Consider the following 57,671-nt stretch of genomic DNA (forward strand, 5'->3'; position numbering starts at 1 on the left):
CGTACTGGCGCCGCCGGACGAGGCCCGGCCCGCCCCCGCGCACCGTGAGCCGGGGCACCGGCCCCGCGCAGGAACACCCTCACACGTCTCGCCGCCGAGGCCGCGCCCGACGGAGCCCGTCGCCGGCCCGGCCAGGTCCGCGTACCGGGCGAACCCACCCGCACCACCCCAGGAGAACACCATGACCGATGACCACGATCACCTCGCCGGCAGCCGGCTCGACGTCACGCGGATCGCGCCCTTCGGGGCGGCGGTACGGGCGCCGGAGCCGGGCGCGCACGTCCGGGACGTCCCCGTCGAAACCCTGCGCTCGCTCGTCCGGGAACACCGTCTCGTCCTGCTCCGCGGCTTCGAGAACTTCGCCGGTCCGCAGGAGCTGTCCGCCTACTGCGAGCGCTGGGGGGAGCTGAGCGTCTGGCCGTTCGGCACGGTGCTCGAACTGGTCGAGCAGGAACGGCCCGCGGACCATATCTTCGACCACAGCTATATGCCGATGCACTGGGACGGCATGTACCGCGAGCAGGTGCCGGAGTTCCAGGTGTTCCAGTGCGTACGGGCACCCGGCGCGGGCAACGGCGGCGAGACGACCTTCTCCCACACCACCGCCGTGCTCGAACACGCCGACCCGGCCACGGTCGCCCGGTGGTCGGCGGTCACCGGTACCTACCACCGCGCGATGGAGTTCTACGACAGCGTCACCGTCTCGCCGCTCGTGGCCACCCACCCCGGCCACGGCGCCCAGGTCATCCGCTACAACGAACCCACCGCCGCCGAGGACAGCGGCTTCGTCAACCACCCCGATCTCCGGTTCTCGGGGCTCCCGGACGACGCACTCGCCGAGGTGCACCGGAGCCTGCGCGCGGCGCTGTACGACCCCGCGCACCTGTACGCCCACAGCTGGCAGACGGGCGATCTGGTGATCGCCGACAACTACACGCTGCTGCACGGCCGGAACGCGTTCACCAGTGGCGCACCGCGGCACCTGCGCCGGGTACAGGTGCTCGGCACCCCGCCGTTGGACAACCCGGGGCTGGTGCGATGACCGCCACCGCCCCCACGACCGGCGCCACCACGCCCATGACCGGCACCACGCCCATGACCGGCAGTGCGCTCATGACGGGCGCGGACTACCTGGAGAGCCTGCGCGACGGCCGGCAGGTGTACGTGGACGGCGAACGGGTCGAGGACGTCACCCGGCACCCCGCCTTCCGCAATTCCGCCCTGTCGGTGTCCCGGCTCTACGACGCCCTGCACGACCCGGCGACCGCCGAGGTGCTCACCGGCGTCGACGACTCGGGCATCCGTACCCACAAGTTCTTCAAACCGAGCCGGACCGCGGCGGAACTGGTCGAGGCGCGGGAGGCGATCGCCACCTGGGCGCGCATGAGTTACGGCTTCCTGGGACGCACCCCCGAGTACAAGGCGTCCTTCATGTCGGGCCTGGGCGTCAACGCCGACTACTACGGACCGTACGCCGCCAACGCCACCGCCTGGTACCGCGAGTTCGCGAGCCGGGCGCTGTACCTCAACCACGTCATCATCAACCCCCCGATCGACCGAAAACGGGCGATCCACGACATGGCGGACGTGTTCGTGCACGCCGTGCGCGAGACGGACGCCGGAGTGGTGGTCAGCGGGGCGAAGATGCTCGCGACCGGCTCCGCCCTCACCAACGCCGGCTTCGTCGCCCCGGTCGGATCGGCCGCCCTCGCACCGGGCAAGGCGGAGGCGTTCGCCCTGGTCTTCTTCGTCCGGATGGACAACCCCGGGGTGAAACTGATCTGCCGCACCCCGTACGCGCAGACCGCCCGCGGCCCCTTCGACGCACCGCTGAGCAGCCGCTTCGACGAGAACGACAGCGTGCTGCTGCTCGACGAGGCACTGATCCCGTGGGAGGACGTGCTCGTCCACCGGGACATCGAACGGGCGACGGGCTTCTACGCCACGTCGGGCTTCCCGAACCTGTACAACTTCCAGTCCGGCACCCGGCTGAGCGTCAAGCTGGAACTCATGGCCGGGCTGCTCGCCCGCGGCACCCGGGCGAACGGCACCGACGGGTTCCGCGGCGTACAGGCCGCCGTCGGCGAGCTCATCACCATGCGGGACATGGTGTGGGCGCTGACCTCGGCGATGGCGTACGACCCCGAGCCGGGCAGCGGCGGGACCGTCGTGCCCCGCCTGGAGCACGCCTCGGCCATGCGGATGTACAACGCGCAGGTGTGGGACCGGGTCCATGAGCTGTTCGAGACCACGCTGGGCGGCGCACCCCTGGCGGTGCCCTCCAGCGGCCGGGATCTCCGCCACCCCGAACTGCGGCCGCTGATCGACCGTTTCTACCGCGGCGCGGACACCTCCGCCACCGACCGGATCAAGCTGCTCAAGCTGATCTGGGACGCGATCGGCACCGAATTCGGCGGCCGCCACGAACTGTACGAACGCAACTACTCGGGCAACGGCGAACAGGTCCGGCTCGACGCGCTGAGGTGGGCGACGCGACGGGGCAGCCTCGCCCGGTACGAAGCGCTGGTGCAGGAGTGCCTCGACGACTACGACGTCGAGGGCTGGCGCAGAGGCCCGTGGCACGACCCGGCGCACACCCGCTGAGACGCCCACCGACCGAGAACGGAGCACATGATGTGTGGCATCACCGGATGGGTCGACTACACCCGCGACCTCACGGACGAGTATCCGCTCGTCAACGCCATGACCGAGACCCTGACCGCCAGGGGGCCGGACGCCGGCGGCGTCTGGCTGGACGGACACGTCGGGCTGGGACACCGACGGCTGGCCGTCATCGACGTCGAGCACGGCACACAGCCGATGCGCACCCCGGAACGCGGCCCGGGGGAACTGCCGCGAGCGGTGATCTCCTACGGCGGGGAAATCTACAATTTCCGGGAACTCCGTGCCGAACTCGCCTTGCTCGGGCACCGGTTCACCACCCGCAGCGACACCGAGGTGGCCCTCCGCGCCTACCTGGAGTGGGGCGCCGGCTTCGTCCACCGCCTCAACGGCATGTACGCACTCGCCATCTGGGACACCGCCCGGGACGAACTGCTGCTGGTGCGGGACCGGCTGGGCGTCAAGCCCCTCTATTACCACCCCACGGCGGACGGCGTGCTCTTCGGCTCGGAGCCCAAGGCCATCCTCGCCCACCCCCTGGCACGGGCCGGCGCGGGAGCGGAGGAACTCTGCGACGCGCTGCTGTTCCTGCGCACCCCGGGGCGGGTGCCCTTCCGTGGTATGCGTGAGCTGAAACCCGGCCATCTGCTGCGGGTCCGCCGCGACGGGCTCCGCGAGGAGCGCTACTGGGCGCTGGAATCCCGTCCGCACACCGACGATCTGCCGACCACCGTCGCCACCGTCCGCGATCTGCTCGACGACATCGTCCCGCGGCAGATGGTCGCCGATGTGCCGCTGGTCTCGCTGCTGTCCGGCGGACTGGACTCCAGCACGGTCACCGCCCTCGCGCAGCGGGCACGCGCCGCCGACGGCGGGCGCCTCGCCACCTTCTCCGTCGACTTCACCGGCCACACCGAGAACTTCCGGGCCGATCCCATCCGCCCCACCCCGGACGGCCCGTACGCCCTGGAGGTCGCCCGGCACGTCGGCAGCGACCACCACGCGATCGTCCTCGACCGGGCCCGGCTGCTCGACCCGGCCGTCCGCCGGACCGTCCTCGGCGCCTGGGACCTGCCGTTCAACTTCGCGGACCTCGACGTCTCCCTGTACCTGCTCTTCGCCGCCGTCCGGGAGCACGCGACCGTGGCGCTCTCCGGGGAGGGCGCCGACGAGATCTTCGGCGGCTACCTGTGGTTCTCCGACCCCGGCGCGCGGCGCGCCGACACCTTCCCCTGGCTCGCACTCGGCGCCCACCGCGGCCTCGACCCCCGCTCGCTCTTCCACCCCTGGTTCGTCGACGGGATCGACCTGGGGGAGTACGAGGCCGACCTCTACCGCACCGCGCTGGCCGAGGTACCGCGCCTCGACGGGGAGAGCGCGCAGGACCGGCGGACCCGGGAGCTGGGCCATCTGACCCTGACCCGGTGGCTGCCCATCCTGCTGGACAAGAAGGACCGGATGGGCATGGCCAGCGGTCTGGAGGGCCGGGTGCCGTTCTGCGACCACCGCCTGGTCGAGTACGTCTTCAACGTCCCCTGGGAGATGAAGACCTTCAGCGGCCAGGAGAAGGGACTGCTGCGCGAGGCCGCGGCCGGTCTGCTGCCCGAGTCGGTACGGCGCCGCAAGAAGGCCGCCTACCCCTCGATCCAGGACCCCGCCTACGACCGCGCCCTCATCACCGGCCTCAGCACGGCGGCGGGCGACGCCGGCGCACCGCTGAGCCACTGCCTCGACGGCGCCGCGGTACGGCGGCTCACCGGCAAGACCGCCACCGGCAGCCTCTCCGAGTTCGAACGGATCCTCGTGGAGTCCACCGTCCGGCTGGACGAGTGGTTGCGCACCTACCAGGTCGAGCTGGACGCGGGCGCCCTCGGCGCCGCCTGGCCACGACCGGCCTGAAGTGTCCCAGCCGACGCGGAACCCAGCACCGATGAACGGAGATCACTGATGCACGCCATCGAGATCCGCCGGACCGGCGGACCCGAGGTCCAGACGTATGTGGAGAAGCCCGACCCCGAGCCCGGCGAGGGGCAGATACTCGTCGGACTCGCCGCGGCCGGGGTCAACTTCATCGACCTCTACCGCCGGGAGGGCCGCTATCCCCTGCCGCTGCCCGCCGTACCGGGCGAGGAGGGCTCGGGCGTCGTCCTGACCACCGGCCCCGGAGTCAGCCGGTTCGCGCCCGGCGACCGGGTCGCCTGGACGACCGTCCTCGGCAGCTACGCGAGCCGGGTGGTGGTGCCCGAGGACAAGGCGATCGCCGTACCGGACACGATCGACCTGCGCACGGCCGGCGGGGTCCTCGTCCAGGGCATGACGGCCCACTATCTGGTCCACGACTCCTATCCGGCGCGCGCCGGCGACACGGTACTGGTGCACGCCGCCGCCGGCGGCGTGGGGCTGCTGCTCACCCAGCTGCTCAAGCGGCGCGGCGTCCGGGTCATCGGCACGGTGTCCACCGCCGAGAAGGAGAAGCTCGCCCGGGAGCACGGCGCCGACGAGATCATCCGCGCCACCGGGAGCGGCGACCTGGCCGCCGAGGTACGCCGTCGCACCGGCGGGGAGGGCGTCCACGCGGTGTACGACGGTGTCGGCGCCGCCACCTTCGACGCCAGTCTCGACGCCCTGCGGACCCGCGGCACGCTGGTCCTCTTCGGGGGCGCCAGCGGTGCGGTGCCGCCCGTCGATGTGATGCGGCTGCTGTGGGGCGGGTCGCTGACCCTGACCCGCCCCTACCTCGAACACTTCCGGGCCACCGCGGAGGAGTTCGCGTGGCGAGCGGGCGAGGTGTTCGGCGGCATCGCCGACGGCACGCTGCGCGTCACCATCGGCGGTACGTATCCGCTCGCCGAAGCGCACCGCGCGCATGCGGACCTCGCGGCCCGGCGCACCACCGGCAAGCTCCTGCTCGTCCCGTAACCCCCGACCACGAAGGAGGTTCCCCCATGGGTGACATCGTCGGCGCGGGCCTGGTCTCGCACGCACCGGTCATCATGTTCCCCGAGCCGCGGCGGATCGAGGCGAACGGCGGCCGTGACTTCACCCTCGCGACCGGCCTGACCCGGCTCCGGCACGAGGTGACCGACCCGGCGGAGTACGACACCGTCCTGGTACTCGACAGCCACTGGGCGACGACGACCGAGGTGGTGATCACCGCGCACTCCCGGCGGACGGGCCGCTTCACCTCGGACGAGATGCCCAGCGAGATCAGCGGGCTGCCCTACGACCTGCCCGGCGACCCGGAACTGGCCCGCGCCGTCGCGGGATCGGCGGCGCGGCGGTCGCTGTGGATCACCGCGAACGACGACCCGTACCTGCCGATCCACTACGCGACGCTCAACCTCTGGACCTACCTCGGCCGGGCCGGCACCCCGTGGGTCTCCGTCTCGGTCTGCCAGACGGCGACCACCGAGGACTTCCTGGCCGTCGGCGAGGCCATCGCCGACGCGGTCACCCGGCTCGACCGCAGGGTGCTGCTGCTCGCCTCGGGCGGCCTCTCCCATGTCTTCTGGCCGCTGGCCGAACTCCGCGACCACATGGCGGGGGACCCCCGCCATATCGTCACGCCCGAGGCCCGCGCGGCGGACGAGCAGCGGATCGCCTGGCTGGAGGCGGGCCGCCACGACCGCGTGATCGAGGCCATGCCGGACTACCTCCGGTTCGCCCCCGAGGCGCGCTTCGGGCACTACCTGATGCTCGCGGGCGCGGTGGGCGGCGCACAGTGCGGTGCGCCGGGCCGTCGCTTCGGCACATACGAGAACGGGATCGGGACCGGCCAGGTCCATCTCTGGTTCCCCCGGCCCGCAACCGGCTGGCAGGACGGACCGCCCCGCTAGCACCCCGGTCGCAGGCCCCCGGGGCGGAGCGCGACAACACCAGGGAAGCAGAGGGAATCAGTGGGAACCAGGAGGACCCCCGTGGACATCGACCGACGGTCGCTGCGCACCTGCCTCGGCCACTTCGCCACCGGCGTCACGGTCGTCACCTGCGAGGTGGCCGGTGCCCCGCACGGCGCCACCGTCAACGCCTTCACCGCGGTGTCACTGGACCCGGCACTGGTGCTGGTCTCGCTCCACCGCGAGAGCACGGCCGGCCGTCACCTCGGTGGCCGGCCGTTCACCGTGAACGTACTCCGCGAGGATCAGGACGGTCTCGCCCGGCACTTCGCGGGCCACCGGACCACGGCCCCGCCGCCCCGGTGGGCACGCTCGGCAGCCGGCCTCGCGCCACGGCTCGCCGACGCGCTGGCCACCGTCGACTGCTCGCCCTGGGCCGAGTACGACGGGGGAGACCATGTGCTCTTCCTCGGCCGTGTCGAGGCGTTCGACCACCGGGGCGGCGGCCGGCCGCTGGTGTTCTACCGGGGGGAGTTCCCCCGCCTCGGACCGCTGCCCGCTCTCCCCGCCGGGGACCTCGCGCAGTGACATCCGACGGGCGGCGGGGCGGGCGACAGGAGGGACGTGCCGCCGGGCGCGGACCTCCACCGCGGGTCATACGTGGGGCGGGGGCCGGCACACTCCCCGCCCCACGCGTACGTCCGCACAGCGACCGGGCCCCACCCGGCCGCGCCGGGGAACCGGCCAGAACGCGGGCCGTCTCCGCACCGAGACCGGAGGACGCGCCGGCGACCAGCGCGCGGCGGCCGGTGAGGCCCGGCTTCACCGGCCGCCGGCCGAACCCGTCGTCCGCCTCGCGGCCGCGCTGCGGACCGCGGCCCTCGGCGCCGACACCGTCCCGCCTCCGTGACGCACGGCCGCCGGCCGGGTGGCGACGCCGTCCGCGCCGCACGCGGGAGCCGCCGGCCGCGCCGCGTGGCGAGCGCGAGGCCGGTGACCGTGGCCACGGCGGTGCCCACGAGACGCCCGCGCCGCATCGCTCGTGGAGACAGCTCGTGGACATGACGGGCGACCGCCGGCCGCTCCGCTTCAGGTGGCCGGGCACGCGCTACCGGTGACCGCCGCCCGGCTCCGGGCCGCCCGCCGCGCCCCGCGTGGTTCAGGTGGCGCGCTCCCGCAGCGCGTCGTCGACGATCGCCTGCAAACGGGCGTGGTGCGCGCCGCGCCAGTAGACCCGTCCGCACGACGCGCACTGCGCGAAGACGTCGTAGGTGCGCCGTGTGCCGTGCCGGAGGTGCTCCCGGACCGCGTCCTTGTCGGCCTCCGTCAGCTCCCCGTTGCAGGCGGTGCAGCGGGTCCACGGGGCGAGCGCGGGGGCGAAGCGGCCCAGCACATCCCGGAGTTGGTCCTCGACCCGGTCGCTGTAGACATACGCGCCGGCCCAGATCTCCCGCCGGCGCAGCAGCCCCCGGTCCCGGGAGAGCAGCACCCGCCGCTCCTTCGCCGAGAGCGTGGCCAGCGCCGGGTCACCCGGGTCCTCGTTCGTATAGGCCGCGTCGACGCCGAGCAGCCGCAGCCGCCGCGCCAGGCTGCCGAGGTGCACGTCGAGCAGGAAGCGCAGCGGAGCGCCGGGGACGCGCTGCGGGCGCGCGACGGCGGACACCTCGACGTTCTCGCCCGCGCGCGGGACGTGCGAGACGGGGACCTCCTGCCCGTCCACGAGGAGCCGTCCGACCTCGGTGAGCGGGACGCCGAGCGATTCGACGACGTGGCCGAGCGACGACGACCTGTCGGTCACCAGGGGCGTACGGCCGGCGAGGCGGTCAGCCGAGAGGAAAAGATGCAGTTCAGGGGGGAAGGTGAGGAAGATCTCGGGTCCGTTCACGCCGGACAGCATGCCATCGGGCAGGCGGGCCGGGCCAGAATGACCGCGGTGGCCTGCCGCCGGACCGGAGCGCCGCCGCCCGCCGTGAACCGGGGCCGGGAGAACGGGCGTTGACGCTTTCCCGGCCGGCCGTACCGCCCGCTCCGGGAGGCCGGCCGGACACCCCCGCGGCCCACAGTGATCATCTGAGGTTACGCTGAGTCGCCGACCACACGACAGCCGCCGGAAGCGGCGGCAGGCGGCGCGAGAACTGAGAGAACAAGGGGTGGGGAACAACCATGATGGGACCGGCGCACTCGCTGTCCGGGGCCGCGGCCTGGCTGGGGGTGGGAGCGGCGGCCTACGCCGCCGGACATCCGATGCCCTGGCCGGTGCTCGTCTGCGGAGCCCTGATCTGCGCCGGAGCGGCGCTCGCCCCCGACCTCGACCACAAGTCCGCCACCATATCGCGCGCCTTCGGACCGCTTTCGGGGATGCTGTGCGGGGTGGTCGACACCCTCTCGCACGCGGTCTACAAGGCCACCAAGACGCGCGGTGACGCGCACCGTTCGGGCGGGCACCGCACGCTCACCCACACCTGGCTGTGGGCGGTACTGGTCGGCGGCGGGATGTCGCTGCTGGCGACGGAGGGCGGCCGCTGGGCGGTCCTCGGCATCCTCTTCGTCCATATGGTGCTCGCCATCGAGGGGTTGCTGTGGCGGGCGGCGCGGGTCTCCAGCGACGTCCTGGTCTGGCTGCTGGGCGCGGCGACGGCCTGGATCCTGGCCGGCATCCTCGACCAGCCGGGCAACGGCGCGAACTGGCTCTTCGAAGCGCCGGGACAGGAGTACCTCTGGCTGGGCCTGCCGATCGTGCTCGGCGCGCTGGTCCACGACCTCGGCGACGCCCTGACGGTCTCGGGCTGCCCGGTCCTGTGGCCCATCCCGATCCGCGGCAAGCGCTGGTATCCGCTCGGTCCGCCCAAGGGGATGCGCTTCCGGGCCGGCAGCCGGGTGGAGCTGAAGGTCCTGATGCCGGCCTTCCTGCTGCTGGGCTGCCTGGGCGGACTGGGCGCCCTCGGCTACCTCTGACCGGCACGCCGCGCGCCCCGGCCACCGGAGTACCGGCGGCCGGGGCGCGCTCGTCCCGCACCGGCGTGACCGTACGGTCACGCCGGTGGCGCTGTCAGCCGTGCCAGGAGCGCCAGAGCGCCGCGTAGGCCCCGCCGGCGGTGACCAGTTCCTGATGGCTGCCCAGCTCGCTGATCCGGCCCTCCTCGACCACCGCGATCACATCGGCGTCGTGCGCGGTGTGCAGCCGGTGCGCGATCGCCACGACCGTCCGGCCGTCCAGCACCTTGGCGAGCGAACGCTCCAGGTGCCGGGCCGCCCGCGGGTCGAGCAGTGAGGTCGCCTCGTCCAGCACCAGGGTGTGCGGATCGGCGAGCACCAGCCGGGCCAGCGCGATCTGCTGGGCCTGCGCCGGCGTCAGCGCCCGTCCGCCCGAACCGACCTCGGTGTCCAGCTCCTCGTCCAGCGCCCGCGCCCAGCCGTCGGCGTCCACCGCGCCGAGCGCCGCCCACAGTTCGGCGTCGGACGCATCCGTGCGGGCCAGCAGGAGATTGTCCCGGAGCGAGCCGACGAAGACGTGGTGCTCCTGGTTGACCAGCGCCACATGCTGACGGACCCGCTCGGCGGGCATCTCGGACAGCTCGGCCCCGCCGAGGGTGACCGTGCCCGTCCGTGGCCCGTAGACACCGGCCAGCAGCCGGCCCAGCGTGGACTTGCCGGCGCCGGACGGCCCGACCAGCGCCAGCCTGCTGCCGGGGCGGACATGCAGCGAGACCTCGTGCAGCACGTCGACGTCCGCGCGGTAGCCGAAGCGCACCTCGTCGGCGCGCACCTCCCTGCCCTCGGGGGACAGCTTGTCGTCCGCGGCCTGCGGTTCGATCTCCCGGACGCCGACGAGCCGGGCGATGGACACCTGGGCCACCTGCAACTCGTCGTACCAGCGCAGGATCATGCCGATCGGCTCGGACATCATCTGCGCGAGCAGCGCCCCCGTCGTCAGCTGGCCCGGTGTGATCCAGCCGTTCAGCACGAACGCGCCGCCGAGCAGCAGCACCGACCCGAGCAGCAGCACATGCGTCACATTGATGACGGGGAAGAGCACCGAGCGCAGATAGAGGGTGTACCGCTCCCACTGCGTCCACTCGCGCACCCGGCGCTCCGACTGCGCGATCCGCCGGGCACCCAGCCGGTGGGCCTCGATGGTGTGCCCCGCGTCCACGGTCTCGGTGAGCGCGGCGGAGACCGCGGCGTACCCGGCGGCCTCCGAGCGGTACGCGCTCGGCGCCCGCTTGAAGTACCAGCGGCAGCCGACGATCAGCACCGGCAGCGCGATCAGTGCCGACAGGGCGAGCGGCGGCGCGGTGACGGTGAGCCCGCCCAGGAGCAGCACCACCCACACCACGCCGATGGCCAGCTGCGGTACGGCCTCGCGCATCGCGTTGGAGAGCCGGTCGATATCGGTGGTGATCCGGGACAGCAGATCGCCGGTACCGGCCCGCTCCAGGACGCTCGGCGGCAGCGCCACGGACCGGACGAGGAAGTCCTCGCGCAGATCCGCCAGCATCCGCTCACCGAGCATCGCCCCGCGCAGCCGTACGAGGCGGGTGAACGCCGTCTGGACGACCAGCGCGAGGGCGAACAGCCCGATGGTGATTTCCAGGTGGATGTCGCGGGCGCCGGCGGACAGGTCCTCGACCAGTCCGCCGAGGAGGTAGGGGCCGACCATCGACGCGATGACCGCGGCGGCGTTCACGCTGACCAGCACGGTGAACGCCCGGCGGTGGCGGCGGACCAGGCCCCCGACGTAGGCGCGCACGGTGGCCGGTGAGCCGACGGGCAGGGTCGTGGCGGTCTGCGGGGCGTCCGGATCGTGCTCCGGCGGCGCCAGGCCGATCATGCGGTCTCCTCGATCTTGTCGTGCCGGGCGTCGCCGGTCGGCGCGGTGGCGGTGGCGGTGGCGGTCGTGGTGGCGGTGGCCGGGGCCGGGTCCGCCGGCGCGCCGGCCTCGGTCTCGCGGGTGACGACGGCGCGGTAGGCGGGGTGGGTGCGCAGCAGTTCGCGGTGGGGTGCCTGGGCGACGACCTTGCCGTCGTGCAGGAACACCACCTGCTCGGCCCGGTCCAGGAGCAGCGGGCTGGAGGTGAGCACCACCGTCGTACGGCCCGTCCTGATCTCGCGCAGCCCGTCGGCGATGCGGGCCTCGGTGTGCGAGTCGACGGCGCTGGTCGGTTCGTCCAGCACCAGGACCTCCGGATCGGTGACCAGTGACCTGGCCAGGGCCAGCCGCTGCCGCTGCCCGCCGGACAGCGACCGGCCGCGTTCGGTGATACGGGTACGCATCGGGTCGCCGGAGTCGTCGGCGGATGCCTGCGCCAGTGCGGTCAGCACATCGCCGCACTGGGCCGCCGACAGCGCCCCGGCCGTGTCCACCCGGCCGGATGCCGGTACGTCGAGGAGTTCGCCGAGTGTGCCCGAGAGCAGTACCGGGTCCTTGTCCTGGACGAGTACGGCGGTGCGGGCCGCATCGCGCGGTACGTCGTCCAGCGGGGTGCCGCCGAGGAGGACGGACGGGGGTGCGGCAGCCGTTCCCGCTCCCTCGGTGCCGCTGCTGCCTTCGCTGCCTTCGTGGTCGTCGGACTCCGCGGGCTGTCCGCCGAGCCGTGCGGCGAGGCGGCCCGCGGCGTCGGGGTCACCGCAGACCACGGCGGTCAGCCGCCCGGCCTCCGCGGTCAGGCCGGTGACCGGGTCGTGCAGATCGCCGTCGAGCGCTCCGTGGTCGGTGAGTCGGCCGCCGGCCGGCCGGCTCAGGGCCAGCAGCCGGGCGGCACGTTTCGCCGACGGCCGGGAGAAGGAGTAGGCCATCGCGATCTCTTCGAAGTGCCGCAGCGGGTAGAGCAGGAAGGCGACCGCGCTGTAGATGGTGACGAGTTCACCGATGGCGATCCGGCCGTCCTGGGCGAGCCGGACGCCGTACCACACCACCGCGATGAGCAGCAGCCCCGGCAGCGCGACCTGTACGGCCGAGATCAGCGACCACATCCGGGCGCTGCGGACGGCGGCCTTGCGCACCTCCTGGGAGGCGCTGCGGTAGCGGCCGAGGAACAGCTCCTCGCCGCCGATACCGCGCAGCACCCGCAGTCCGGCGACGGTGTCGGAGGCCAGTTCGGTGGCCCGCCCGGCCTTCTCCCGCTGCGCGTCGGCGCGGCGGGTGGCGGGCGGCAGCAACGGCAGGACGGCCAGCGCCAGCACGGGCACGCCGACGGCCACCACGACGCCGAGGGCCGGCTGGTAGACGAGCAGGGCCACACAGACGCCGACCGAGGTCAGCGCGGCCGCCCCGAACCGGGAGATCGCCTCGACGAACCAGCCGATCTTCTCCAGGTCACCGGTGCTGACGGCGACGATCTCACCGGCCGCCACCCGCCGGGTCATGGCCGAGCCCAGTTCCGTGGTCTTGCGGGCGAGCAGTTGCTGGATGCGGGCGACGGAGGTGATCCAGTTGGTGACGGCCGAGCGGTGCAGCATGGTGTCGCCGACCGAGACCAGGACGCCCAGCAGCACCATCAGCCCGCCCGCCAGGGCCAGCCGGGAACCGGAGCGGTCCACGACGGCCTGCACGGCGATACCCACCGGAACCGGGAACGAGGCCACGGCCCCGGTGTGCACCAGCCCCCACAGCAGGGCCTTGGCCTGCCCGCCGAGCTGCTTCTTGTAGAGCCACAGGAGAAAACGGCCGCCCGTACGGACGTCGGGGACGCCGGGGTTGGGATGCGGCAGGTCGCGAATGTGCATGATGTCCAAAGGCGTTGTCGTGGCGGACGGAGAGCGAGGGCGGCCGGAGAACGGGCGCGGCGGGTGGCGGGCGGGTGGGAAGGGCAGGGCGGGACGGCGGGTGAGGAAGGGGAGCGCCGAAGGGCGTCCGGGCGTGCGGTGTCGCCCCGTCCCGGACTGACGGGCCCCGACCGGTACGGCTGCCGTCGCGGCCGCGCTGCCACACCCGACCGTTCCTGTCGGCAGCCCTGCCGTCGTCGGCGGAGCATCATGGAAGGTTGGCGCGCACGGCGGCCGATTTCAAACGGTTTTCCGCCGCAGGCACGTATCTCGGAACAATCATGTGCGACACGTACACAACGGGCAGGCGCCGGAACGGCTTCGGTCCGGCGGTGCGACCTTGGGGAGTCAGACGGATGGCGGGTACGGCGGGCGGGGCGATACGGACGGCGGTGGCCGCGGCGGGGCTGGTGCTACTGGCGGGCTGCGGGGGTGGTGCGGGTGGCGGCACGGGCGGCGCGGGCGGTAGCCGGGACGACGGTGCAGGGAAGGGGAGAAGCCCTGGCGATCCGGCCCACAGCGCGTCGGCCACCACCCATCTTAAGAACATCCCGGAGGTGGGGGCGAACCTGCGATCACGGATTCCGGCCGATTCGCGTCAGGTCGTGGCGGTCTACGGCCGGGGCGCCGAGGCGGCCGACGCCACCGTCGTCCTCTATGACAAGGGTGACAAGGGCTGGGACCGCAAGGGGAGTTGGGCCGCGCACAACGGCAAGCGGGGCTGGACGACGGATCATCGCGAGGACGACAGGCGCAGCCCCGTCGGCGTCTTCCCGCTGACCGACGCAGGCGGTGTTCTCGCGGATCCCGGGGCCAAACTGCCGTACACGCATTCGGCGGCGTTCACGCCACCCGCGTACTGGTCCACGAGCACCCGGCACGACTTCGACCATGTCGTCGCGATCAACTACAACCGGGTCAAGGGGACGTCCCCGCTGGACGGGACGCGCCCCGAGGGGCAGTCCAAAGGTGGCGGGATCTGGCTGCACCTGGACCACGGGAGCGGCACCTCCGGCTGCGTGAGCGTCTCCCGGTCCGGGATGGTGGCACTGCTGCGCGCCCTCGATCCGGCGCGGCACCCCGTGGTGGTCATGGGGGACAAGGCGCACCTTTTGCGCTGAATGTGCAATCTATGTGCCGTATGGGGCTGATGGTCCGGCTGATCCCGTTGATCTCGTTGATCTGTCCGGTCCGGCCGCCCGCCCGCCTGCCCTTCCCGTACCGGCCCGGGAGCCGCAGGGGTACGGGCCCCGGGACCCGGCCGATGCGCCGGCCGGGTCCCGGGGCGGTCCGTCCCTACTCGGCGGGCTTCTCCGAATCCACCCCCGTCCGGGCCTTCTTCCACAGCCCCCGGGTGAAGTCGGGGATCTCCTGCGGGGCGCCCTTCGCCTTGATCGACGCGTCGCTCAGCGGAACCGGCGCGGACCAGGTCGCCGCGTCGTAGATGTCGAAGTCCGGTACGAGGCCGAGCCGTATGCACTGCATCAGCCGGAACACCATCATGTAGTCCATACCGCCGTGTCCGCCCGGCGGGTTGGCGTGCTCCTTCCAGAGCCAGTGGTCCCACTCCGCGTACTTCGCGAAGTCGCCCCATTCGTCATCGTGCTGGTCGGGTTCGAGGTAGATCCGCTCGGGATAGTCCTCGAAGAGGCCCTTGGTGCCGCCGAGACTGTTGATCCGGCTGTAGGGGTGCGGGGTCGAGACATCGTGCTCCAGCCGGATCACCCGGCCCTTGGCGGTCTGGACGAGGCTGATCGTCCGGTCGCTCTCGATGTACGACTCCTTCCAGCTCGGGTCGTTCGCCGGCTTGTGTTCCTTGCGGTACGCGGCGAGACCCAGCGCGGGCGTACCCATGCTGGAGATCCGTACGACGCGGTCGCCGCGGTTGACGTCCATGTAGTTGGCGACCGGGCCGAAGCCGTGGGTGGGATACAGATCACCGCGCAGCCGGGTGTGCCACAGCCGGCGCCACGGTCCCTCGTAGTACGCCGGGTCGAACATCAGGCCCCGCAGATCGTGGATGTACGCACCGGCACCGTGCAGCAGATCGCCGAACAGGCCCGCGTGCGCCATCCGCAGCACCCGCATCTCGTTCCTGCCGTAGCAGCAGTTCTCCAGCTGCATGCAGTGTCTGCGGGTGCGTTCGGAGAGGTCGACCAGTTCCCACAGCTGGTCCAGGCGGAGCGCGAGGGGACACTCCACGCCGAAGTGCTTGCCGTTGCGCAGCGCCGTCCTGGCCATCTCGAAGTGCCGGTCCCAGGGCGTGGCCGCGTAGACGAAGTCGAGGTCGCCGCGCTTGCACAGGTTCTCGTAGTCGTGATCGCCCTTGGTATAGACGGCGGGCGCGGGCTGTCCGGCGTCGGTGACCTTCCTGGCGGCCCGCTCGGTCTTCTCCTTCACCGGGTCGCACAGCGCGACGACGCGTACGCCCGGCACCGCGAGAAAGAGGTCGATCATGCTGCCGCCGCGGTTGCCGAGCCCGATGATGCCGACCCGTACGGTGCTGCGCCGTTCGAACGGCACCCCGATCATGGTTCGGCCGCGGGCCGCCGGCGACGCGGCGGTACCGGCCGTCGCGGCGGCCGGTGTCCCGGCGACGGCCTCCCCGGGGGTGGCCGCCGCGGCGCGGCCGGCCGGGAGGGCGCCGAGCCCGAGTCCGGCGCCCGCCGCACCGGCGGTCCACAGGACCGAGCGCCGGCTGGGACTCGTCTCGTCGTGGTCGTGGTTCTGCGGATGTGCCTCGTTCATCGGTCCTCCTGGGGAACGGATGGTGCGCGGGGCATACGTGAACCTTGGAGAGGACCTTGACGGTTGGGTGGCCTGGGGCACAAGAGGGCCGATTGGACTCGTGGTGCGGACGTCCCGCCCCGGACGCGCCCGATCCCGGTCCCGGAAGAGGCGGCGGATGCGCCCGGCGCCTCGGACGCCCCTGCCGTGCGGTACGGGTGACGGGGCGACAAGGTGACGTGGCGGCGGGGTGAACGACGACGGCGCTGCTGACCGTCACAAGGTCAGCAGCGCCGTCGTCCCGCCCCCGGGCGCCAGGGGCCGGCCCCGTGTCGCCGGTCCGCCCCGGCCCGATGCGGTGCCCCCGGAGCGGGGAGCGTCAGCGTGCCGCGCGGTCCGGGGCCGGGCGCGTCGCCCGTTCCAGCTCCAGGAGGACCGAGTAGTACCCCCGCCCGCCCGTCGCATGGTCCATGCCGACCTCGCACATGCGGTTCGCCGACAGATGCGCGTCGAAGTGCCGGGAGGTGACCTCGGCCGCCTCCTTGGTGGTGGCCGATTCGGTCAGCTCCTTGTGCAGCATGCCGCGGTCGCCCGCGAAGGCGCAGCAGCCCGCGTCATCCGGCACCACGACCTCCCGCGCGCATGCCTCGGCGACCTCGATCAGCTCCGCCTCGTCCCCCAGGTGCTGCATGGAGCAGGTGGGATGGAGCACCGCGGAGCCGGTCGTCCGCAGGATCTCCAGATGCGGCAGCAGCTCCCGCGCGGCCCAGACGACGGAGTCGACGATGGTCAGCTCGGCGTGCAGGGCGCGGTTGTCGGGCGTCAGGTGCGGCACCACCTCGTGGGCGATGCCGAGGGTGCAGGAGGAGGCGTCGACGACCAGCGGCAGCCGGCCGCCCGCCGTCCAGCCCCAGGCCGCCTCGACGATGCGGTTGGCCATCACCGCGTTGCCCCGCTCGTAGCCCTTGGAGTGCCAGATGGTGGCGCAGCAGGTCCCGGTCACGTCCGACGGGATCCACACCGGCTTGCCCGCCCGCTGCGACACCGCGACCACGGCCTCGGGGAGGGAGGGGCCGTGGAAGCCGGCCGGTTCGCCGAAGATGCGGTTCACGCAGGCCGGGTAGTAGACGGCGGCCGCGTCGGTCTTCCGGGTGGCGGGCAGCCGGCGGGCCGCGGCGCCGGGGATCTGCGGCAGCCACTCGGGCACCAGATCGGGGCGGACGGCCCGGCGCGCGGCGCCGGTCACCGACGCCAGCAGCCGGTCGCCGATCCGGTCCGCGGCGGCCACCGCCAGCCGCGCGGACTTCTCGACGGCCGTGAAGTGCCGGGCGGCCTGCGCGGCGGTCCACTCCTCGCGCGGTGAGTGCCGCAGGTGGCGGAAGTCCCGCATCATGGCGCCGGTGTCGATACCCACCGGGCAGGCCAGCTTGCAGGTCGAGTCGCCGGCGCAGGTGTCCACCGCGTCGTAGCCGTAGGACGCCAGCAGCTCACCGGTCACCGGGGAGTTGGGCGACTGGCGCATCATCTCGCGGCGCAGCACGATCCGTTGGCGGGGCGTGGTGGTCAGGTCCTCGCTGGGGCAGGTCGGTTCGCAGAAGCCGCACTCGATGCACGGGTCGGCGATCGCCTCGACCCGGGGGATGGTCTTCAGCCCGCGCAGATGCGCCCGCGGATCGCGGTCGAGGAGGACGCGTGGGGCCAGGATGCCGTGCGGGTCCACGAGTTCCTTGATCCGCCACATCAACTCCGTCGCCCGCGGCCCCCATTCGAGTTCCAGGAACGGCGCGATGTTCCGGCCGGTCGCGTGCTCGGCCTTCAGGGAGCCGTCGAAGCGCTCGACGGTCAGGGTGCAGAACTCGTCCATGAAGGCGGCATAGCGGGCCACATCGTCCGGTCTGGCCGCGTCGAAGGCGAGCAGGAAGTGCAGGTTGCCGTGTGCGGCGTGCCCGGCGACCGCCGCGTCGAAGCCGTGCCGGGCCTGGAGCTCCAGCAGCGCGACGCAGGCGTCGGCCAGCCGCGACGGCGGTACCGCGAAGTCCTCGGTGATCAGGGTCGTGCCGGACGGCCGGAAGCCGCCGACCGCCGTCACGAACGCCTTGCGGGCCTTCCAGTAGCCGCCGATGGTCCTGGCGTCCCGGGTGAAGGCGTTGGTGACGGAGGCGACCGGCGCGACCAGCTCCAGGTCCGCCAGCGCCCGCGCCGCGGCCGCCTCGTACGCCTGCTGTGCGGTCTCGTCCGGCGCCCGGAACTCCACCAGCAGCGCGGTGGTCTCCTTCGGCAGCTGCGCCCAGTCGGCCGGCACCCCGGCCACGCTCACCGACGCACGCAGCGTGTTGCCGTCCATCAGCTCCACGGCCCGCGCGCCCGCCTCGGTGAAACGCGGTACGGCGGCGGCCGCGGCGCGCAGCGAGGGGAAGAAGAGCAGCGCGCTGGAGGTGTGCCGGTCCAGCGGCAGGGTGTCGAATACGGTCTCGGCGACGAAGCCGAGGGTGCCCTCGGAGCCGACCGCCAGCCCGCGCAGGATCTGGGTGGGCGTCGCACCGTCCAGGAAGGCGTCCAGCCGGTAGCCGTTGGTGTTCTTGATCTCGTACTTGGCGCGGATCCTGGCCACCAGCTCCGGGTCCGCCTCGATCTCGGCCTTCAGCGTGAGCAGCCCGGCGCACAGCGCGGGTTCGGCCTGCGCCAGCGCGGTGTCGGCGGCCGGGTCCGCGGTGTCCACGACGGTGCCCGAGGGCAGGACGAGGGTGACCGAGGCGAGCGTCCGGTAGGAGTTGCGGGTGGTGCCGGCCGTCATGCCCGAGGCGTTGTTGGCGACCACGCCGCCCAGGGTGCAGGCGATGGCGCTGGCCGGGTCGGGGCCGAGCAGCCGGCCGTACCGGGCGAGCGTGGCGTTGGCCCGCAGGACCGTCGTGCCCGGCCGGATGCGGGCGCGGGCGCCGTCGTCGAGCACCTCGATACCGGTCCAGTGCCGGCGTACGTCCACGAGGATGTCCTCGCCCTGCGCCTGGCCGTTCAGCGAGGTGCCGGCCGCCCGGAAGACGATGTTGCGGCCCTTGCCGTGGGCGTAGGAGAAGACCGCGGAGATGTCGTCGAGGTCCTCGGCCACCACCACGACCTGCGGGACGAAGCGGTACGGGCTGGCGTCCGAGGCATAGCGGACCAGATCGGAGATCGAGTGGAGCACCTTCTCCGGGCCCAGCAGCGCGATGAGGTCACCGCGCAGCGGTTCGGGGGTGCCGGACGCCTGCCCGTCGGGTACCCGGTCGGGCGAGGGGCCCGTGGGATGCGCCGTCGCGGCGGGCCGCAGGGCGTCGGGATCCGGCTCCAGCAAGGGCATGGCGGCACTCCTCCGGTCGCTCCGGCGCCGGTCGGTCCGGCGCCGTTCACCATGGGCGGTCCACGGCCGGGTCGGTACGCCACCGGCCGTGGGGGCTCAGTGATGCTTCCCCGGCCCGTCGACCAGGGTGGACAGCAGACCGCCGAGCTCCGCGCGCTGCGCGGCGGTCAATGGGGCAAGGATGTCCTCCGCGGCGGCCCTGCGCGCGCTGCGCAGCGCGCGGAGCGTCGACCGGCCGGTGTCGGTCAGCGCGATCCGCACCACCCGGCGGCTGGCCGGGTCGGGCACCCGCCGCACCGCGCCGTTCGCCTCCAGCGCGTCGACCAGTGTCGTCACCGCCCGCGGCACCACTTCGAGCCGCGCGGCGAGGTCGGTCATCCGCGGCGGGGTGTCGCCGCAGTGGTCCACGATCCGCAGCACGCGGGACTGTGCGGGGGTGACGGCGATGTCCAGATGCTTCAGATGGTGACGCTGCGCACGCTGCACCCGGCGGGTCAGCCGCACCAGCTGTTCGGCGAGGTCGGAGGTGCTGGTCGTCGGCTCGGTGGAGGACATGCGGGGAGGATAGCAGGACGAAGTTCATTGTGAGTATAGGTAACAATGAGCTAGGCTCCATGAAACCTGCCCGTCCGGCAGCACCGCTCCGTGCCCCTCCCCTCCCGCACCCCTCCGAAGGAGCCCATGCGCAGCGACGAACCCCAGTGGACCCCGCCGCCCAAGGACCCGGAACAGCCGGTCCCGTTGCGGCGCATCCTCGCCCTCTTCCGTCCCTACCGCGGCCGGCTGGCCGTCGTCGGCCTGCTGGTCGGCGCCTCCTCGCTGGTCTCGGTCGCCTCGCCGTTCCTGCTGCGCGAGATCCTCGACGTGGCGATACCCGGCCGCCGCACCGGCCTGCTCACCCTCCTCGCCCTCGGCATGATCGCCACCGCCGTCACCACCAGCGTCTTCGGCGTGCTGCAAACCCTGCTGTCCACCACCGTCGGCCAGCGCGTCATGCACGATCTGCGCACCGCCGTCTACGCCAAGCTCCAGCGGATGCCACTGGCCTTCTTCACCCGCACCCGCACCGGCGAGGTCCAGTCCCGGATCGCCAACGACATCGGCGGTATGCAGGCGACGGTCACCTCCACCGCCACCTCCCTGGTCTCCAACCTGACCTCCGTCGTGGCCACGGTCGTCGCCATGCTCGCCCTCGACTGGCGGCTGACCCTCGTCTCGATGCTGCTGCTCCCGCTCTTCGTCTGGATCAGCCGCCGGGTCGGCAACGAACGCAAGAAGATCACCACGCGGCGGCAGAAGCAGATGGCGAGCATGTCCGCGATGGTCACCGAATCCCTGTCGGTCAGCGGCATCGTGCTCGGCCGCACGATGGGCCGCGCCGACGCGCTGACGAAGGACTTCGCCACCGAGTCCGAGCGCCTGGTGGACCTGGAGGTCCGCGCCAGCATGGCCGGCCGCTGGCGGATGGCCACCATCGGCATCGTCATGGCCGCCATGCCCGCACTGATCTACTGGGCGGCCGGTCTGGTCCTCCAGCTCGGCGGCCCCACCTTCTCCCTCGGCACCCTGGTCGCCTTCGTGACCCTCCAGCAGGGCCTGCTGCGGCCCACCGTCTCGCTGCTGACCACCGGTGTGCAGATGCAGACCTCCCTGGCGCTCTTCCAGCGGATCTTCGAATACCTCGATCTGCCGGTGGCCATCACCGAACCCGCCGAGCCGGTACGCCTCGCCGCCCCGCGCGGCGAGATCCGCTTCGAGGACGTGACGTTCTCCTACGACCCGGAGGCGCCGCCCACCCTGCGCGGCATCGACCTGACCGTCCCGGCCGGCGGCAGCCTCGCCGTCGTCGGCCCGACCGGCAGCGGCAAGAGCACCCTGAGCCATCTCGTGCCCCGGCTGTACGACGTGACCGGGGGCCGGGTCACCCTGGACGGCTCGGACGTCCGCGACCTCGACTTCGACACCCTCGCGCGCTCGGTCGGCGTGGTCTCCCAGGAGACCTACCTCTTCCACGCCTCGGTCGCCGACAACCTCCGCTTCGCCAAGCCCGACGCCACCGACGACGAGATCGAACGGGCCGCCAAGGCCGCCCAGATCCACGACCACATCGCCGGTCTGCCCGACGGCTACGACACCCTCGTCGGCGAGCGCGGCCACCGCTTCTCCGGCGGCGAGAAACAGCGGCTGGCCATCGCCCGCACCATCCTGCGCGACCCGCCCGTACTGGTCCTCGACGAGGCCACCAGCGCCCTGGACACCCGCACCGAGCACGCCGTCCAGCAGGCCATTGACGCGCTGTCCGAGGGCCGGACGACCCTCACCATCGCGCACCGCCTCTCCACGATCCGCGACGCCGACCAGATCGTCGTCCTGGACGGCGGCGAGATCACCGAGCGCGGCACCCACGACGAACTCCTCGCCGCCGACGGCCGCTACGCGGCACTGCTGCGGCGCGACCGGCACGGCGCCGGGGTCGGCGGGCCCGGGTGAGGAAGCGGCACAGCCTGTGGGTGACGCGCTCGGTGGGGGCGGGCAGCGCCGACCAGGCGGGGGCCGGGGCATGGACCTGGCCTGGTCGCGAGTCCCGGCGGGCGGCGTCCGGACGGCCCTGTCCTGGACGGGCCGCGGCAGACCGGCGGTGGTCTCAGAGCCGGTGAGGTCGACGGTGTCGGCCATCGCGCGGTAGCCCGCGGCGCCGGGGTCGGCGGGCCCGGGTGAGGAAGCGGCACAGCCCGTCGGCGACGCCGTCGGTGGGCGCGGTCACCGCCGACCAGGCGGGGGCCAGGGCACGGACCTGGCCTGGCCGCGAGCCCCGGCCGACGGTGCCCGGACCGCACCGCCCCGGACGGCCCGCGGCACACCGGCGGCGGACTCAGAGCCCGGTGAGGTCGACGGCGTCGGCCATCGCGCGGTAGCCCGCGTCGCCGGGGTGCTTGCGGTCGCCGCTGTCGTAGGCGGGGGCGAGCGCGTCCGGATCGGCCGGATCGGCGAGCGCCGCGGCGAAGTCGGCGACCGCGTCGAACTCGCCCGAGGTACGTATCCAGGCGTTGATCTCCCGGCGCTTCGCCTCGGCGGCCGGTGTGTGGTACTCCGACCCCTTGAACGGCATGATCGTGCCCCCGGTGACCCGCACTCCCGCCGCATGCGCCGAACCGATCAACTCCCGGTATCCGGCGATCAGTCCGGCAACGGAGTTGTCCGGGTCCGGCTTGTACGTCGGCAGATCGATCTCGCTGAACCCGATGTCGTTGAGCCCCACCAGCACGACCACGGAGCGGATGCCGGGCCGGTCGAGGACATCCCGCCGGAAGCGGGCGCCGGCCCGGTCGCCGAACCACGCCGAGTCGTTGAGCAGCAGATTCCCGCCGATGCCCGCATTGAGCACCGGGCGCGGGGTGCCCCGGGCGGCCAGCCGCTCGGCGAGCGCGTCGGAGTAGCGGCGGTTGCCGTCGATCGTCGAGGCGAACCCGTCGGTGATCGAGTCGCCGAAGACCACCACCGTGTCCCGGCGCGCCGGGCCGCCGTCCGCCAGCTCGACCTCGGCGAGGTAGTACCAGGACACCGTCGTCTCGCCGAACACCGCCGGATCCACGGCCCCCAGCTGGTCACCCGCCGCGCGGTAGGCGGTGGCGAACGCCTGCGCGTGGAAGGTGGCCGGTCCGGTCGGCCGGGCGAAGTACAGCGACACCGTCAGCGAGGTGAACGGCGCCACCCGCACCTCCGCGGCGTCGCTGTACACCTCGCCGCCCGCCGGGATCCGCACCGACGCGGCGCCGCCGAAGGTCAGCCGGCGTTCCGTACCCGCCAGGACACCCGCCCCCCGGTCCGTCCGGGCGATGGTGGCGCCCGCCACCTCCAGCGGGGCGGTCCCGTAGCGGTGGGAGAGCCTGATCCGGGCCGAGGTGCCGCCGGTGGTGACCCGGACGACCTGGCGCACCGTTTGGTCCGCGAAGCCCTCCTCGGCCCAGTTCTTGTGGAAGCCGGTGCTGGGCCGCTGCACGGACGCGGCCCAACCCGACTGCCACTGCGGGTCGTTGTCCCGGCCGTCCGCCGCCGTGCCGTCCGCGTTCCTGTTCATGATGCCGCCTCTCCGTCGGTGCGCTGTGCTGATGACGGAGAGTCTGCTGACCGGCGCGGGGGTTACCCAGCCCCCTGGGCTGCGTACGCCTCGGGTGCCCACCCCTGCCGGGGTCACCCTCCGCGCCGGCCGCCGCGGGACGCGCCCGGCCCGCCTACACCGGCGACAGCCGGTAGGCGTACCGGTACGTCCGGTCCGCGTGCAGCAGGTACTTCTCCAGCGGCGGCGCGCCCCAGGAGTCGTTGCCGCCGACGCCCATCTGGCGGTGGTTGACGCCCAGCAGCGTCTCGTCGCGCCGGGTCAGCTCGTAGGGATGCCGCACCCCCTCCAGGTCCGTGGGCGCGTAGTGCAGCGCGCTCAGCTCCAGCAGGGGCGCGTCGGCGCCCGGTTCGGCGCGGACGCGCAGACCGGCGCCGTCCCGGCCGGTGAGCGAGGCGGTGCGCACGTCGGTGACGTTGCCGGTCTGCTGGGGGCGGACGTACGGACCGGCCTGCGCGTCCACGGTGCTGCGGTAGCGGCCGACGAACGCGCCGGTGCGCCGGTCCGGGTAGTTCTCCTGCGGTCCGCGCCCGTACCAGTCGAAGGTGTTCAGCCCGGCCGGGACGGTGAGCAGCGCGCCGACCACCGGCAGATCGGGCAGTCCGGCGCCCGGCCGGAGAGTGTGGGCGATCCGCACCTCGCCGTCGCCGCGGATGGTGAAGACGGTGTCCCAGTGGGAGATGGCGGGGGAGGTGGGCAGGGTGGCGGTCACCTCGATGACGACCTCGGAGCGGGACGGCTGGGTGGCCCGGACGGCGGTGACGGTGCGCCGGGCGCCCGCGTCCCGCCAGGTGCGCAGGGAACGCTCGGCGCCCCGGCCGATGTCGTTGTCCGTCGGGCCGCGCCAGAAGTTGGGCACCGGACCGCCGGAGAGCAGCGGCCGGCCGCGGTGGCGGTAGGCGGTCAGCGTGCCGGCGGCCTTGTCCAGGACGAGTTCCAGGCCGCGTCCGCCGACCGTCACGCTCCTGCCGGTCTCGGCGAGCTTCAGCGGCGGCAGGGTGGCCGGACCGGGGCCGGCGGGGGCGGGCGCGTGCCAGGGCAGCGCGAACTGCTCGGCGGCGACACTGTGTCCGGCGTCCGCCCACCGGGTGGCGCCGCGCAGGACGAAGGAGAGGTTGAGCCAGTACGCGGCACCGGGCGCGGGGCGCGGCACCGGCTTCACGGGCAGGCGCACCGTCCGCGCCGCGCCGGGTGCGACCTCGGGCGCGGGCAGCGTGCCGTGCTGGACGCGCTCGCCGTCGCGGGTGACCTCCCAGCGCAGCTCGTAGGCGGCCAGGTCCGAGAACAGCTGGTGGTTGGCGACCGTGACCGCGGTGCCCGAGGGGTCGTCGGCGGCGGCCGTCATCCGGATGGTCTGGTAGACCTTCTTGACCTCCTGGAGCGCGGGGTGCGGCACCCGGTCGGCGGAGACCAGCCCGTTGCAGCAGAAGTTGTCGTCGGTGGGGTAGCCGGGCTGCCAGTCGCCGCCGTAGGACAGGTAGGTCTGCCGGGGGTCGCCGGGCACCGGGCGGCGGATGGCCTGGTCGACGAAGTCCCAGATGAAGCCGCCGTGCAGCTGGGGGTAGCGCTCGAAGACGTCCCAGTACTCCTGGAAGTTCCCGGTGCTGTTGCCCATCGAGTGGGCGTACTCGCAGAGGATGAACGGCTTCGGATTGCCGGACCTGCCGTACTGCTCCACGGCGTCGGGCGTGGCGTACATCCAGCTGTGCAGGTCGGCGACCTCGTTCATGCCCTCGTAGTGCACCGGCCGGGACGGGTCACGGTGGTGCGTCCAGTCCGCCATCGCCCGGAAGGTGGCGCCCTGCCCCGCCTCGTTGCCCAGCGACCAGACCACCACACTGGGATGGTTCTTGTCCCGCTCGACCAGGGACCGCATCCGGTCCAGGCAGGCGTCGGTCCACTCCGGCAGACCGGCGGGCAGGATGTCGCGGACACCGTGCGACTCCAGGTTGGCCTCGGCGACGACGTACAGGCCGTACTCGTCGCAGAGTTCCAGCCAGCGCGGATGGTTGGGGTAGTGCGAGGTGCGGACCGCGTTGATGTTGTGCCGCTTCATGAGGCGGATGTCCTGGAGCATCCGCTCCTCGGTGACGGCCTGGCCGTGATCCGGGTCCGTCTCATGGCGGTTGACGCCGCGGAAGACGACCGGTCTGCCGTTGACCGTGAAGGAACCGGGGCGGCAGACGACGCTGCGGAAGCCGACACGGGTGCGCTGGACGTCGACGGTCCGGCCGGCCGGGTCGGTGAGGGTGACCACCAGCGTGTAGAGGTACGGGTCCTCCGCGGACCACAGGCGGGGCGCCCGCACGGTGGTCCGCGGCTCGACGGTGACGTCCTTACCGGGCTGGCCGGCCGCGCCTGCCTTGCCGGGCTTGCCGGGCTGGCCGGCCGCGCCGTCGTCGAAGCGGACGGCGGCGGTCAGCGGCTCGGGCAGCACCGGCCGGCCGTCGGCGTCGTACAGGGTGGCGGTGAGCCGGTGCTCACCGGCGCGGGCCGTACCGTCCGCGTTCCGGTCGCGCACCGTCGCGCGCACCGCCAGCCCGGCATCCCGCTGCGCACCGTCCGGCTCGGCGCGTACGTACAGGTCCTGGAGGTGTACCGGGGGCAGGGAGTAGAGATAGACATCGCGGAAGATCCCGGACAGGTCGATCATGTCCTGGTCCTCCAGCCAGCTGCCGTCGGACCAGCGGTAGACCTCGACGGCGAGGGAGTTCTCGCCCGGCCGGAGCCGGTCGGTGAGGTCGAACTCGGCCGGGGTGTAGCTGTCCTCGCTGTAGCCGGCCCGCTCGCCGTTGACCCAGACGAAGAACGCGGACTTCACACCCTGGAACGAGATCAGGGTGCGGCGGCCGTCCCAGCCCTTCGGCACGGTGAAGGTGCGGCGGTAGGAGCCGACCGGGTTGAAGCTCAGGGGGACGTGCGGTGGTGCGGGGGTCTCGTAGCCTTCCCAGGCGTATCTGACGTTGAGGTAGATCGGCTCGCGGTAGCCCTCGATCTCCCAGTTGGCGGGCACCGTGATCCGGTCCCAGCCGCTGTCGTCATAGCCGGGGGCGTGGAAGCCGACGGGCCGCTCGTCCGGGTTCCTGGACCAGTGGAAGCGCCAACTTCCGTTCAGGGAACGGTAGTACGGGGAATCGGTGAACTTTCCGGCGAGCGCGGACCGGGTGTCCCGGTACGGGACGAGGCGGGTGCGGGCCGTCTCGCGGTTCACCTGGAAGACACGGGGCCGGGCGTTCCACTCCTCGCCCCCGGCGGCACGGTGCTCCGCCGCGAAGGACTGCTTCTGTGCGCAGAAGGCCGCCCAGCCCGCGAGCGCGGTGCTGGTGGCGAGGAACGACCGGCGGCTCAGACGGCGTGCGTTCACGCGCCACCTCCGAACGTAAGGCAACAGGAAGCATCAGGGTCGAACGGCGCCCGTCCGCAGGACAAGCCCCGCGCACGCCACTTCGCGGCATGTGCATGGTGTGACGTGTCGCGCCACCGCGTCTCACCGCAGGCCACCGCACGGCGCACCGGCCGCGCCCTGCGCCGCTCACTCCGCCAGCAGGATCACCTCCAGCGTGCGCGGACCGTGCACCCCCTCGACCCGGTCGAGTTCGATATCGCTGGTGGCGGAGGGGCCGGAGATCCAGGTCAGCGGCCGGTCCGGGGCGAGGTGCGGCAGGGCCTGCGGCACCGAGCCGACGACCTGGCCGGGGACGCGGACGACGCAGAGATGATGGTCCGGCACCAGGGTGATCCGCCGTCTGCCCTGGTCGGGGCCCCCGTCCAGGACGAGGGTGCCGGTCTCGGCGATGGCCACCGCACAGCCCGTCACCACGCTGTCCACGGCGTCGAGTTCGCGTGCCGTCTGCGCCGCGCGGTCGGGCACCAGGGTCGCGTCGGCGGCGGCCAGCCACGCCGGATCGAGGCCCGGCGGCACCACCACCGTCTCCGCGCCCCGCTCGGCCAGCAGCCGGCGGATCAGCGCCGGCAGCCCGCCGGCGGCGCAGCGGTGCACGACCGCCCGGTAGTCCGCGAGATTCTCCGCGAGCAGCTCCACGGTCTGCGCGGTCGTCCGGGAGCCGTGCACCCGCCGGTAGTCCCGCACGACCGGCCAGTCCTCCGGCCCCTCGCCGCGCGGCACATCCGCCAGCGCCCGGCGCACCCGCGCCAGTACCACGTCCCGGCCGCTCATTCCGCGCTCCCTCGCTGTCCGGACGTACCGCGGGTGCGCTGCCACCAGTCGCGGAAGGACTCGGCGGGCACCGCCGGCAGCTCCCGGGTGTCGGACCAGGCCCGCCCCGGACCGGGCAGCCGCCGCGGATGCAGCCGCCGCGTACGGGCGGCCAGCCGCATCCCGCGGCGCAGCGCGTCCGGATGGTCGAAGGCCCAGCCCGCGGCGCGCATCGCGGCCCGCTCCGCGGCATGCCCCCGGGCCGGTCTCAGGACCGTCCGCACGCCGTTGCGGACGACCGGGCCGCCCTCCACCACCCGCTCCCGCAGATGCACCAGGACCTCGGGGATGTCGATGGCGACCGGACACACCTCGTAGCAGGCCCCGCAGAGCGATGAGGCGTAGGGCAGCGAAGCCTCCAACGTGCCATCCGTACCCCGCAGTTGAGGGGTGAGGATGGCGCCGATCGGACCGGGGTAGGGCGAGCCGTAGGCGTGCCCGCCGGCCCGCTCGTAGACCGGGCAGACGTTGAGACAGGCCGAGCAGCGGATACAGCGCAGCGCCTGCCGGCCGACCGTGTCGGCGAGGGTGTCGGTGCGCCCGTTGTCGAGCAGCACGAGATGGAAGGTCCGCGGCCCGTCGCCGTCCGTCGTACCCGTCCAGGTGGAGGTGTACGGGTTCATCCGCTCGGCCGTGGAGGAGCGTGGCAGGAGCTGGAGGAAGACCTCCAGGTCCTGCCAGGTCGGCACGGTCTTCTCGATGCCGACGACGGAGATCAGCGTCTCGGGCAGGGTCAGGCACATCCGGCCGTTGCCCTCGGACTCGACGACCACCAGCGTGCCGGACTCGGCGACCATGAAATTGGCGCCGGAGATCCCGACCTTGGCGGTCAGGAACTTCTCCCGCAGATGCAGCCGCGCGGCCTCGGCCAGCTCCGCGGGGGAGTCGGAGAGCCCCTCGGGCGCCGCCCGGCCCCACGAGGCCATCTCACGGCGGAAGATGTCACGGATCTCGGAGCGGTTGCGGTGGATCGCCGGGACCAGGATGTGCGACGGCAGATCATGGCCGAGCTGCACGATCAGCTCGGCCAGATCCGTCTCGTACGCGCGGATACCGGCCTCGGCCAGCGCCTCGTTCAGCCCGATCTCCTGCGTCGCCATCGACTTGACCTTGACGACCTCCGTCTCGCCGGTCTCCCGCACCAGCCGGGTGACGATCCGGTTGGCCTCGTCGGCGTCCGCCGCCCAGTGCACCTGACCGCCCGCGTCGGTGACCGCGGTCTCCAACTGCTCCAGATAGTGGTCGAGATGGCGCAGCGTGCGGTCCTTGACGGCGGCGCCCGCCGCCCGCAGCCGCGCCCAGTCGTCCAGCTCCGCGACGGCCTTGGCCCGCTTGTCGCGGATGGTGTGGGTGGCGTGCCGGAGGTTGGCGCGCAGCCGGCTGTCGCGGGTGGCGGCGGCCGCGGCCCGGGGGAACGCGGGCATGCCCAGGTAGGTGCCGCTCATCGCGGGCTCCCTTCCGTACTGGCCAGGATCTCGGCGAGGTGGACCGGGCGGACCGGCGCACCCTGCCGGGCGAGGGTGCCGCCGATGTGCAGCAGACAGGAGTTGTCGACGGTGCAGACCACCTCGGCGCCGGTCCCGATCACCTGGCGGACCTTGTCGGCGCCCATCGCGGCGGAGACCGCCGGGTTCTTCACCGCGAAGGTGCCGCCGAACCCGCAGCACTCCTCCGCGCCCGGCAGCTCGCGCAGCTCCAGGCCCCTGACCTCGGCGAGCAGACGGCGCGGCCGGTCGCCCAGGCCCAGCATCCGCAGACCGTGACAGGTGGGGTGGTAGGTGACGGTGTGCGGATAGTAGGCGCCGACATCGGTCACCTTCAGCACATCCACCAGGAACTCGGTCAGCTCGTAGGTCTTGGGCACCGCGAGCGCCGCCGCGTCCACGAGCCGCCGGCCCCGCCCCTCGGCCGCCGCCTTCGCCCCGATCCGCGGATAGTTGTCACGCACCATCGCCGCGCAGGAACCGGACGGGGTGACGACATAGTCGTAGTCCCGGAACGCGCGGTCGAAGCGGCGTACCAGCGGCTCGGTCGCGTGCCGGTAACCGGTGTTGAACTGCGGCTGACCGCAGCAGCTCTGCTCCGCGGGGAAATCGACCTCCACCCCCAGCCGCTCCAGCAGCGTCACCACGGCCTGTCCCGTCCGCGGATGGAGTGTGTCGTTGATGCAGGTGACGAACAGTGCTACCCGCACGTTTCCCTCTCCTTCCGGCCACCGACGGACCCTGGCGGCCACCCACCTCACCGGTACATGATCACCTGTCGGATCATCCTGCCCCAGCGGCAGGCCCAGGAGAAGCACCGGGAGCGGAGGACCATGTCGAGTACGCACCGCACAGCCGAGAACCGGCCGTCCGGCGGGGAACGGCCGCCCGGCGGTGACCGTCCGCCGTCACCGCTGCGCCAGCTGGCCGCCGCCTCCGTCGGGAACGCCGTCGAGTGGTACGACTGGCACGCCTACTCCTTCCTGGCGGTCTACTTCGCCGAGCAGGTCTTCCCCCCAGACACCGGCAACTCCCTGGTACCGCTGCTGTCCTCGTTCGCCGTCTTCGCCGTCGGCTTCTTCATGCGGCCGGTCGGCGGACTGCTGATGGGTGCGGTCGCCGACCGGCACGGCCGGCGGGCCGCGCTGACCGTCACGATCCTGCTGATGGGCGGTGGCAGCCTGCTCGTCGCGCTCACCCCCACCTACGCGACCGCGGGCGTGCTGGCCCCCGTCATCCTGGTCATCGCCCGCCTGGTGCAGGGGCTCTCGGTGGGCGGCGAGTTCGCGGCCTCCACGACCTTCCTCGTCGAATCGGCGGGACCCGGCAGACGCGGGCTGTTCGCCAGCTTCCAGTACGTCTCGACGACCTTCGGCCAGCTGCTCGCGTCCGGCACCGCGGCGCTGCTCGCGGCGCTGCTCAGCGAGGCGCAGATGGGGCAGTGGGGCTGGCGGGTGGCGTTCCTCGGCGGCGCGCTGCTGAGCCTGCTCGGCCTGTGGATCCGGCGGGGCGCGCGGGAGACCCTTCCCCGAACCGCCGAACAGCGGGCGGCGCGCCCCGGCCTCTTCGAGGCGCTGCGCCGCCACCCCCGGCAGTCCCTGCTGATCTGCGGTATCACGGCCGGCGGCACCCTCGCCTACTACACCTGGACCACCTACCTCCCCACCTACGCGCAGGTCAACGCGGGCTTCGACAAGGGCGATTCGCTGATCGTCGGCACCCTCTCGCTGGTCTTCTTCGCGCTGCTCCAGCCGCTGGGCGGGATGCTCTCGGACCGCATCGGCCGCAAACCGCTGCTGCTCGGCTTCTCGCTGGGCTTCGCCCTCCTGGCGGTGCCGCTGCTGCACCTGGTCACCGACGCGTTCGTCTCGCTGCTCCTGGTGCAGTGCGCGGGCCTGGTACTGCTCACCGGCTACACCTCGATCGCCGCGGCGGTGAACGCCGAACTCTTCCCCGCGCGGGTCCGGGCCGCCGGTATCGGCTTCCCCTACTCCCTGACCGTCGCCCTCTTCGGCGGCACCGCCCCGTATGTCGGCACCTGGTTCCGGCAGAGCGGGCACGCCGGACTCTTCCCCTGGTACGTGGCGGTCCTGTGCCTGGTGTCGTTCTGTGTCTATCTGACGCTGCCGGAGACCGCGCGGCAGAAGCTGGACAGGTAGTCGCCGGGGCCGGGTGCCCGTGCGCCCCGCCGCACGCACGGAGGCGCCGCCCCTCCCTGGGACGGGGAGGGACGGCGCCGGGTACCGCGGTGTCCGTCAGACGAGCCACCCCACGAAGTGGATGATGCCGGCGAGGAAGTGGGTGAGGATGTCCATCTGGAAGTTTCTCCTTGTGCCTGGTGTACCTGTGGGACCAGCTCTCCGGACCGGCAAGGGAATCGGCCGGAGGCGCCGTAACGGTGTGCACCCCGTCGCCTGCGCCCCGTAAGGATCACCCCTCCCGGTGCGCGCACGGAAGCCCTGCCGCCATCGATCACGCTTTCCGGCGAACACTCGATCCGGCGTTCGTTTGTTCGGTGACTGGGATGGCCGGGGTTGCCGGGGGCGCAGGTGCGATCGCGGTCGCGTCCTACGAGGCGAGGCTGCCGATCGGGTCGGTCGCCGGGTCCGGATCCGCTGCCACTGTCAGGCCGTTCGCATCCCCCAAGTGCCCTGCCGCGCCGCCGGGTCGGGCGTCCTGCGTGAGCAGCCGCCGGATGTCGCGGACCGCGGCGCGGCCCGCGCGGCTGGCGCCGATGGTGCTCGCGGAGGGGCCGTAGCCGACGAGATGGACCCGCGGGTCGCGCAGCGCGCGGGTACCCGCCATCCGGATGCCGCCGCCCGGCTCGCGCAGCCTGAGCGGGGCGAGATGGTCGATGGCGGCGCGGAATCCGGTCCCGTACAGGATCGTGTCCGCCTCGACGGTCCGCCCGTCCGCCCAGGCCACCCCGGTGGGCGTGATCCGGTCGAAGAGCGGCAGCCGCGCCAGTACGCCGCTCTCGCGGGCCCGCCGGACCGCCTCCGTCATCGGCAGCCCGGTCACGCTCACCACGCTGCGCGGCGGCAGCCCGGCCCGGACCCGCTCCTCCACCAGCGCGACCGCGGCCCGGCCCTGCTCCTCGTCGAACGGCCCCGCGCGGAAGACGGGCGGCCGCCTGGTCACCCAGGTCGTGGCAGCCGCGAACGGCGCGAGCTCCATGAGCTGCTGCACCGCCGACGTCCCGCCCCCGACCACCACGACCCGCGCCCCGCGGAAGCTCTCCGGTCCCGGGTACCGCGAGCTGTGCAGCTGACGCCCGGCGAAGGTCTCCTGGCCGGGGAAGCGCGGCCAGAACGGCCGGTCCCAGGTACCGGTCGCGTTGATCAGCGCCCGCGCCGCGTACCCGCCCTCCGACGTCTCCACGAGCAGCCGTCCGCCGGCGCCCTCGCGCACCGCCAGGACGCTCACCGGCCGGTGCACCCGCAGCCCGAAGGTCCGCTCGTAGGCGTCGAAGTACCCGCCGATCACCTCGGCCGACGGGCGGCCCGGATCGGCGCCGGTCAGCTCCATGCCCGGCAGGGCGTGCATCCCGTGCACCTTCCCGTACGTCAGCGTCGGCCACCGGAACTGCCAGGCGCCGCCGGGGCGCGGTGAGTGGTCGAACACGACGACATCCCGGTCCGGTACGTATCCGGCCCGCCGCAGATGGAAACCGGCGGCCAGCCCCGCCTGCCCCGCGCCGATCACCACGACCTCGACCTCACGCACCCCGCTGTAGTTCATGTTTCTACTAACTGGGGGAGGGGGGAATCTCTTCCCGGGGTGTCATTGCGGGGGCGGGGGCGGGGGCAGGTTCGTGGGTGTCCGGTGCCGACGCCCGCACCGGTACCTCGTTCCGCGCCTGCGACCGGGCGGCCCGGCCGGCCTCAGCGACCGCCCCCCAGCAGCAGTGGCGCGCCGCCGGGGGCGGAGGCCGGGCGGCCGTTGGCGGCCGGCACGCCGTCCAGGGGAGCGGGCACCGCCGCCAGCAGACCGCGGGCCGCCAGCTCCGGGCGTACGCCCTCGCCGAACCAGTACGCCTCCTCCAGATGCGGATAGCCGGAGAGCACGAAGTGCTCGACGCCCAGGGCGTGGTACTCCTCGATCCGGTCGGCCACCTCGGCGTGGCTGCCGACCAGCGCGGTCCCCGCACCGCCGCGTACCAGCCCGACGCCCGCCCACAGATTCGGCGAGATCTCCAGCTTGTCGCGGGAGCCGCCGTGCAGCGCGAGCATCCGCTGCTGGCCCACCGACTCGCTCTTCCCCAGGGCCTGCTGGGCCGCCGTGACGGTGTCCGGATCGAGGTCGTCCAGCAGCCGGCCGGCCGTCGCCCACGCCTCCCGCGAGGAGTCCCGCGAGATGGTGTGCAGCCGGATGCCGAAGCGGACCGTACGGTTTTCCCGCTCGGCCAGCCCGCTGATCCAGTCGATCTTCTGCTTGACCTGCTCGGGCGGCTCGCCCCAGGTGAGATACACATCCACGTTCCGCGCGGCGACCGGGCCCGCGGCCGCCGAGGAGCCACCGAAGAAGACCGGCGGCAGCGGGTCCGGCGGCAGCGCGGTCAGACCGCCCTCGACCTGGTAGTGCGCACCCTGGAAATCGAACGGCGCACCGCCCCAGACACCCCGTACGACCTGGAGGAACTCATCGGTGCGGGCATAGCGCTGGTCGTGGTCGAGGAAATCCCCGAACCGCTTCTGCTCGGTGGAGTCGCCACCGGTGACCACGTTCAGCAGCAGCCGCCCGCGCGAGACGCGCTGGTAGGTCGCGGCCATCTGCGCGGCCAGCACCGGCGAGATCACCCCGGGCCGGAAGGCGACCAGGAACTTCAGCCGCTCGGTGACCTGGGTGAGCGCCATCGTCGTCAGCCAGGCGTCCTCGCACCAGGTGCCGGTCGGTGTGAGCACCGCCTCGAACCCCAACTGCTCGGCGGCCTTGGCGATCTGCGCCAGATAGTCGATATCGGGCGCGCGTACACCGCTCACCGGGGTGATGCGGTCGCGCCGGATACCGCCGTCGGTATAGGCATGCCGGTCGACGAGGGTCCGCCCGTCGCCGCCCGTCGGGAGGAACCAGTGCAGGTGTACGGACATATCAGTCGGCCTTTCCGTAGGTGCGCGGCGCCGTGCCCGAGGGTGGCAGGCCGCCGTTGAAGCGGGGGTCGACGAACGACCCGAAGTCGAACGAACGGGGAATGAGCCGGAGCGCGGCGAAGGTGTCGACGATCTGCTGCTCCGAGGCGATGGCGGCCTTGTCCACGGCCACCGGAACCGCCGTGCCCCGGCTGCGCCGGACCGCGTCCAGCGCCACCTTCCGGGGCAGCCCGGTCTCCTTCGACCACACCCGCGCCCAGGCGTCCGGGTGCCGGAAGACCCAGTCCTGCGCCCGCCGCAGCCGCTCGGTGTAGTCCTTGAGCGCCCCGGACTTCTCCTTGTCCGCCAGCGCGGCGGTCGCGGCGATCTGGAAGCTCAGACCGTTGACCACCCCCTGCCCGGTGGTCAGCACCCGGGCACCGGCCTGGTCCAGGGCCTGTGACGTGTACGGGTCCCACACCGCCCAGGCGTCCACTTTGCCCCGGGTGAACGCGGCGAGCGCATCGGCCGGCTGCAAATAGTTGAGGGTGACGTCCTTCGGGGACAGTCCGGCCCGCTTCAGCGAGGCGACCAGCTGATAGTGCGCGGAGCTGCCCTGCGCCACCGCGATCGACCGGCCCTTCAGCTCGGCCGGCCGCCGGAGCGGCGAATCCTTCTTGACCAGGATCGCCTCACCGTCCGACCTGCTGTGCGTCCCCGCGATCACCTTGATCTTCGAGTCCGCGGCGGCGGCGAACACCGGCGGGGTGTTGCCGACCCCGCCGACATCGACGGCCCCGGCGTTGACCGCCTCCAGCAGCGGCGGCCCCGAGGTGAAGGTCGACCACTCGATCCGGTAGGGCAGATCGTCCAGCTCGCCCGCGGCCCGCAGCACCGCCTCCGAACCACCCTTCTGATCCCCGACGCGGAGCGTCACCGAGCCCTTCCCGTCGCTGCCACCCCCGGAGCCCTCGGCCCGCGACGCGCCACCGCAACCGGCCAGCAGCAGAGCGAGCGGGAGCAGCAGGGCCGGGGCGATGTGCCGTGGTCGTGACCTCATGGGGTGTCCGTTCCGTTCTGGTCGGTACGTGGGCGCATGGGTGCGTGCGTGTTGGCGGGTGCGGGGCACGGGGTGGGTTTCCGGCCAGAGGTCAGGGGCTGGGGCCGGTACGGGGACCGGGGCCGACCGGGCCGACCGGGCGGGGAGCCTCGCCCCGAGCGACTCCTCGTACGAAGCACCGCCAGACCTCCACGCCTCCCTCACGCCCCCGAACCCTCCGTCGTTTTCGCACCCACCGCTGTCTCCGGTCTCTCCGGTCTCTCCGCTGTCTCCGGTCCCTCCTCGCCCGCCACGCCCAGCCGGTCGAGAAGGCGGGCGCGCAGTGCCGCGAAGCGTGGATCGGAGATATCGCGCGGCCGTGGCAGAGCCACCTCGGTCTCGTACGCGATCCGGCCGCCCTCCATCACCAGCGCGCGGTCGGCGAGCAGCAGCGCCTCCTCCACATCGTGGGTGACCAGCAGCACCGCGCAGCCGCGCTGCTGCCACACCTCGGCCACCAGCCGCTGCGCCCTGATCCGGGTCAGTGCGTCGAGCGCGCCGAACGGCTCGTCCAACAGCAGCAGATCGGGCTCGCGCACCAGCGCACGGGCGAGCGAGGCACGCTGGGCCTCACCGCCGGAGAGCGTCCTGGGCCAGGCATCCGCACGGTGGCCGAGGCCGACTTCGTCCAGTGCCCGTACGGCGGTGCCCCGGTCGGGTCGGCCCGGCAGTCCCAGTACGACATTGCGCCACACCCGTTTCCAGGGCATCAGCCGCGGCGCCTGGAACGCCACCGCCTTGCGGCGCGGTACCAGCACCTCGCCCTCGATCTCCCGGTCGAGCCCGGCCAGCACCCGCAGCAGCGTCGACTTACCGCACCCGCTACGCCCCAGCAGGGCCACGAACTCGCCGGGCCGGACGGTGAGGTGCAGGTCGTCCACAACGGCCCGGCCGTCGAAGGACCGGACCAGCCCGCCGACCTGCACGGCGGCTCCGGGTGCGGCCCCGGCGGCCCGTTCGGCGGCGTCCCGAACGCCGTCGTTCACTGGCCCGTGAAGGTCGGTCGCCATTGCAGCAGCAGCCTTTCGAGGGTGCGGACGACGAGGTCGGCGATGAGCCCGAGGATCGCGTAGACGACCAGGCACACCACGATCACGTCGGTGCGGAAGAACTCGCGGGCCTGGTTCATCAGGAAACCGAGCCCGTCGTCGGCGTTGACCTGCTCACCGAAGACCAGCGCGAGCCAGGCGGTGGCCAGCGAATAGCGCAGTCCGGTCATCGCGCCCGGCAGCGCACCGGGCAGGACGACATGCCGGACCAGCCCCCAGCGGCTCAGCCCGAGCGAGGTGCCGGCCTCGACCAACTGGGCATCCACGCCCCGGATTCCGGCGTACACGTTCAGATACAGGTGAAAGGCCACGCCGAGCGCGATCAGCGCGATCTTGGGCGCCTCGCCGATGCCCAGCCAGATGATGAACAGCGGGATCACCCCCACCCAGGGGATGGACCGCAGCATCTGCACCGTCGCGTCGATCACATCCTCACCGAGCCGCGAAAGCCCCGAGGCGAGCGCCAGCGCCACCCCGGCGGCCCCGCCCAACAGCAGCCCGACGGCGACGCGTTGAAGGGAGACCAGCATCGCCGAGGGCAGCGTCCCGTCCGCGACGAGACCGCCACCGGTGGCGGCGATGGTGCCGGGCGAGGCCAGCAGGTCGGCGTGCAGCACACCGGTCGAGCTGAGCACCTGCCACAGCACCAGCAGCACGACGGGACCCACCGTGCGGCGCAGCCACCGCGGCACGGACCTACGGCGGCCGGACACCGGGATCACCCGGGAGAGCTCAGGAGAGGGCCGCGGCTCCGCGCGCGCCGCGTCCTGTCCTGGAGCGGCCTTTCCTTCCGCCGACGCGGCGCGCGTCGGTGTTCCAGCGGATACATCGGGTGGTGCCTGGCCGTGTACGGCCTGGTCGAGAGTCATGGAGGCTCCACGGGCAGGGGAAGGGACACGCCCGGACACACGGCAACAGCGCGAGGCCGCGTAGGGGAACCGGCTACCGGCCCCCGGCGAAGAGAGATGCCAGAGCACAACTGAAGAACAACAACAGGCCCTCTGGCCACCACGAGAATCGTGAGAGTCGCGGGAGTCACGAGAAGTACGAGGTCTACGGGAAGCTAGGAGACCTATGAGACCTGCGGGATCTGCGGCAGCTACGAGATCTGAGGGTGTGTCAGCAGCCGCCGCGACACGCGGCGGAGGCCACCCGCAGCAGGTCGATGTGACCGCGCGTGGTGAGCAAGGCTGACGATGTGGGCATGTCCGTGAACGTAGCGGTGCGTTCCGAGCGCGGTCAATCGTCGTCTCGGCTGGTGGACCTTTGTTGCGCGCACATGGAGCGGGCATTGCGGGCACCGGCCGCGGGGCTCCCGGCACGCGGCTGGCACCCGTACGAAAATGGGGGGATGAGCACCGCATTCACCACCCGCATCCTCGACATCACCACCGGCTCGACGGAGACCGTCGCCGACCTCACCGCCGACTGCGCCGCCTTCCTCGCGGACGCCGCGGCCGGGGGCGACGGACTCCTGAACGTCTTCGTACCGCACGCCACGGCGGGCATCGCGGTCCTGGAGACGGGCGCCGGCAGCGACGAGGACCTGCTGGCCGCACTGCGCGACCTGCTGCCGGCCGACAACCGCTGGCGGCACCGCCACGGCAGCCCGGGGCACGCCGCGACCATGTGCTCCCCGCGTTCGTGCCCCCACATGCGACCCTCCCGGTCGTCGACGGCCGGCTGGCCCTCGGCACCTGGCAGTCGGTCTGCCTCGTCGATACGAATGTCGACAATCCCGATCGCGAGGTGCGGTTGAGCTTCCTTGGCTAGGAGGTCACCTCGTGTCGGACGGTAGACGGCAAGTCCGGCCGCTCCAAATGGCCCCTTGAGCGTGGTTTCTGTCGGCTGCTGTCAGCAGGTTCTTCGTCTTGCGGGTACAGGGCCCACGCCCCTGCTGACCAGCGAAGTTGGGCCTGATGGTGCTGACGGTCGTCGAGTTGGTCCGCTACTGGCCCGGATCTTCGGGGCGGCGGAAGATGCGATGGCCGGCCATGGCTCGGCGCACGCACAGCTGTCACCGGAGGATGCGTACGCATCGGGGGGGGGGGGACAGACGCGGCGGAGTCGCCGGATGTGACGTGGACGGAGTGATGGCCGACGGTGGCGTGTCCTCCGTGGTGTCCGGAGCAGTGTGAGGAGCTGTGTCCGGTCCGGTGCTCGGTGTCGTGCGCCTGGTCGGCCGCGGCGGAGGAGGCCAGGGCCGGTTCCGCGGGGCCAAGGGGGGCGCGATGCGCGTCGACCCCTGGCTCTGGTTCCTTCCCGCCGGGCGCTTCGAGTAGCGGAAGAGGCGCCTCCGACGCTGGAGTCCTGGGACTCCAGCGACCTTCTAGGGTGGTTGCCGTCCGGTACCGGAGGATGACGCGCACGGACGGGCTCTGAGGGTACGTGCGAGTCTCTGAGCGGCACCCGGCTGGGGACGATCGCATTGATCAGCGGCTGTGTGCGATCTTTTCGCGTGGACGGCGCTCGCCGCCGTCCAGGTTCTGACCGGTACCGGAGGCCGGACGCACTGGATGGTGCTGCTGGTCGTCCCCTACGCCCTGGTGCTGATCTTCTGTGGTAGGCCCCTGCTGGCACGGGTGCTGAGCAGCCGGCGGCGCCTCGGAAGGCTGGCGTCGGCAGGCGGTCTCGCGGTCATGTTCACCGGCTTGCTGCTGCCGGCCGCCGTCACCCAGGCACTCGGGCTTCATTTCGCGTTCGGGGCATTCCCGTTCGGCCTCGTCATACCGAGGGACGCCACCAGGCTCAAGGACGACCTCCTGCCTCGTGTGCAGTTCACGACGATGCTGCTGCTGCCGGTCTACTTCATCGTCGCCGGGCTGGACGCCGAGCTCTGCCGGATCGGTCTGTCGGGTCTGGGGGATCTCGGTCTCATCCTGTTCGTCGCGGTCACCGGGAAGTTCCCTGTACCTTGCTCGGTGCCCGCTCCCAGGGGCTCGGGGCGCGTCGCGCCGCAGTGCTGGCCACACTGGTGAACGCCCGAGGGCTGACCGAACTCATTGCGCTGAGTGTGGGGTTGCAGATTGGTCTGCTGGATCGCGAGCTCTATTCGGAGATGGTCGTCATGGCTGTGGTCACCACGGTGATGACCGGGCCGCGATGGTTCGTCCGGGCGGACGACCGGATGCCGATGAGGAAGGAGCAGGAGCAGAAGCGGGCCGGGCCGGGGGCCCAGGCCCCGGTCGCGCGGACGGCGAGTGGCCCGGTGTCGCCCGGTGCCGGTGGTGACTGAGGGCTCGGCGGGGCCCGGGACCGGCCCGCGCGGTGGTCGTGGGGCCGGGTCCAGCGGTCATTCAGCTGCTGTCGAGTGCCGCGCCGTAGCGTCCTGCCGAGCACCGCACGACACTGCCGAAGGAGACTGGCGTATGACGAAGGGTGCACAGGCCGGTGTGACGGCCGAGCCGTTGCTGCAGATGGCCGCTGACTTCTACAAGTGGCGCACAGTCCTGTTCGCGGTCGAACTGGGGCTGTTCACAGCGCTGTTGGACAGGGGGATGACGTTGGGGGAGATCTGCGACCGGTTCGGGATCGACCGGCGGGGCGCGGGGGACTTCCTTGATGCACTGGTCTCCGTCGGGCTGCTGGAACGGGTGGACGGGGCCTATCACGCCGCGCCCGTGGCCGCACGGTTCCTCGATGGGGAGAAAGCTGCCTACCTGGGCCGGTTCCTCCAACAGGCCGACACCCGCTGGTCGCGTGTCGGTGAGGGACTGCTCACCGGCGAGCCGCAGAACGGTGCGCGCCCGGGAGCCGGGATGTTCGTCCGTCAGCACCGCAGCCGCCAGGAGTGGCGTGCCTACTACGGCGGCATGGATGCGCTCAACGGCCCCAGCGGTAGGGCGCTGGCGGGCGCCTTCGACTGGAAAGCGGTCAAGCGTGTCATCGACGTCGGCGGTGCGCGGGGAAATGTGCTCGCCGAACTGGTGCGGGCGCACCCGCATCTCGAGGCGACGGTCTTCGATCTGCCCGCAGTGGAGCCCGTCTTCACCGAGCACATGGCGGAGCTCGGCCTCACCGGGCGGGTGGCGTTCCGGCCAGGGGATTTCTTCCAGGACCCCCTGCCCGAGACCGAGGTCGTGGTGTTCGGGCACGTGCTGCACGATTGGGACGTCGAGCAGCGGCAGCGCCTCGCCCGGCGGGCCTTCGAAGCGGTGACGCCGGGTGGCTACGCGCTCGCCTACGACACGATGATCGACGAGGACCGCCGTGCGAAGACCAACTCCCTGCTGGTCAGTCTCAATATGATGCTCTGCACCCCGGGCGGCAGTGAGTACACGCCGTCGGAGGGCGTCCGGTGGTTCGCGGATGCCGGCTTCGCGGAAGTGACCCACCGGCCGCTCGCAGGGGACGACACCCTGCTCGTGGCGCACCGAGCCGGATGAGTCGCCCGGCCCGTCGGCACCGCAGCCCGCGGACCGATCGCGCCATGGGCCCCGACATCGGGTCTGGCCGCGCCGGTTGGTCGGCCCCGGGCGGCGCCACGACCGACCCGGTTCCTCGCACAAACGTCACTTGCTGTGAACGAAACGCACGGGAGGTGCGGTTGTGACATCCGAAGCATCCGATCCCGGGGCGTCCGTGCCCGATCCGTCCGGCCCCGGGAGCCCGGACCCGCGGACCCGCCATGCGCAGGAGGCGTACACCCGTAGGCGACTGGCGGTGTACGACGCCGTGGTGCTGGGGCTGTTCTGCTCGGTGGTGTGGCGCTGTCCGCGCGGTGACATGCTGCGGCTCTACCGGCGCGCCACCGGTGCCCGCCACCTCGACATCGGGCCGGGAACCGGATACTTCCTGGACCGCTGCGGTTTCACCGGGCCGCCGCCCGCGATCACCCTGCTCGACCTCAGTCAGGAGTGCCTGGAGATGTCGGCGCACCGGCTGGCCCGCTACCGTCCCCGGACCTGCCGGGCCAACCTGCTTGAAACCTTGCCGCTGCCGGACTGTGCATTCGACTCGGTCGCAATGAGCCTGGTCCTGCATACCGTCCCGGGCGGCTGGGAGGCCAAGGGGGCGTCCTTCGCGGAGGTGGCCAGGGTCCTGCGGCCAGGGGGCACGCTGTTCGGGTCGACGGTCCTTGCTGAGGGGGTGCGGATGAACGCGCTGACCCGGCGGCTACTCGTGGAGCAGCACCGGCGTGGCAACTTCCAGAATCAGGGGGACGGGCCGGAGGGGCTCGCCCGTGCGCTCGGTGAGTACTTCACGGCCTTCCGGGTGGTGATACGAGGGAACGTCGCCCTCTTCAGGGCCGTCGCCTGAGACCGGCGCGCCGCGGGGCCGCGAGTCGGGGGGCGCCACCGCGCCCCCGACACTTCGTGCAGGTCAGCGGCCGCCGGCGGTGTGGATGATCTCGCCGTTGATGTTGCCGTTGGCTCCCGAGCCGAGGAAGAGGATCAGCTTGGCGATATCCTCGGGCTCGCTGATGCGTCCGCTGGGGGTCCGCTCGATCTCCTTCTCCACCATCTCCCGGGTGTCCGGGTCCTCCAGCAACTGCTCCATGAACTCGGTCCTGGTCGCACCCGGAGCAACGACGTTGACCAGTACACCGTGTTGACTCCACATCAGGCCCTTGGCGAAGCCGTGCAGTGCCGCCTTGGAGCTGCTGTAGATCTCCGAGCGCCACATGCCGTACTGCGCGGTGATCGAGGAGAGCAGGACCACCCGCCCCCACCCGCTCGCTCGCATGCCCTTGACGACCCGCTGGGCCGTCAGCATGTGGCCTTCGGTATTGGCCCGGAAACGCCGTGTCCACTTTTCCGGGTCGAGGTCCTCGAAGGCGTCGTCCTCGCCCGGGTCGCCCCAGGTGAACCAGAGGGCGTTGGCCACCAGGACATCGATGCCGCCGAACGCCTCGCGCACCGTGTCGACGGCGGAGACGATCGAGGCCGGGTCGCGCAGCTCATATGGGACGGCCATCGCCCGGTCCGGGCCGCCCAGTTCCTCGACGAGTTCATGGGCGGCGTCAGCGGAGGAGTTGTAGGTGATGGCCACCCGGGCGCCCTCCTGCGCGTACAACAGCGCAGTCGCGCGGCCGATGCCCCTCGTGCCCCCCGTGATCAGCACCCGCTTGTCCGTGAGCCCCAGATCCATTCGGTATCCCCTCGACTCGTCGGCGTGCTTCCGCCGATGACGAATGCGGGCCTGGACCGGCCCGCTGGATGTGAATAGTTATAAGACTACTAGTCGACCCGGCGACTATCAAGGCTGATCCGCACGGCGGGACCACTGCAGTCACCAGGCGATTTCCGTGCCGGGCCGGTCGTAAGCAAAAAGACTCGACCAATTTGCGGTGCGCTGCTCAGTCATGCTCTAGCGGAATTCGACGTCGTGCCGTTAAACAGGTCCCTGGCTTTCTAGCGGGGTGCCACCGAGGGTCTGGTGAATAATCAACCGCGGTCGGGAAGGACCGGCCGCACTCACCCTCGACCGTGCCAGGGGCTGATCGCGACGATGCCGCGATCGGTCGTGAATCTGTTTTGTCACCGGCTGGATCCAACAAGGGGGAGCTTGATGCACGTCAAGGTGCTGGGGGAGTTCGAGGTACTGCGGTCCGGGGTGAAGGTGACCCCCGCCGCCCCCAAGCTACGTCAGGTGTTCGCGCTCCTCGCGGTGGAGGCGAACCGTGCGGTCCACACCGACCAGCTCATCGAGGAACTGTGGGACGACAGGCCTCCCCTGAGTGCCGTCACCACCCTTCAGACCTACATTTACCAGTTGCGCAAGCACCTGAATTGGTCGGAGAGGGAGAGCGGCGAGGACTGCGGGACTGACTCGAAAGTGACGCTTCGCACGACGCCCGGTGGGTACATGCTCACCCTCCTGGACGGCGCCCTGGATGCCGTGGAGTTCGAGAGGCTGGCCGTCCTGGGACGCGAACAGCTGGCGGCCGGGAATTACGAGCGGGCTTCCCTCGTCCTGCGTCAGGCGCTCGATCTGTGGACCTCGCGAGCATTCGGAGCGGTGAGCCCGGGACCCTTGTTGCACGCCCATATGGTCCGTCTTGAGGAATTGCGAAAGATTACCCTCGGTCACCGATTAGAGGCCGACTTGCAACTCGGCCGCCATATCGACCTGATAGGTGAACTCACCACCCTGGTCATGCAACAACCCACGCACGAGGGATTCCAGGCGAAACTCATGCTGGGCCTCTACCGTGCCGGGCGGCGCGCGGAGGCGCTCCAGGCATACCAGCGGGCCCGCTCGGTGCTCGCCGCCGAACTCGGGCTGGAGCCGTCCGCGGAGCTGCGCCGCCTCCACCAGGCCATGCTGACCGCGGACCCCTGCCTCGATGCGCCGGCCGAAGCCACCGGCGCGTCGATGGGCACCGCGAAGCACCAGCAGCCCAACCAACTGCCCTTGGAGACCGATCACCTGGTCGGCCGGGAGGACGCGCTGGAAGCGGTGCGGCGCATCCTGACCGACACCGGGCGCCGGCCCACCTCGGTTGTCGCCCTGGCCGTCGGCCCGCCCGGCTCCGGCAAATCGGTGTTCGCCGTACACGCCGCCCACCGGGTACGGGAGGCGTACCCCGACGGCGTGCTCTTCGCCCGGCTCCAGCGGGACGACGGTTCGCTGGTGCCCACCGACGAGGTCCTCGCCGACTTCCTGCGCGCCCTGGGCCTGAGCGGGGCCCTGCAGGGAGCGTCCCCGCAGGAGATGCAGGCCGCCTTCCGTACGTGGACGGCGCAGCGCCGGCTGCTGGTGGTCCTGGACGACGTCGTCGAAACCCACCAGCTCGACGCCCTGCTGCCAGGAACGGGATCGGCCATGATCGCCTCCAGCCGTCGTCTGCTGTCCCACCCCGCGGTGGTGATCACCACGCGTACCGCCCCGTTGGCTGACGAGATCTGCCGGTGCCTGCTGAGCGACGTACTGGGGGACGACCGCCTCCAGGCGGACCTCACGGGGCTGGGGGAGCTGGTCAATCTCTCCGGGGGGCTGCCACTGGCCCTGCGGGCGGCCGCCAGTCTCCTCCAGCGCCGCCCGCACTGGCCGATCAGCAAGCTGCTGCACCTGGCCGACGGAGATGTGCGGCGCATCACCCCCGCCGACCGCGACGCGCCGCGCATAGCGGACAGCGTGGGGCGCTCCTTCCGGCTGCTGTCGGGCGCCGAACAGGCTGCGTTCCGCCTGGTGGCCGCCAGCCCCGAGTCCTGCGTGTCGGTGGCAGGGGCGGCCGCACTGCTCGGCGTGGACGAATCGACGGCCGAACTGCTCCTGGAGGACCTGGTGGAGTTTCAGCTGGCGGAGGCCGAGGACATCGGAGGGATGTTCCTCTACTCGATCAGGGCCCCGTTCCGCACCGTGGCGTCCAGCCTGACCAACCGGGTCGAAGAGATCGCCTGTCCGGCGCCGGACGACGACGCCTGCGTCCTGCCCACGTTCGAACTCGCCCGGACCTCGGCCCATTCGGCCTGATCACGCACCGGCGGAGGGTGCCCCACCGGCCCCTCCGCCGGTGTCACGACCACCGCTCCAGCTCCCTTCGACCCGGGACTGGAACGTTCTCACCCGGACGTACACAGCCTCGGAAGGGGAGACGCACATGCGCGCTGGGACCCAGGTTCTGGTCATCGGAGGCGGACCCGCCGGATCGACGGCGGCCGGTCTGCTCGCACTTCAGGGCGTGCAGGTGACCCTGCTGGAGCGGGAAACCTTCCCGCGCTACCACATCGGTGAGTCGATCCTGCCGTCCTGCCGCCCGATCCTCGAACTGCTCGGGGCCTGGGACAAGGTCGAGGCGTTCGGGTTCCAGCCCAAGGGCGGCGCCTACTTCAGCTGGGGCCCGGACGAGTGGGAGGTCCGGTTCGCCGAGCTGGGCGCGGACGGTGCCAACGCCTGGCAGGTCACGCGGGCCGACTTCGACAAGCTGCTGCTCGACCACAGCCGTGAACTGGGCGTGGACGTGCAGGAGGGCGTCACCGTCAAGGAGATCGAGTTCGACGGCGACCGGCCGGTGGCCGCGCGGTGGGCCGGAGACGGCACGAGCGGCCGCCTCACCTTCGACTACCTGATCGACGCGTCGGGGCGGCGCGGCGTCATGGCCACCAAGTACCTAGGCTCCCGGAAGTTCCACAACGTCTTCCGCAACGTCGCCACCTGGTCGTACTGGAAGAACGCCGCATGTCAGGACCGGGGCCCGGCCGGCTCGATCACGGTGGCGTCGGTTTCCGACGGATGGTTCTGGGCGATCCCTCTGCACGACGGCACCACCAGCATCGGACTGGTCACCGGCCGCGACACCTTCAACCGCCGACGCCGCGAGCAGGGCGGCATCGAGGCCGTCTACGACGCCGCGCTGCGCCAGTGCCCCGTAGTCCAGGAACTCCTGGCGGACGCGGAGCGGGTGAGCGACTTCAGAACCGAGCAGGACTACTCCTACACCAGCGACGCCTTCCACGGCCCCGGCTACCTGCTCTGCGGGGACGCCGCATGCTTCCTCGACCCGCTGCTCTCCACCGGGGTGCACCTGGCCACCTACAGCGCCATGCTCGCCGCCGCCTCGATCGGCTCGGTGCTGCGCGGCGAGGTCGCGGAGAGCGAGGCGTGGGCCTTCTTCGACGGCGTCTACCGCTCCGCCTACGAACGGCTGCTGGTCCTGGTGTCGGTCTTCTACGAGAGCTACCGCGGCAAGGAGTTCCACTTCTACAACGCCCAGCGGCTGTCGTCCGAGGACTGCGACGCACTCGACCTCCAGGCGTCCTTCGACCACATCATCACCGGCATCGCCGACCTCAAGGACGCCGAGGACGTCTACCGCAGGGTGCGCCAGCACCTCGGCGGTGCGGACAGCGGCGACCCCAACCCGCTGGCCAACCTCAACAAGGAGCATGAACTCAAGGTCGCCCCGATCAGCCCGGACCGGGCAGTGGGTGGCCTCTACCTGTCCTACCAGCCGCAGTTGTCGCTCCGGCGCGCCTGAACAGCCCGCGGCAAGGCCCCGCCACTACCCATCCGACCGACCGGCGACCGCGGCGAGCGGTGCCCAGGAGGTACGAACGTGGATCAGAACCTGGCCGGCAAACGTGTGCTGGTCACCGGCGGAACCCGGGGCATCGGGAGATGCACGGTCCTCGCCCTCGCCCGGGCCGGCGCCCGGGTGGTCACCTGCCACCGCACGGCGGACGACGACGCGGAGAGCCTGCGCCGGGAGCTGACGGAGCTCGACACCGCCTCCCGGGTCCTGCGGTGCGACGTGACCGACGCCGCCGACGTGACGGGGCTGGTCGGTGTCTGCCGGGACGTCCTGGGCGGGCTCGACGTGCTGGTCAACAACGTCGGGGTGGACGGCCCTGTGCCCTTCGAGGACATCGAGGAGGGGGAGTGGCACCGCATGTTCGACCACAACGTGACGGCACCGTACCTGGTCACCCGGGCCGCGCTCGGGCTGCTCACCGAGGGCGCCTCGATCGTCAACGTCGGCTCCTCCGTCGCCCTGCGCGGCCGGTCCAACGGCGTCCACTACACCGCCTCGAAGGCCGCCCTGATCGGCTTCACCCGTGCCCTGTGCAAGGAGGTGGGGCCCCGCGGCATCCGCGTCAACACCGTGGCTCCGGGCCTGACCGAAACCGTGCCGGGGGCCGGGCTGCCGCCGGCCGCCGTGGAGCGCATCGTCGGCATGACGGCGCTCGGCCGGATCTGCCGCCCCCAGGACGTCGCCGGCGCGGTGCTCTTCCTGGCCGGTGACACCTCGCGCTACATCACCGGTCACACCCTCAACGTCGACGGAGGCATCTGATGCCGTACGCGGCCATCACCTACCGGGTCAAGCCCGGCCACGAGGACGAGATCGCCGAACTGTTCGCCGACTTCCGGCGGGTGGACACCCCGGACTTCCGCGACGCGCAGGGTGCTCACGCCGGACGGCTGCTGGGAACTGCCGTCTTCCTCAGCGACGACGTGCTGGTGCGGGTCATCCACTACGAGGGCGACTTCCGGGCCATCGCCCGCCACATGGCCGGCCAGCGCGGCGTCCACCTCATCGAGGAGCGGCTGGCGCCCTACCTCGCCCACCCCCGCGACACCTCCACCACCGAGGGCTTCACCGACTACTTCCGCGACGCGACCATGCGGTGCATCGCCCAGCTGTCCGTGGAGACCCACCCGAGCGGGGAGCCGGCGGCATGACCGGGCAGGTGGCCGTGATCGGACTGGGCGGCATGGGCGGTGGCATGGCCCGGGCCCTGCTCGACGCCGGACACGCGGTGACGGTGTACAACCGGACCCGGGAGAAGGCCGAACCCCTGGAACGGGCGGGCGCGATCCTCGCCTCCTCCGCCGTGGAGGCCGGCACCCACGCCGACACGGTGCTGCTCAGCCTGGCGGACGAACCGGCCGTGGAGGAGGTGCTGTTCGGCGAACTGGTCTGGCAGCTGCGCCCGCAGACCGTGCTGATCGACACGACGACGGTCTCCCCGTCCTACGCGCGCACCACCGCCACCCGGCTCGCCGCCTCCGGCGTGCGGCGGCTGGAGACGTGTGTCATGGGCAATCCCGCCATGGCGGCCGCGGGAAAGCTGCGGCTCTTCGTCTCGGGCGACCGGGCCGCCCTGGACACGGTGGACGAGGTCCTGTCCGCCCTCGCCCAGGAGGTGCGCTACCTGGGCGAGGCGGGCCGGGCCAGCGCCCTGAAGCTGGCCCTGAACCTCCTCCTCGGCATCCAGACCGCGGGGCTGGCCGAGGCCACCGCCTTCGCCGAGGCGGCCGGGCTCGACCGCGAGCTGATGCTGGACGTCCTGCTCCACAGCGGTTGGCGCTCACCCGTGCTCGGCTTCCGCGCCGAGTTCATGCAGCGCCGGGTCTACCGGCCAGCCGCCTTCCGCACCGCCCTGATGCACAAGGACCTGGGACTCGCCCTGGACCAGGCCGCCGCCTATCAGGTGGAACTGCCCCTCGGTCACGAGGCGGCCACCCGCTTCGGATCGGCCATCGCGGCCGGCCACGCCGACGACGACGCCGCTGCCGTCGTGGAGGTCGCGCCCCCGTCGAAGGAGAATCGCCGATGACGGACCGGCACCGCACCGAAGCGCCGCAGTGGGCGGAGGTCACCGCCCTGGGGATGGGGTTCGCAACGGCCAAGATCTTGCTCACGGCGCTGGAACTGGGGGTGTTCACCGCCCTCGCCGACGGCCCGCGCACCCAGGAGCAGCTGCGTGAGGAGCTGGAGCTGCATGGTCGCGGGCTCGATGACTTCCTCGCCGCCCTGGCCGCGCTCGGCCTGCTGGAGAGGGCCGGTGACGGCTACCGCAACGCCCCGGTCGCCGCGCGGCACCTGGTGGGCGGACCGCACTACGACGGCGGCTTCCTCCAGGGCGCCAACGCCGTCCTCTACCCCGCCTGGGGAGGGCTGACGTCCGCCCTGCGCACGGGGGTGCCACAGAACACCGGAGACTTCGAGGAGATGCTGGCCCGGCCCGAACGGCGCCGGATGTACCACGGCATGATGGACTGCCTGAGCGCCCCGCTGGCGCCCGCCATCGCCGAAGCGCTGGACTGGAGCCGCCATGCCTCCGTCACCGACGTCGGAGGGGCCCGCGGCAACCTCGTGTCGCTGCTGCTGCAGGCCCATCCGCACCTGAGCGGGAGGGTCTTCGACCGGCCGCAGAACGGGCCCGACGTCGCCGAGCACGCCGCCCGGCAGGGCGTCGGCGAGCGCGTCTCCTTCGTCGGCGGCGACTTCTTCACCGACGACCTGCCACCCAGCGACGTGATGGTCATCGGGCATGTGCTGGCAGATTTCTCCGTGGCACAGCGCACCGCCCTGGTCCGCTCGGCGTACCGGGCGCTGCGCCCCGGCGGCGCGCTGGTGGTCTACGACCCGATGCCCGACCCCGCACGGCCGGACCCGCTCGCCCTGATCGGCAGCCTCCACATGCTGGTGATGTCGCCGGCCGGTGCAGGCTACCCGCCGCACCGGTGTGCCGAATGGCTCACCCGGGCGGGCTTCGACGACATCTCCGTAAGGCCGACCGTCCTCGGCAATACGCTCGTGGTGGGCCACCGGGCCACCGGCACCTGAGGGGGGCACATGGACATCTCGTGGGGACTGCCGACGACCGTGCCGGGCGTCACCGGTCCGGCGCTGCTGGAATCCGCCCGCCGCGCCGACCGGGCGGGCTTCACCAGCCTCTGCGTCGTGGACCGGCTCGTCCACGACGGCTACGAACCCCTCGCGACCCTCGCCGCGGCGGCGGCCGTGACCACCCGCATCCGGCTGGCCAGCACCGTGCTGCTGGGCTCCTGCCGGGGGAGCGCGGCCCCGCTCGCCAAACAGCTCGCGACGGTGGACCGGCTCAGCGGCGGCCGCCTGGTGGTGGGCCTGGCGGTCGGCGACCGGGAGGACGACTTCACAGCCGCCGGCGTCCCGTTCCCCGAACGTGGGCGGCGCATGGACACCCTCGTGGGAGAACTGCGGGCGGTGTGGGCGGGCCAGGGGCCCGTGCCCGGTGTCGGCCCCCGGCCGGTACACCCCCAGGGGCCACCGCTGCTGTTCGGCGGGCACTCCCCGGCCGCGATGCGGCGGGCCGCCCGGTACGGATCCGGCTGGATCTCCGGGGGAAGTTCGGGCACCGCCTACCGCGAGCTGGTCGACCGGGTTCGGCAGGCGTGGGAACGGGAGGGGCGGGCGGAGCCCCCTCGGGTGGTGTCGCTCTGCTACGTCTCCCTCGGCCCGGACGGCCGACGGCACGCGGAGGAGTACCTGCACTCCTACTACGCCTACATCGGCACGAAGGCCCGGCAGGCGGCCGCACGGGCTGTCACCGACGAGCGCCAGCTGCTGGAGGTCCTGGCCGGGTACGCGGACGCCGGGTGTGACGAGGTCGTCCTGTTCCCCTGCTCGGCCGGCCCGGAGCAGGTGGACCAAGCGGCCGGGGTAGTGCGGTGAACGGGCCCGCCGTCCTCGCCACCGCGGTGTGCGTGACCAGCGGACTGGTCGCCGGGGTGCTGTTCGCCGTGGCGCTGAGTGTGCTGCCTGCACTCCGCGCCATGCCACCGGACCGGTACCTCCACGCGCACCAGCTCCTCGGCCGCAACTGGGACCCGACGATGCCGGTGATCGTTCTCGGCTCGTTCGCCGCCGACGCGGCTCTCGCAGCGTCGGCCGGCGGACGGGGGCGGCCGGAGTTCGCCGCCGCCGCAGTGCTCCTGCTGCTGGTGTCGGTGGTGTCGCACTTCGGGAACGTGCCGATCAACCGCCGGGTGAAGGAGACCGATCCCGATGCCGTTCCCGCCGACTGGCACGACCCCCGGCCGCTGTGGCGGCGCTGGCACCTGGTACGCACGGTGCTGGCCGTCGCGGCCGCCGCCCTCAACGCCGCCGGACTCGCCCTGTTCTGACGAACCGCCCGATGCCCCGCCCGCAAAGGGACGGGGCACACGTCCGTCCCCGCCACCGGAAACGGCGGCGGGGACGGACGCGCGCACCGGCCCGGTCTCACTCCGGGCGGATCGCTGTCACCAGGGTCACGTCCTGGCCAAGCGCGTCGTGCCGGACCTCGCCGAACCCCGCCTCCCGCAGCCAGCCGGTGAGGTCGTCCACCCGGTAGTTCGCTCCGTGCGGCGTCATCAGCTGCATGTTGAGGCTGCGTACCAGATTGCGCAGACAGCTCTCGTCACCGGGGACGATCATCGGATCCCAGATGAGGAAGGCACCACCGGGCCGTACTGCGGGCAGGACATTGGCGATGAGGGCCCGCCGCTGGTCATCGGTCCAGTCGACCAGGCAGTGCCCGATCATGACCACCTCGGACTCGGGCAGGTCGTCGGTGAAGAAGTCGGCTGCGTGGAACTGCACCCGGCCCGTCGTGCCCAGGGCGCGCATATGGGCGTCGAACTCCGGCCTGAGCTGGGGCAGATCGAGGACGGTCGCCTCCAGGTGCGGATGCGCCGCGACCAGGCCCGCCGCCACGTTCCCCCGGCATCCGCCCAGTTCCAGCACCGCACCGCGCGCGGGCCAGTCGAAGCCCGCGGCGAGTGCCGGGATGAGCGGGCGGCTGGCGTCCTCCGCCATGCGCACGAACGCCGACCGCTTGGCGTCGTCCTCGTACAGCTCCCCGAACATGTCGGGCCGGGAGTACGTCACGGCCTGCGGCGCACCGGTGCGCAGCGCGTCGGCCAGGCGCCCCCACGCCGGATACATCACCTCGTCGGCGACGTGCAGGAAGCCGCCCAGGAAGGCCGGTTCGCCGCGGACGAGGAACTGCGCCGCCGCCGCGCCGTTGCGGTAGCGGCTCTCCTCGCGGACCAGCACCCCCGACTCCACCAGTGCGGCCAGGAAGTCGCCCGTGCCGCGTGAATGCAGGCCGAGCCGCTCCCTGAGGGTGCCCTCCTCGGCGGGGCCGCCGGCCAGCAGGTCGAAGAGCCCCAGCTCCAGACCGGTCAGCAGGAGCTTCGCCCGCTGGAAGGACATCGCCGTCTCCAGCAGCGAACCGGCTTCGAACTCCGCGCTCATCGCGCCTCCCCGGCAGGTACGGCGAACCCGGCGGCCCGGGCCAGGGCGTCCCCCAGCGCGGTTTCGGCATCGTCCACCGGCTCCGGGGCCCGCCAGGCCACACAGGCGTCCGGCCGGACCAGCACCGCCCCGCCCTCCGTCACCCCGTACACCGGTGCCCAGGGCCGGTCGAGCGGCCGCAGATCGCCGGTCTCGGCCAGCACATGGTGGCGCAGCGGCACCCCGAGCCGTTCGGCCGCGCGGCTCGCCGCCTCGGCCCAGCGTCCGCCTTGCGCACCGGTCAGCAGCACATAGCTGTCCCAGAACAGGTCGATGGTGGAGATCCGTTCGCCGTCCCGGTCGAGCCACAGGTGCGGCGCCCGGGTGCCGGGCCGGCCGGACAGGTCGAGGCGGTGGGAGAGGGCGGGCGCGTCCGCGTCGCCGCCGGGGACCGCCGTGGAGTGGTAGCGGTAGCCGAGGGTGATGATGATGTCGTCGACCATGGCGGCCCGGGTCGCCTCGTCGGCGTACCCGTGGCGGATACGGTTACGGACCATGGCCTGTTCGGCCATTGCCTCACCGACCCGGTGCCGCTCCGCTTCGTAGGTGTCCAGCAGATCCGGACCCGCCCACCCGTGCACTGCACCGGCCAGCTTCCACGCCAGGTTGTGCGCGTCGTGGATGCCGGTGTTGGCGCCGAAACCGCCCGCCGGCGGGTGGACGTGTGCCGCGTCCCCGGCGAGGAACACCCGCTGGACGCGGAAGCGGTCGGCCACCAGCTGCGCGCCCTGCCACGGCACCTTCCACACGACCTCGACATCGAGGTCGGCGCGCCCGGCGGCCGTGCGGATGATGTCCACACAGCGTTCGTCGGTGAAGTCCTCCGGTTTCTCGCCCTTGTCGGGGAAGTACAGCGGGGTCGCCAGCCACGGGTCGCACCCGTGCAGCCTGGAGAGACTCATCAGTGAGCCGCGGGCGGCCGTTGCGTAACAGAGGATGAACTTGCGCCCCTTGAGCAGCCCCTCCAGCTCCGGCGCGCGGAAGTAGATGCTCAGCGCGTGGAAGACGGTGCCGCGCCCGGAGCGCTCCACCCCCAGTGCGCGGCGGACGAAGCTGCTCGCCCCGTCGGCCGCCACGACGTACTGCGCGCGGATTGTGTACAGCGCACCGTCCGGGCCGCTGACCACGGCCGTGACGCCGTCACCGTCCTGGGTCAGCGACGTCAACCGGGTGCCGAACCGCACATCGCAGCCGGCCTCCCCGGCCTTGGCGACGAGCACCTTCTCGTAGCGGTCCTGCCCGCAGCCCATCACCCGTTCCGGGCTGACCAGCGGGCCGTCCAGCGACGGCGCCTCCAGGGTGACCGCCTCGTCGATCCGCGCGAACGTGGAGGTCTGGATGATCCCGCCCTCGAAGTACGGGTGCGAGTCGCCCTTCTCCAGGGCACGCACCTCCTTCTCGCACCCCGCCGCGCGGAACAGCTCCATGGTCCGCGCCTGCAGACCGGGCGCCCGGGGCAGCAGCGAGGTGGCCTCGCGCTTCTCGATGAGCACGGTGGGAACGCCGTGGCGGCCCAGGAACATCGCGGTGGACAGGCCGACGGGCCCGCCGCCCACCACCAGCACCGGAATTGTCATGTCGTCCATGCCAGATCCCTCGACGAGTTCGGTGTGCCTCACCGGGCCATCGAAGACCACGCCCGTCTCCTGGCACTGGAGAAACGATGGCGCCCCGAGCAGCAGCCGGACGCCTCGGTCCCTCCAGTGGCCTTCGAGCGGAGCTCCACAGCACGCTGCCAGCGTGGATGCCTGCACCGGCGTGGCGGTCCCGCCAGGCCGCGGTGGAAGGAGTGAGGCGGATGACGGGCATCGCTGCCCACGACGGCGCGGGTACCTCCACGCCGGCTGGCATCCTGCGGTTGGCCAATGCCTTCTGCGACGCCAAGGCGCTGCTGAGCGCAGTGGAACTGGACCTCTTCGGCACCCTGCGGGACGACGCCAGAACCCCGCAGGAGATCGGCGCGGCGCTCGGCCTGCACGGCCGGGGACTGCGTGACTGGCTCCAGCTCCTGGTGGGACTCGGTCTGCTGGAGCGCGACGGCGACCGCTACCGCAACGCACCGGGCGCACGCCGCTACCTGGTGCGGGGCGAACCCTTGTACGTCGGCGGCTTCCTGGAGCGGTCCAACCGCAACCTCTATCCGGCGTGGGGCAGGCTCACCGAGGCGCTGCGCAGCGGAAAGCCGCAGGCCAGCGGCGACTTCTTCACCATGATCGAAGACCCCCGGCTGCTGGGCCAGTTCGTCAACATGATGGACGCGCTCACCCACGTCCTGGCCCCGCAGCTGCTGGCGGCCTACGATGGGTGGGACCGCCACGAAACCGTTATCGACGTCGGGGGCTGCCGCGGCAACATGGCGGCCCGGATCGTGGCCGCCCACCCGCACCTGACCGGGCAGGTCTTCGACCTTCCGCAGATGGCCCCGCTGTTCGACGAGAAGATGGCCGAGCTGGAGATGGCCGACAAGGTCACCTTCCACCCGGGGGACTTCTTCACCCAGGAGCTGCCCGAGGCCGACCTCGTGGTCATCGGCCACGCCCTGCACGACTGGAGCGCCGAGCAGCGACGGCTCCTGGTGCACAAGGCGTTCCGCAGCCTACGGCCCGGCGGCGAGCTGCTGGTGTACGACCGGATGCTCGACGAGGACCCGCGCCATGTGGAGAACCTGGTCATCAGCCTCGACATGCTGCTCGTCACCGACGGCGGCAGCGAGTACACCGTCGCCGAACTGCGGGACCACGCCACCTCGGCGGGGTTCGTCTCGGTCACCGACCGGCCGCTCGGCGACTACGACACGCTCGTCGTCTGCCGCAAGGCGGGCTGACCCCGTGGCCGCCGGCCACCGGGGGCCGGCGGCCACGGGTCGCCTCCGCCACGCCACCGCTCGCGGACCACGGCGGCAGTCCCGGCGCCGCGGAAAGTACGGAGAGACCATGCAGGAAAGGGATCTCATGGACGCCCAGGCCTTCGCCGACGGCGTTCCCCACGACTACTTCCGCCACCTGCGCGGCCGCCCCGGGCTCACCCGGGTCCACGACGCCGAGGGGTACCCGTTCTGGTACCTGGTGCGCCACGCCGACGTGGTGCGGGCCTCGCGCGATCACGGCGCCTTCCGCTCCGGCCCGAGCACCATGACCTCGGTGCGCCAGGACAGCACCGGCCTGCCCCTCATCTCGTTCCTGGACGCCCCCGAACACACCCGCCTGCGCAAGCTCGCCTTCAAGGGGTTCACCCCCGCCCGTCTGGCCGCACTGGAGAAGCCGGTGACCGCGATCGTGGACCGCATCCTCGACGACTGCGCCGCCGGCGGCCCGTTCGACCTGGCCGAGGACATCGCGATGCAGCTCCCGCTGGAGGTGCTGACCGCACTCATCGGGGTGCCGCCCGCGGAACGCGCCCAGGTCGTCGCATGGACCCGGCACACCGTCAACCTCGGCGACCCGGGCTACCACCACAGCACGCCCGAGAAGGCGGTGGCCGCGTTCGGGAACCTCATGGCGTACTTCGAGGAGCTGGTCGGACGGCGTCGCGCCGCACCCGCCGACGACCTGTTCTCGGTGTTGCTCGCGGCCGGCAACGACACCACGGGGCGGCTGGAGACGCAGGAGATCGCCCTGTTCGCCACCACCCTCATGGGCGCGGGCAGCGAGACGACGTACTGCTCGGTCACCGGCGGCGTGCTCGCACTGCTGGACCACCCCGGGCAACTGGCGGTCCTGCGCGCCGACCGTTCCCTGATCCCGCTCGCCGTCGAGGAGATCATCCGCTGGGTCACCCCGGCGACCCACTTCGCCCGCCAGGTGGCCCGGGACACCGAGATCGCCGGCACACCCGTCCGCGCCGGGGAGCGGGTGGTGCTCTGGTACACCTCCGCCAACCGCGACGAGTCCGCCTTCGACCGTCCCGAACGCTTCGACGTCGGCCGGCAGCCCAACCCGCACGTGTCCTTCGGCGGCGGCGGACCGCACGTCTGCATCGGGCGCGGCCTGGCCACGCTCGAACTGCGGCTGCTGCTCGCGGCCCTCCTCGACCGGCTGCCCCGCCTCGAACTCACCGGCCCTCCGGTGCGCAGCACCACGAACTTCATGAACAGCTTCCGAGAGATGCCCGCCCGGTTCGCCTGAACCGCGGCCGCGGCCGGAGAGGAGTAGCCATGAACAGTGCGGAGGACGGCTCCGAGGTGACCGGAGCCCTGACATGGTTCCCGGTCGAACTCCCCCCTGCCCAGCGGGTGATCGGGCTGTTCGTGGGGAAATGGACGATCGGTGCCCTGCGGCCGGTGGTGCAGCTGGGCATCCCGGACCTGCTGGCCGAAAGGCCCCGCACCGCGGCCGACCTGGCCCGGGAGACCGACGCGGACGCCGACGCCCTTTACCGGGTCCTGCGCTGCGCGGCGGCCACCGGCGTCCTGTCGGAGACGCCGGAGCGCGCCTTCGCGCTCACTGCCGCCGGACAGGGGCTGCGCACCGGCGTCGAGGGGAGCGTACGCGACATGTTCCTGTTCGCCAGCGACCCCATGATGTGGCGGCCGTACGAGAACCTGCTGCACACCGTGCGGACCGGTGTGCCGGCCTTCGACCACACCTTCGGCCGGTCGTTCTTCGACCACCTGCGGGCCCACCCGGGCAGCGCCGCGCTCTTCGACCGGGCCATGATGCAGAACCACTACCCGGGCACCGACCGGATCTTCGAGCGGTTCGACTTCTCCCGCTTCCGCCGGATCGCCGACATCGGCGGCGGCCGCGGGCAGTTCCTCGCCGAGGTCCTCGTCCGTCACCCCGGCTGCACCGGAGCCGTCTGCGATCAACCGCGGGTCGTCGCCGAGGCGAAGGAGGAGTTCGAACGCCGCGGGGTGGCCGACCGGGCCTCGGCGGTGGCGACCGACTTCTTCACCTCCGTCCCTGCCGGGTTCGACGCCTACTTCATCAAACACACCCTGCACAACTGGAGCGACCGCGACGCCGGACGGATCCTCACCCGCGTACGGGAGGCCGTCGGCCCCCGCGAGGACGCCCGGTTGCTCATCGTCGACATGCTGCTGACCGGCCCCGGGGCGTGGGACCTCGGCAAGCTCACCGACATCGAGATGATGGCGGCCCTCGGCGGCCGGGAGCGCGACCGCGAGGAGTGGCACCGGCTGGCCGCGGCCGCCGGCTTCGCCCCGGCCAACGACCCCGCCCCCGGTGACCTGGTCCTGCTGGAGTACCGGCCGGTCTGAACCCGCGCCGCGGCCGAAGCGACCCCGAAAGAGAGCCCGATGCCCACCGACGACACCTTCCCGTTCCCCGCGGCCGACCCGCTCGATCCGCCCGCCCGCCATGCCGCCCTGCTGCGCGACGAACCGGTCGCCCGCGTCACCATCCCCACCGGCGACCTGGTGTGGCTGGTCTCCCGGCACGAGGACGTCCGCCGTGTGCTGGCCGACAAGCGCTTCAGCCGTCAGGCCATCACCGCCCCGGGCGCACCACGGCTGCTTCCTCTCGCGGAGGGGTCGAAATCGATCTTCGTCATGGACCCGCCGGAGCACACCAGGCTGCGCCGACTCGTCTCGCGCGCCTTCTCTCCCGCCCGGATGAAGGCGCTCGGCACCGAGATACGCACCCTCGCGGACGACCTCGTCACGGCCATGCGCGACTCCGGGCCCCCGGCCGACCTCGTCGCCGGCCTCGCCCAACCACTGCCGATCACCGTCATCTGCCGGCTGCTCGGGGTGCCGTACGAGGACGTCGACCGGTTCCGCGCCTGGACCGACGTGATGCTCAGCTACGACCGGGAGCGGCGGGAGGAGGTGGTGGCGGCCCGCGGCGAGCTGAGCGGCTACCTCACCCGCCTGATCGAGGCCAAGCGGGCCGCTCCCACC

At 72.2% G+C, this 57,671-nt stretch carries 47 protein-coding genes and 1 pseudogene (2 of these 48 cut by a window edge); 28 read left to right on the forward strand and 20 right to left on the reverse strand.

The window, feature by feature from the left end; translation table 11 throughout:
- From ACLJWH_RS00230 to ACLJWH_RS00255, 6 genes are all read left to right on the forward strand, one after another.
- Positions 1-1,042, forward strand: the 3' portion of a protein-coding gene (locus tag ACLJWH_RS00230; protein WP_411139439.1) for an L-tyrosine/L-tryptophan isonitrile synthase family protein. It extends 932 nt beyond the left edge of the window; the window shows 1,042 of its 1,974 coding nt (coding positions 933-1,974); its start codon lies off the left edge, out of view; it ends in the stop codon at positions 1,040-1,042.
- Positions 1,039-2,604 carry a 4-hydroxyphenylacetate 3-hydroxylase family protein gene (locus ACLJWH_RS00235; protein ID WP_411139440.1) on the forward strand — a complete coding sequence of 522 codons (1,566 nt, stop codon included), beginning with the start codon at positions 1,039-1,041 and terminating at the stop codon, positions 2,602-2,604. Before ACLJWH_RS00230 ends, ACLJWH_RS00235 begins: the two co-directional genes overlap by 4 nt.
- A 30-nt stretch (positions 2,605-2,634) precedes the next feature.
- Positions 2,635-4,521, forward strand: a complete 1,887-nt coding sequence (asnB, locus tag ACLJWH_RS00240) for an asparagine synthase (glutamine-hydrolyzing) (RefSeq protein ID WP_411139893.1) — start codon at positions 2,635-2,637, stop codon at positions 4,519-4,521.
- A 48-nt stretch (positions 4,522-4,569) separates the two neighbouring features.
- Positions 4,570-5,541 carry a quinone oxidoreductase family protein gene (locus ACLJWH_RS00245; protein WP_411139441.1) on the forward strand — a complete coding sequence of 324 codons (972 nt, stop codon included), beginning with the start codon at positions 4,570-4,572 and terminating at the stop codon, positions 5,539-5,541.
- A 26-nt stretch (positions 5,542-5,567) separates the two neighbouring features.
- Entirely contained in the window at positions 5,568-6,458 is an 891-nt protein-coding gene (locus ACLJWH_RS00250; protein WP_411139442.1) for a catechol 1,2-dioxygenase, read from the forward strand.
- Between the two features lie 81 nt (positions 6,459-6,539).
- A complete protein-coding gene (locus tag ACLJWH_RS00255; RefSeq protein WP_411139443.1) occupies positions 6,540-7,046 on the forward strand; it encodes a flavin reductase family protein in 507 nt (168 codons plus the stop codon).
- A gap of 571 nt (positions 7,047-7,617) precedes the next feature.
- Here ACLJWH_RS00255 and ACLJWH_RS00260 read toward each other — a convergent pair.
- Positions 7,618-8,343: a Mut7-C RNAse domain-containing protein gene (locus ACLJWH_RS00260; protein ID WP_411139444.1), complete on the reverse strand. Its 726-nt coding sequence runs from the start codon at positions 8,341-8,343 to the stop codon at positions 7,618-7,620.
- 278 nt (positions 8,344-8,621) lie between these two features.
- Here ACLJWH_RS00260 and ACLJWH_RS00265 point away from each other — a divergent pair, with 278 nt between their 5' ends.
- On the forward strand, positions 8,622-9,413 hold the full coding sequence (locus tag ACLJWH_RS00265; protein WP_411139445.1) for a metal-dependent hydrolase: 792 nt from the start codon (positions 8,622-8,624) through the stop codon (positions 9,411-9,413).
- Positions 9,414-9,507: 94 nt separating this feature from the next.
- On the opposite strand, the gene ACLJWH_RS00270 is transcribed toward ACLJWH_RS00265, so the two are convergent.
- A complete protein-coding gene (locus tag ACLJWH_RS00270) occupies positions 9,508-11,289 on the reverse strand; it encodes an ABC transporter ATP-binding protein (RefSeq protein ID WP_411139446.1) in 1,782 nt (593 codons plus the stop codon).
- Entirely contained in the window at positions 11,286-13,184 is a 1,899-nt protein-coding gene (locus ACLJWH_RS00275) for an ABC transporter transmembrane domain-containing protein (protein WP_411139447.1), read from the reverse strand. Before ACLJWH_RS00275 ends, ACLJWH_RS00270 begins: the two co-directional genes overlap by 4 nt.
- Positions 13,185-13,579: 395 nt before the next feature.
- Here ACLJWH_RS00275 and ACLJWH_RS00280 point away from each other — a divergent pair, with 395 nt between their 5' ends.
- Entirely contained in the window at positions 13,580-14,344 is a 765-nt protein-coding gene (locus ACLJWH_RS00280) for a L,D-transpeptidase family protein (RefSeq protein ID WP_411139448.1), read from the forward strand.
- Between the two features lie 175 nt (positions 14,345-14,519).
- Here the strand turns inward: ACLJWH_RS00280 and ACLJWH_RS00285 are convergent, their stop codons facing one another.
- From ACLJWH_RS00285 to ACLJWH_RS00295, 3 genes are all read right to left on the reverse strand, one after another.
- The gene (locus ACLJWH_RS00285) at positions 14,520-15,971 is read right to left on the reverse strand and encodes a Gfo/Idh/MocA family protein (RefSeq protein ID WP_411139449.1); all 1,452 of its coding nucleotides are present in this window, start codon (positions 15,969-15,971) and stop codon (positions 14,520-14,522) included.
- Between the two features lie 358 nt (positions 15,972-16,329).
- A complete protein-coding gene (locus ACLJWH_RS00290) occupies positions 16,330-19,287 on the reverse strand; it encodes an FAD-binding and (Fe-S)-binding domain-containing protein (RefSeq protein WP_411139450.1) in 2,958 nt (985 codons plus the stop codon).
- A gap of 96 nt (positions 19,288-19,383) precedes the next feature.
- Positions 19,384-19,842 carry a MarR family winged helix-turn-helix transcriptional regulator gene (locus tag ACLJWH_RS00295; RefSeq protein WP_131123398.1) on the reverse strand — a complete coding sequence of 153 codons (459 nt, stop codon included), beginning with the start codon at positions 19,840-19,842 and terminating at the stop codon, positions 19,384-19,386.
- Between the two features lie 126 nt (positions 19,843-19,968).
- Between ACLJWH_RS00295 and ACLJWH_RS00300 the strand changes: the two genes are divergently transcribed.
- Positions 19,969-21,777 carry an ABC transporter ATP-binding protein gene (locus ACLJWH_RS00300; protein ID WP_411139451.1) on the forward strand — a complete coding sequence of 603 codons (1,809 nt, stop codon included), beginning with the start codon at positions 19,969-19,971 and terminating at the stop codon, positions 21,775-21,777.
- A gap of 382 nt (positions 21,778-22,159) precedes the next feature.
- Here ACLJWH_RS00300 and ACLJWH_RS00305 read toward each other — a convergent pair whose 3' ends face one another.
- The 5 genes from ACLJWH_RS00305 to ACLJWH_RS00325 all read right to left on the reverse strand — a co-directional run bounded on the left by ACLJWH_RS00305 (position 22,160) and on the right by ACLJWH_RS00325 (position 29,814).
- The gene (locus ACLJWH_RS00305) at positions 22,160-23,365 is read right to left on the reverse strand and encodes a GDSL-type esterase/lipase family protein (RefSeq protein WP_411139452.1); all 1,206 of its coding nucleotides are present in this window, start codon (positions 23,363-23,365) and stop codon (positions 22,160-22,162) included.
- A gap of 154 nt (positions 23,366-23,519) precedes the next feature.
- Positions 23,520-26,768: a glycoside hydrolase family 2 TIM barrel-domain containing protein gene (locus tag ACLJWH_RS00310; protein WP_411139453.1), complete on the reverse strand. Its 3,249-nt coding sequence runs from the start codon at positions 26,766-26,768 to the stop codon at positions 23,520-23,522.
- 168 nt (positions 26,769-26,936) lie between these two features.
- Positions 26,937-27,581: a LutC/YkgG family protein gene (locus ACLJWH_RS00315; protein WP_411139454.1), complete on the reverse strand. Its 645-nt coding sequence runs from the start codon at positions 27,579-27,581 to the stop codon at positions 26,937-26,939.
- Entirely contained in the window at positions 27,578-29,065 is a 1,488-nt protein-coding gene (locus tag ACLJWH_RS00320; protein ID WP_411139455.1) for a lactate utilization protein B, read from the reverse strand. The genes ACLJWH_RS00315 and ACLJWH_RS00320 overlap by 4 nt, the downstream gene beginning before the upstream one ends.
- Positions 29,062-29,814, reverse strand: coding sequence for a (Fe-S)-binding protein (locus tag ACLJWH_RS00325; protein WP_411139456.1), 753 nt, complete (start codon positions 29,812-29,814; stop codon positions 29,062-29,064). Before ACLJWH_RS00325 ends, ACLJWH_RS00320 begins: the two co-directional genes overlap by 4 nt.
- A 123-nt stretch (positions 29,815-29,937) precedes the next feature.
- Here ACLJWH_RS00325 and ACLJWH_RS00330 point away from each other — a divergent pair, with 123 nt between their 5' ends.
- Positions 29,938-31,263, forward strand: coding sequence for an MFS transporter (locus tag ACLJWH_RS00330; RefSeq protein ID WP_411139457.1), 1,326 nt, complete (start codon positions 29,938-29,940; stop codon positions 31,261-31,263).
- Between the two features lie 409 nt (positions 31,264-31,672).
- Here ACLJWH_RS00330 and ACLJWH_RS00335 read toward each other — a convergent pair whose 3' ends face one another.
- The 6 genes from ACLJWH_RS00335 to ACLJWH_RS00360 form a co-directional block, all read right to left on the reverse strand.
- The gene (locus tag ACLJWH_RS00335) at positions 31,673-32,845 is read right to left on the reverse strand and encodes an NAD(P)-binding domain-containing protein (protein WP_411139458.1); all 1,173 of its coding nucleotides are present in this window, start codon (positions 32,843-32,845) and stop codon (positions 31,673-31,675) included.
- Positions 32,846-32,988: 143 nt separating this feature from the next.
- The gene (locus tag ACLJWH_RS00340) at positions 32,989-34,194 is read right to left on the reverse strand and encodes an LLM class flavin-dependent oxidoreductase (protein WP_411139459.1); all 1,206 of its coding nucleotides are present in this window, start codon (positions 34,192-34,194) and stop codon (positions 32,989-32,991) included.
- Position 34,195: 1 nt separating this feature from the next.
- Positions 34,196-35,233 (reverse strand): ABC transporter substrate-binding protein, encoded by a 1,038-nt coding sequence (locus tag ACLJWH_RS00345; RefSeq protein WP_411139460.1) that lies wholly within the window; start codon positions 35,231-35,233, stop codon positions 34,196-34,198.
- Positions 35,234-35,433: 200 nt separating this feature from the next.
- The gene (locus tag ACLJWH_RS00350; RefSeq protein WP_411139461.1) at positions 35,434-36,282 is read right to left on the reverse strand and encodes an ABC transporter ATP-binding protein; all 849 of its coding nucleotides are present in this window, start codon (positions 36,280-36,282) and stop codon (positions 35,434-35,436) included.
- Entirely contained in the window at positions 36,255-37,190 is a 936-nt protein-coding gene (locus ACLJWH_RS00355) for an ABC transporter permease (protein WP_411139462.1), read from the reverse strand. The genes ACLJWH_RS00350 and ACLJWH_RS00355 overlap by 28 nt, the downstream gene beginning before the upstream one ends.
- A gap of 250 nt (positions 37,191-37,440) precedes the next feature.
- Positions 37,441-37,527, reverse strand: a complete 87-nt coding sequence (locus ACLJWH_RS00360) for a putative leader peptide (protein WP_411139894.1) — start codon at positions 37,525-37,527, stop codon at positions 37,441-37,443.
- Positions 37,528-37,672: 145 nt separating this feature from the next.
- Between ACLJWH_RS00360 and ACLJWH_RS00365 the strand changes: the two are divergent.
- The 6 genes and pseudogenes from ACLJWH_RS00365 to ACLJWH_RS00390 all read left to right on the forward strand — a co-directional run bounded on the left by ACLJWH_RS00365 (position 37,673) and on the right by ACLJWH_RS00390 (position 41,580).
- Positions 37,673-38,094, forward strand: a pseudogene (locus tag ACLJWH_RS00365) (YjbQ family protein).
- Between the two features lie 371 nt (positions 38,095-38,465).
- Entirely contained in the window at positions 38,466-38,603 is a 138-nt protein-coding gene (locus ACLJWH_RS00370) for a hypothetical protein (protein WP_411139463.1), read from the forward strand.
- A gap of 159 nt (positions 38,604-38,762) precedes the next feature.
- Complete coding sequence (locus tag ACLJWH_RS00375; protein ID WP_411139464.1) at positions 38,763-39,299, forward strand: cation:proton antiporter; 537 nt, start codon at positions 38,763-38,765, stop codon at positions 39,297-39,299.
- On the forward strand, positions 39,281-39,556 hold the full coding sequence (locus tag ACLJWH_RS00380) for a hypothetical protein (RefSeq protein WP_411139465.1): 276 nt from the start codon (positions 39,281-39,283) through the stop codon (positions 39,554-39,556). Before ACLJWH_RS00375 ends, ACLJWH_RS00380 begins: the two co-directional genes overlap by 19 nt.
- 133 nt (positions 39,557-39,689) lie before the next feature.
- Positions 39,690-40,706 carry a methyltransferase gene (locus ACLJWH_RS00385; RefSeq protein ID WP_411139466.1) on the forward strand — a complete coding sequence of 339 codons (1,017 nt, stop codon included), beginning with the start codon at positions 39,690-39,692 and terminating at the stop codon, positions 40,704-40,706.
- A gap of 163 nt (positions 40,707-40,869) precedes the next feature.
- Positions 40,870-41,580 carry a class I SAM-dependent methyltransferase gene (locus ACLJWH_RS00390; RefSeq protein WP_411139467.1) on the forward strand — a complete coding sequence of 237 codons (711 nt, stop codon included), beginning with the start codon at positions 40,870-40,872 and terminating at the stop codon, positions 41,578-41,580.
- 63 nt (positions 41,581-41,643) lie between these two features.
- On the opposite strand, the gene ACLJWH_RS00395 is transcribed toward ACLJWH_RS00390, so the two are convergent.
- Positions 41,644-42,411 carry an SDR family NAD(P)-dependent oxidoreductase gene (locus tag ACLJWH_RS00395; RefSeq protein WP_411139468.1) on the reverse strand — a complete coding sequence of 256 codons (768 nt, stop codon included), beginning with the start codon at positions 42,409-42,411 and terminating at the stop codon, positions 41,644-41,646.
- Positions 42,412-42,831: 420 nt separating this feature from the next.
- Here ACLJWH_RS00395 and ACLJWH_RS00400 point away from each other — a divergent pair, with 420 nt between their 5' ends.
- The 8 genes from ACLJWH_RS00400 (at position 42,832) to ACLJWH_RS00435 (ending at position 50,658) form a co-directional block, all read left to right on the forward strand.
- Positions 42,832-44,739 carry a BTAD domain-containing putative transcriptional regulator gene (locus ACLJWH_RS00400; RefSeq protein WP_411139469.1) on the forward strand — a complete coding sequence of 636 codons (1,908 nt, stop codon included), beginning with the start codon at positions 42,832-42,834 and terminating at the stop codon, positions 44,737-44,739.
- Positions 44,740-44,866: 127 nt separating this feature from the next.
- Positions 44,867-46,243 (forward strand): NAD(P)/FAD-dependent oxidoreductase, encoded by a 1,377-nt coding sequence (locus ACLJWH_RS00405; protein WP_411139470.1) that lies wholly within the window; start codon positions 44,867-44,869, stop codon positions 46,241-46,243.
- Between the two features lie 78 nt (positions 46,244-46,321).
- Positions 46,322-47,059, forward strand: a complete 738-nt coding sequence (locus ACLJWH_RS00410) for an SDR family NAD(P)-dependent oxidoreductase (protein WP_411139471.1) — start codon at positions 46,322-46,324, stop codon at positions 47,057-47,059.
- Entirely contained in the window at positions 47,059-47,448 is a 390-nt protein-coding gene (locus ACLJWH_RS00415; RefSeq protein ID WP_411139472.1) for a SchA/CurD-like domain-containing protein, read from the forward strand. Before ACLJWH_RS00410 ends, ACLJWH_RS00415 begins: the two co-directional genes overlap by 1 nt.
- Positions 47,445-48,326, forward strand: a complete 882-nt coding sequence (locus ACLJWH_RS00420; protein ID WP_411139473.1) for an NAD(P)-dependent oxidoreductase — start codon at positions 47,445-47,447, stop codon at positions 48,324-48,326. Before ACLJWH_RS00415 ends, ACLJWH_RS00420 begins: the two co-directional genes overlap by 4 nt.
- Complete coding sequence (locus ACLJWH_RS00425; protein ID WP_411139474.1) at positions 48,323-49,339, forward strand: methyltransferase; 1,017 nt, start codon at positions 48,323-48,325, stop codon at positions 49,337-49,339. Before ACLJWH_RS00420 ends, ACLJWH_RS00425 begins: the two co-directional genes overlap by 4 nt.
- A gap of 9 nt (positions 49,340-49,348) precedes the next feature.
- Positions 49,349-50,206 (forward strand): LLM class flavin-dependent oxidoreductase, encoded by an 858-nt coding sequence (locus ACLJWH_RS00430; protein ID WP_411139475.1) that lies wholly within the window; start codon positions 49,349-49,351, stop codon positions 50,204-50,206.
- Positions 50,203-50,658, forward strand: a complete 456-nt coding sequence (locus ACLJWH_RS00435) for an anthrone oxygenase family protein (RefSeq protein WP_411139476.1) — start codon at positions 50,203-50,205, stop codon at positions 50,656-50,658. The genes ACLJWH_RS00430 and ACLJWH_RS00435 overlap by 4 nt, the downstream gene beginning before the upstream one ends.
- A gap of 97 nt (positions 50,659-50,755) precedes the next feature.
- On the opposite strand, the gene ACLJWH_RS00440 is transcribed toward ACLJWH_RS00435, so the two are convergent.
- Both ACLJWH_RS00440 and ACLJWH_RS00445 read right to left on the reverse strand, forming a co-directional pair.
- Positions 50,756-51,772, reverse strand: coding sequence for a methyltransferase (locus ACLJWH_RS00440; RefSeq protein WP_411139477.1), 1,017 nt, complete (start codon positions 51,770-51,772; stop codon positions 50,756-50,758).
- Positions 51,769-53,397 (reverse strand): FAD-dependent monooxygenase, encoded by a 1,629-nt coding sequence (locus ACLJWH_RS00445; RefSeq protein WP_411139478.1) that lies wholly within the window; start codon positions 53,395-53,397, stop codon positions 51,769-51,771. Before ACLJWH_RS00445 ends, ACLJWH_RS00440 begins: the two co-directional genes overlap by 4 nt.
- Positions 53,398-53,609: 212 nt before the next feature.
- Between ACLJWH_RS00445 and ACLJWH_RS00450 the strand changes: the two genes are divergently transcribed.
- The 4 genes from ACLJWH_RS00450 to ACLJWH_RS00465 all read left to right on the forward strand — a co-directional run.
- Positions 53,610-54,635 (forward strand): methyltransferase, encoded by a 1,026-nt coding sequence (locus ACLJWH_RS00450; RefSeq protein WP_411139479.1) that lies wholly within the window; start codon positions 53,610-53,612, stop codon positions 54,633-54,635.
- 127 nt (positions 54,636-54,762) lie between these two features.
- A complete protein-coding gene (locus tag ACLJWH_RS00455) occupies positions 54,763-55,935 on the forward strand; it encodes a cytochrome P450 (RefSeq protein ID WP_411139480.1) in 1,173 nt (390 codons plus the stop codon).
- 29 nt (positions 55,936-55,964) lie between these two features.
- Positions 55,965-57,029, forward strand: coding sequence for a methyltransferase (locus ACLJWH_RS00460; protein WP_411139481.1), 1,065 nt, complete (start codon positions 55,965-55,967; stop codon positions 57,027-57,029).
- A 39-nt stretch (positions 57,030-57,068) separates the two neighbouring features.
- A protein-coding gene (locus tag ACLJWH_RS00465) for a cytochrome P450 (protein WP_411139482.1) crosses the window boundary here: on the forward strand, positions 57,069-57,671 show its 5' portion. The gene runs 588 nt beyond the window's last position; only the first 603 of its 1,191 coding nucleotides appear in the window; its start codon is at positions 57,069-57,071; its stop codon lies beyond the right edge, outside the window.

Origin of the sequence: Streptomyces sp. x-80 (assembly GCF_046549095.1) — a bacterium.
GTDB lineage: Bacteria > Actinomycetota > Actinomycetes > Streptomycetales > Streptomycetaceae > Streptomyces > Streptomyces celluloflavus.

Coding starts and splice junctions, on each gene's coding strand:
- ACLJWH_RS00235 (WP_411139440.1), top strand. CDS start 1,039: ATGACCGCCACCGCCCCCACGACCGGCGCCACCACGCCCATGACCGGC.
- asnB (WP_411139893.1), top strand. CDS start 2,635: ATGTGTGGCATCACCGGATGGGTCGACTACACCCGCGACCTCACGGAC.
- ACLJWH_RS00245 (WP_411139441.1), top strand. CDS start 4,570: ATGCACGCCATCGAGATCCGCCGGACCGGCGGACCCGAGGTCCAGACG.
- ACLJWH_RS00250 (WP_411139442.1), top strand. CDS start 5,568: ATGGGTGACATCGTCGGCGCGGGCCTGGTCTCGCACGCACCGGTCATC.
- ACLJWH_RS00265 (WP_411139445.1), top strand. CDS start 8,622: ATGATGGGACCGGCGCACTCGCTGTCCGGGGCCGCGGCCTGGCTGGGG.
- ACLJWH_RS00270 (WP_411139446.1), bottom strand. CDS start 11,289: ATGATCGGCCTGGCGCCGCCGGAGCACGATCCGGACGCCCCGCAGACC.
- ACLJWH_RS00275 (WP_411139447.1), bottom strand. CDS start 13,184: ATGCACATTCGCGACCTGCCGCATCCCAACCCCGGCGTCCCCGACGTC.
- ACLJWH_RS00280 (WP_411139448.1), top strand. CDS start 13,580: ATGGCGGGTACGGCGGGCGGGGCGATACGGACGGCGGTGGCCGCGGCG.
- ACLJWH_RS00285 (WP_411139449.1), bottom strand. CDS start 15,971: ATGAACGAGGCACATCCGCAGAACCACGACCACGACGAGACGAGTCCC.
- ACLJWH_RS00290 (WP_411139450.1), bottom strand. CDS start 19,287: ATGCCCTTGCTGGAGCCGGATCCCGACGCCCTGCGGCCCGCCGCGACG.
- ACLJWH_RS00295 (WP_131123398.1), bottom strand. CDS start 19,842: ATGTCCTCCACCGAGCCGACGACCAGCACCTCCGACCTCGCCGAACAG.
- ACLJWH_RS00300 (WP_411139451.1), top strand. CDS start 19,969: ATGCGCAGCGACGAACCCCAGTGGACCCCGCCGCCCAAGGACCCGGAA.
- ACLJWH_RS00305 (WP_411139452.1), bottom strand. CDS start 23,365: ATGAACAGGAACGCGGACGGCACGGCGGCGGACGGCCGGGACAACGAC.
- ACLJWH_RS00315 (WP_411139454.1), bottom strand. CDS start 27,581: ATGAGCGGCCGGGACGTGGTACTGGCGCGGGTGCGCCGGGCGCTGGCG.
- ACLJWH_RS00320 (WP_411139455.1), bottom strand. CDS start 29,065: ATGAGCGGCACCTACCTGGGCATGCCCGCGTTCCCCCGGGCCGCGGCC.
- ACLJWH_RS00330 (WP_411139457.1), top strand. CDS start 29,938: ATGTCGAGTACGCACCGCACAGCCGAGAACCGGCCGTCCGGCGGGGAA.
- ACLJWH_RS00335 (WP_411139458.1), bottom strand. CDS start 32,845: ATGAACTACAGCGGGGTGCGTGAGGTCGAGGTCGTGGTGATCGGCGCG.
- ACLJWH_RS00340 (WP_411139459.1), bottom strand. CDS start 34,194: ATGTCCGTACACCTGCACTGGTTCCTCCCGACGGGCGGCGACGGGCGG.
- ACLJWH_RS00345 (WP_411139460.1), bottom strand. CDS start 35,233: ATGAGGTCACGACCACGGCACATCGCCCCGGCCCTGCTGCTCCCGCTC.
- ACLJWH_RS00350 (WP_411139461.1), bottom strand. CDS start 36,282: ATGGCGACCGACCTTCACGGGCCAGTGAACGACGGCGTTCGGGACGCC.
- ACLJWH_RS00355 (WP_411139462.1), bottom strand. CDS start 37,190: ATGACTCTCGACCAGGCCGTACACGGCCAGGCACCACCCGATGTATCC.
- ACLJWH_RS00360 (WP_411139894.1), bottom strand. CDS start 37,527: ATGCCCACATCGTCAGCCTTGCTCACCACGCGCGGTCACATCGACCTG.
- ACLJWH_RS00385 (WP_411139466.1), top strand. CDS start 39,690: ATGACGAAGGGTGCACAGGCCGGTGTGACGGCCGAGCCGTTGCTGCAG.
- ACLJWH_RS00395 (WP_411139468.1), bottom strand. CDS start 42,411: ATGGATCTGGGGCTCACGGACAAGCGGGTGCTGATCACGGGGGGCACG.
- ACLJWH_RS00400 (WP_411139469.1), top strand. CDS start 42,832: ATGCACGTCAAGGTGCTGGGGGAGTTCGAGGTACTGCGGTCCGGGGTG.
- ACLJWH_RS00405 (WP_411139470.1), top strand. CDS start 44,867: ATGCGCGCTGGGACCCAGGTTCTGGTCATCGGAGGCGGACCCGCCGGA.
- ACLJWH_RS00415 (WP_411139472.1), top strand. CDS start 47,059: ATGCCGTACGCGGCCATCACCTACCGGGTCAAGCCCGGCCACGAGGAC.
- ACLJWH_RS00420 (WP_411139473.1), top strand. CDS start 47,445: ATGACCGGGCAGGTGGCCGTGATCGGACTGGGCGGCATGGGCGGTGGC.
- ACLJWH_RS00425 (WP_411139474.1), top strand. CDS start 48,323: ATGACGGACCGGCACCGCACCGAAGCGCCGCAGTGGGCGGAGGTCACC.
- ACLJWH_RS00430 (WP_411139475.1), top strand. CDS start 49,349: ATGGACATCTCGTGGGGACTGCCGACGACCGTGCCGGGCGTCACCGGT.
- ACLJWH_RS00440 (WP_411139477.1), bottom strand. CDS start 51,772: ATGAGCGCGGAGTTCGAAGCCGGTTCGCTGCTGGAGACGGCGATGTCC.
- ACLJWH_RS00445 (WP_411139478.1), bottom strand. CDS start 53,397: ATGGACGACATGACAATTCCGGTGCTGGTGGTGGGCGGCGGGCCCGTC.
- ACLJWH_RS00450 (WP_411139479.1), top strand. CDS start 53,610: ATGACGGGCATCGCTGCCCACGACGGCGCGGGTACCTCCACGCCGGCT.
- ACLJWH_RS00455 (WP_411139480.1), top strand. CDS start 54,763: ATGGACGCCCAGGCCTTCGCCGACGGCGTTCCCCACGACTACTTCCGC.
- ACLJWH_RS00460 (WP_411139481.1), top strand. CDS start 55,965: ATGAACAGTGCGGAGGACGGCTCCGAGGTGACCGGAGCCCTGACATGG.